Origin of the sequence: Bacillus sp. SJZ110 (assembly GCF_006715455.1) — a bacterium.
Lineage (GTDB): Bacteria > Bacillota > Bacilli > Bacillales > Bacillaceae > Bacillus > Bacillus subtilis.
Genome location: NZ_VFNF01000004.1, coordinates 286249 through 342146, shown reverse-complemented (window position 1 = coordinate 342146; position 55898 = coordinate 286249). Strand labels below are relative to the sequence as shown.

Here is a 55898-nt window from a genome sequence, read left to right as displayed (position 1 = left end):
TGAAGTTAATACTGCCCGTTCGATATGCGGCGCAAGCCGGGCGCATAGCGCCAAGCTGTCATGATTAAACGTGGATAGGATGACTCTGTCCTCTACATTGAATCGCTTCACTGCCTCCAGCACTTTTTCTTCCATTCCCTCATAGCGGATCACGCTGTTTTTTAATTCAATGTTGATGAGAAAATCCTTTTTTACCGCCCACGAGAGCACATCTTCTAGCAGCGGCACTTTTATATCGCTGTACGCTTGATCGTGACCAGCGGCCGCATTCGCAGTCTTTACCTCATCATAGGCTGTATCCTTCACGAATCCTTTAAGTGATGTCGTGCGATTAAGTCTTTCATCATGAATCACAACAATGCGTCCTTCTTTCGTCAGCTGTACATCAAGCTCTATCCCATCCGCTCCGGCTTCAATTCCTTTTTCAAATGCAAGCATTGTATTTTCGGGAAATTGACCTGATGCCCCCCGGTGGGCAAAAATCTTTGTCATCGTTTCACCTCAAACCCTAAAGTTTTCTCCATTATACTTATTTTGTCGGCTCCACTCTAGGATTAAGGCTGTATCAATCTACTGATCATAATAAGAATCAATGCCGTTGACAATCGCATCTGCGGCCTTTTGCTGGTATTCTTCACTTCCCAGCTTGTCCGCATCAGAACTGTTAGTGATAAACCCAAGCTCCGCCAACACACTTGGCATTTGTGAATATGTAATGACGTAAAAGTCTGATTCTTTCACGCCCCTGTCTCTCGTTTGTAAGGATGAAACGAGCTGTGACTGAATATCGGATGCCAGACGCCGGCTGTTCTCCCCTTCATAATCAGACTGAAAATACGTTTCTGTTCCTGAAGCTGAAGCAACCCCTGAATTCACATGAATGCTGACAAAAAGGTCAGCCTGATTGGCACTTGCCTTAGCCACTCTTTCCTCCAAGGTCAGAAAATGATCGTCAGACCGGGATGCAACAGGATTGGCTCCCTCCTCTTTTAGTTTGTCTGTCACATGCTCTGAGACAGCCAAATTAATATCCTTTTCAAAGAGCCCGTTTCCGACCGCTCCACTGTCTTCACCGCCGTGTCCGGCATCAATATACACTGTTTTCCCTTCTATCGGCTCTGCTGCCTGTGCACAAGGCGCGAGCGTCAAAGCCAATCCGCACAGCGCCAAGCTCCTCCATAACATTCTCAACTTACTCCCTCCGGTCACGAGTTCTTTCGCAGCTGAATATCTTCCAGCTGTAAAGTTCCATTATCCTTCTTTGTATATTTCACCAGGACATGTGTCTGATCTGGCAGTGATTCACATTCATCACGTTTATCCTTCGGAACTTGTATCATGGTTTCTTCTCCATTAAGAGAAACCGCAATCGTATGAGGATCAGCCGAGCCAATGTATTTTCCCTCTTCGGTAAACCTTGGCACTGAGTCATCCGCACTTGCAACACTGCACCCCGAAAGAAAGAGCGCAGTAAACAGCAAAAGAACCGTTTGTTTCACATGACCACCTCTTCCTGATGTTTGGCTTTTATCTTTGACCAGAATGGCGAATTTGTAAAGACAACGCGAATGCAGGCGAGCAAGTTCCATGATTTTCAAAAGGGCTATACGACCCGATCATTTCCTGTTGTTAGAAAGATAACGAGCAGATTTGTCTATGAGGATGGCTCTAATTGAGGCGTCAATTAGAAAAAATTAGCGGAAAGAAGCAACTTTTTATTCATTTTAAAAAATTTGAGAATAGGGTGAGCAAATCGTTTGACGGGTGGGTCAGCCAAGCGTAACCTTTTAAAGGATATTTACTTTATTGAAAGAAGTTAAAGCCATGAAAAAATTCGTTCTGCTGCTGGCGGCAGCTGTCATCACATGCTCCATCGGCCACCAAATCAGCGGCGGCTACAAAGGCCCCGAAAAAGAGCGGCGAAAACATCACTCTGCACTCAAGATATTCAGTCGGTAAAGCAGATCAATTGCATTAATTTTTACATATAGGCTAGAATATGTGCGAATCCAAACGAAAGAAGATGATCAAATGAATCCTAAGTATAAGCCTCTGTTTGAACCATTTACGTTTAAAAGCGGCGTTACAATCGACAACCGGATCGCAGTAGCACCGATGACTCATTACGCTTCTAATGAAGACGGTACAATATCTGAAGCGGAGCTCGACTACATCATCCCCCGTTCAAAAGAGATGGGAATGGTGATTACAGCCTGCGCAAATGTTACACCGGACGGAAAAGCATTCCCCGGGCAGCCGGCCATCCATGACGATTCCAACATTCCAGGTTTAAAAAAGTTAGCACAAGCCATTCAGGCACAAGGCGCTAAAGCTGTTGTACAAATTCATCACGGCGGTATTGAGTGCCCGTCTGAGCTTGTTCCTCAACAAGATGTTGTGGGGCCAAGTGACGTGTTTGATAACGGCAAACAAATTGCTCGCGCATTAAAAGAAGAAGAAGTGGAAAACATTGTGAAGGCGTTTGGAGAAGCGACAAGACGTGCCATTGAAGCGGGCTTTGACGGTGTCGAAATTCACGGTGCAAACGGCTACTTAATTCAGCAGTTTTATTCTCCGAAAACCAACCAGCGCACGGATCGCTGGGGAGGAAGCGATGAAAAACGATTAGCCTTCCCGCTCGCTATTGTCGATGAAGTGAAAAAAGCCGCTTCAGAACATGCGAAGGGTGCGTTCTTAGTCGGATACCGCCTGTCTCCGGAAGAACCTGAGACACCGGGATTGACAATGACTGAAACTTATACGCTTGTTGATGCTTTAGGGGATAAAGAATTGGATTATCTTCATATCTCACTGATGGACGTGAACTCAAAAGCGCGCCGCGGTGCAGATCCGACTCGCACACGCATGGACTTATTGAATGAACGTGTCGGAAACAAAGTGCCGCTGATCGCCGTCGGTTCCATCCATTCCGCTGATGACGCGCTTGCCGTCATCGAAAACGGTATTCCGTTAGTCGCTATGGGACGCGAAATTCTAGTTGACCCTAACTGGACGGTAAAAGTAAAAGAAGGCCGTGAAAAGCAAATCGAAACAGTGATCAAAGGCACAGATAAAGAAAAATATCATTTGCCTGAACCGCTTTGGAAAGCAATTGTGAACACGCCAGGCTGGGTGCCTTATAAAGATTAATGTGCAAAAGACTGCCGAAACGATTCGGCAGTCTTTTTCCCTTTATATAAATAGTTTGTGTACACATCTAAACAGCAAAAGAAAGAGCTCCCCACCAACTTCGAAAAGAAAATCCAGGAAAAACCCCTCACGCTTTCTTGCTTTTTTCTTTTTCATTCGTACGTCTCCTTTTTACATGAATACGCCTTACTTACGATTTTGCAGGAGAAAGGTTTCATTTTATAACGGACACATTTAGGGTCGATCATGCTTCGTGATCCTATAAGATGTATGAATGGACCAAGAGTGCAGGTAATACCGCCATTTGCTTTCCTTACTTTTCAAACCTATCCTTTACTATATGCGGATACTTAATATTCTTCTCCCATACTACAAATGTCCCCAAAACAAAACGCCTCCTATTTATCAGCGCAAACTAATAAATAAAAGACGTTTGATTTAATGACCACTTAATAAGCTCATGTTTAAGAAGCCTTATGTTCTAATCTCAGCTTATCCGCAACCATTGCAATGAATTCCGAATTTGTCGGTTTAGCTTTTGTCATGCTGACAGTATAACCAAACAACGAGGAAATGGAATCAATGTTTCCTCTGCTCCATGCCACTTCAATTGCATGGCGGATCGCTCTTTCTACACGGCTTGCGGTTGTGTTAAATTTTTTGGCGATGTCCGGATAGAGGACTTTTGTAATGCTGCCGAGCAATTCGATGTCATTGTATACCATTGAGATTGCTTCGCGCAGATAGAGATAGCCTTTAATATGGGCTGGGACGCCGATTTCATGGATAATGCTTGTGATGCTCGCGTCGAGATTTTTCTTCTTTGGTTCAGGCTGGCTGCTGCGTATAATACTGCTTTGCGATGATGGCGCACGATGCGTCACACTGCTGGCATTTCCGCTGACCTGGCGGATATGGCCGACAAGGTTTTCCATATCAAACGGTTTGAGAATAAAGTAGGACGCGCCTAAATCGACGGCCTTTTTCGTGACATCTTCCTGTCCAAAGGCTGTCAGCATAATGACATTCGGCTGTTTTTTCAGATCTGATTCCCTCAGCCTCTCTAAAACCGCAAGTCCGTCTAAATGCGGCATAATAATATCTAATACGAGCACATCGGGATCTTTTTCTTTAAACAGCGACAGGCATTCCTGTCCGTTATAAGCAACGCCGATCACTTCCATGTCTTCCTGTCCTTCTATATATTCACTTAACAGGCTTACCAGCTCTCGATTATCATCAGCAACACAAACTTTAATTTTCTCCACGTTTCTTCCTCCCCAAATGTAGTTAACAGGATTCACCCTTGCTACATGTTTACATTCGACAAAACCGCTATATACCCTCTAAAAAAATCATAATCATCAATATTAGTGGCATATCTTTGTTATTCTATGTTTTTCTCTGTTTTTCGACTAAAAATGAAATTTGACAAACAAGGAAACGTGAATTTGTCGAAAAATCTTCTTTTGTATATTTTACCGTATGTATTCTGAGAAGTGAAGAGGGATCAAAATAAAAAAACTGCCGGAAACTCCGGCAGTCAGCTTGCTTTTTCTTTTCCATAAATATCGATTCCTGCTTCTGACAGCATCCATTCAATATGAACACCGTAACCGCTTGTCGGGTCATTTACAAATACATGGGTGACAGCACCGATCACTTTTCCATTTTGAATAATCGGGCTTCCGCTCATCCCCTGTACGATGCCTCCTGTTTCTTTCAACAGCCTTGGATCGGTAATTTTCAACACCATTCCTTTTGTCGCAGGGAATTTTTGCGGCGTTGTGCTGACGATTTCAATATCGAATTTTTCTACTTTGTCATCATCAATAACGGTTAAAATTTCAGCCGGCCCTTTTTTGACTTCGGTAGAAAACGCAACCGGCAATGCTTGATCTGATATGTTGTTTTGAATCGGCTGATGCAGTGTGCCGAAAATCCCAAACGGGCTGTTTCTGTTAATATCCCCGATCGTTTTGCGTTCTGAGGAAAATCGCGCCAGTTTTTCTCCCGGATTACCGCCTGTCCCTTTTTCAATTGATGTTACAGTGGATTTAACGATTTCTCCATTCTCCACTACAATTGGTTTCTTTGTGTCCATATCGGAAATCACGTGGCCAAGTGCTCCGTATTTTTTTGTTTTCGGTTCATAAAAGGTCATAGTGCCGATGCCGGCAGCAGAATCTCTGATATATAACCCGATTCTGTATTTGCCTTCTCCTTCATCCTTTTCTGGGATCAGCTTCGTTTTGATTTTCTGTTTATCACGTTTGATCAGTAAATCTAAAGATTCACCAGTTTTCCCAGCCTTTTGAATAAATGGGGCTACATCATTCATTTTTTCAATTTTCTGTCCATTCATCTCAATAATGATGTCGCCCGCTTCAATTCCGGCCGTTTCTCCCGGAGATTTTTTGCCTTCACTTGTATTGATTTGATGAAATCCGACGACAAGAACACCGACGGAATGAAGTTTTACACCGATTGATTGTCCGCCAGGTATAACTTTTAAATCAGGAAGAACGTGCACTTTTGTTTTTTTAATTGGAAATCCGGCAAGATCGTATACTAATTCTGACTTACCTGATTTTTTGCCCGTCACCTTGATTTCATGCGGATCTTTCTTTACTGTAAACGCTTCAGAGGATTCTGATGTCTGAGCGTTTACCGATAAACTCGTTTCAATCGCTTGTGTTTGGGTTTCAAATACTCTCATTTGCGTTGGAATCAGTAAATATTCTTTTAGCGGTTTGCATAAACCTACACTTAATAACGAAACAAGGAGAATTAAACCTACTGCTTTTCTGATGTTATCGGGCATTCACTACTTCACTCTCCTCGCTCCTATCCCACACCTTCTTTATGACTTGCTGCTACATCATTTAATTTTGCCTTCTGACGGCTTATTTATAACTGTCATATGAAGAAAAACATTGGATATACTGATGAACGAATGGATGCGCACGAAAAAAATAAGCTGCGCTTCTCGCGCAGCTTACCCAGTTGTTTTGACTTGATCCGCTTGTTTTAAAAGTTCTTTCGCATGGCGTTTCGTTAAGTCGGTTACTTCGACACCTGCAATCATGCGCCCGATTTCCGCTACCTTTTCCTGCTTAGAGAGCGGCTTGACACGTGTCGTCGTTCTGCCGTCTTTTAACTCCTTCGCAATATAAAGATGCGTATCGGCCATGGCAGCCACCTGAGGCAGGTGTGTAATGCACAGCACTTGTGAACCTATTGACACCTTATGGATCTTCTCAGCGATTGCCTGTGCGACCCTGCCGCTTACACCGGTATCAACCTCGTCAAAAATGATCGATGTCACATCCTGTTGTGAGGAGAAAATGCTTTTTATGGCAAGCATCACCCGTGACAGCTCTCCACCTGAAGCGACTTTCGAAAGGGATTTCAGCGGCTCGCCTGTATTGGTTGAAATTAAAAACTTCACCAGGTCAATCCCTTGTTCAGTCAGCTGAACGGGCTGGCCGTTTACAAGCGGCGCCTCTTCATTGCGTGACGCTGTTCTGACCTTAAATTCCGTATCGAAAGTTGATTTTTCCATGTACAGGCTTTTTAATTCCCGATGAATCTCATCAGCCAGCTTTTTCGCCCATGTTTTTCGGATTTGTGACACATTTGCCGCTTCCACTGCGACATCTTTGCCGACGGAGTCAAGCTCCTTTTTCAAGCTTTGAAGGTGGCTGTCCCTGTTTTCAATTTGGTCAATCTCTTCTTCAATTTTAGAAGCATATTCCAAAATGTCTTCAACAGTGGCACCGTATTTTCGTTTCAGCTGTTTGATTTCATTAAGTCGTGTCTCAATATAGTTCAGGCGTTCCGGATCAAATTCAAGCTCATCCAGCATATTTCTCATCTGAAATGTGGCATCCTCAAGCAAATAGTAGGAGTTCGAAACACTTTCAGACAGTTTTTTCAGCGGTTCGTTAATATCAGATATATCTTCAAGCTGCGCTGATGCCATTCCAACCCAGTCCAATCCGCCCTGCTCACTGCGAAGCGCGTTATATGCATTTTGCAGCGACTCATATATCTTCTCAAAGTTTGAAATTTGCTGGCGCTCTTCTTGGAGCTGTTCATCTTCGTTAAGCTCAAGCTTTGCCGATTCGATTTCTTCGAGCTGAAATTGAATAAGATCAAGACGATGGGCCATTTCCTGTTCGCTTTCAGAAAGCTGCTTAAGCTTTTTGAGCAGCTTCATATACCGCTGGTACCCTTCCTGATACGTTTTGAGCGCGCTTTCCACTTCGGCCCCGGCAAACTTGTCCAAAAGCTGGAGATGATTTTCGTCTTCCATTAACAGCTGGTTATCGTGCTGCCCGTGAATATCTAATAAAAGCCTGCCGATCTCTCTTAGCGAGGCAATCGTGACAAGCTTGCCATTGACACGGCAAACGCTTTTCCCGCTCGTGCTGATATCCCTTCTCATGACGATCATTTCGTCTGAAACGTCGATTCCCTGCTCAGCGCATACGCCTAAAACAGGATGGCCGCTCTCCAACAGAAACAGCCCTTCAAGTTCGGCTTTTGCTTCCCCATATCTAACAAATTCAGATGATCCGCGGCCTCCGACTAAAAGAGAAATGGCATCTATGATAATGGATTTGCCGGCTCCGGTTTCTCCTGTTAAAACCGTAAGCCCGCGTTCAAAAGAAACCGTCAGTTCCTCAATAATGGCAAAGTTTTTAATCGATAGTTCAGCTAACAAACAGCATTACACCTCTTATCTTTGTTAGATTCTGTTACAGCAGTTCAAGCAGTCTGTTTTTTACACCGTCTGTATCTTCAGGAGTCCGGCAAATAATTAAAATCGTGTCATCTCCGCAAATGGTTCCCATAATTTCATCCCAGTCCAAATTGTCCATCAGCGCCCCGATTGCCTGAGCATTGCCCGGCATCGTTTTCAGTACGATCATATGGCTTGCAGAGTCTATTTTCACAAATGCGTCCATCAAGGCCCGCTTTAGCTTAGACAGCGGATTGAAACGCTGGTCCGCCGGAAGACTGTATTTGTAAGAACCGTTATTTGTAGGCACTTTTACAAGGTGAAGTTCTTTAATATCCCGTGATACCGTGGCTTGCGTTACTTTGTATCCATCCTGCTTTAGCATGTCGACCAATTCATCCTGCGTTTCGATTTCATTGCTTGTAATGATCTCTCTGATTTTAATATGCCTCTGGCCTTTGTTCATGTAAGCACCTCTATTTCCAAGCTTATCTGTTCTTTTATGTTATATGATTCTCTGCACATTGTACATGAATGCAGAAAAAAGGAATAATAGCGCCCTATTATTCCGGTACATCTGCTTTTTTTTCTTTTAACGTCTTATGTGCTTCTTCTACAACGCGCATGATCTCTTCTTCCGGCAGCTCCTGACCTTCCTGTCCCTCTCCCGGCCAATGCAAATGAAGGAGAAACTCAATATTTCCGTCTCCTCCCGTGATTGGAGAAAATGACAAGCCTTTACAGATATAGCCTTCAGCGGCAGAAAAACTGATCATTCGCTTGAGCACATCAGCATGCACTTTAGGATCTCTGACAATCCCTTTTTTGCCGACGGATTCCCGTCCCGCTTCAAACTGAGGCTTAACTAGAGCCATGCAGTCGCTGCCCGGTACGAGTAAAGTCCTTAGGACAGGCAGGATGAGCCGCAGTGAAATAAAGGACACATCAATTGTGGCAAACTCCGGCATGCCCTTTGTAAAGTCTGCCGGTGTTGCATAACGAAAGTTCGTCCGTTCCATCACGACGACCCGTTCATCCTGTCTAAGCTTCCATGCAAGCTGATTATAGCCTACATCCACAGCGTATGACTGTTTAGCTCCATTTTGCAAAGCGCAGTCCGTAAAACCGCCGGTGGAGGAGCCAATATCAATCATAATTTTATCTTTGACAGAGACGGGAAATTCCTTCAACGCTTTTTCGAGCTTTAAGCCGCCCCTGCTCACATACCTCAGCGGGTTTCCTTTGACAGTTAACGGAAGGTCGCGGTCAATTTTTTCTCCAGGCTTGTCCAAGCGGTTTTCGTTTGAATAGACGATCCCCGCCATAATGGCTCTTTTGGCTTTTTCACGCGTTTCCGCCAGCCCTCTTTCCACTAATAATACATCTAATCGTTCTTTCTTTGACGTCATGATCCAATTCCTTTGTGTGTCTTTGGCGGCATCAGTAATCTAATACGATTTGCCACCTGCTGTTTTGTCAGTCCAATTTCCTCAAGAAGCGCTGTTACACTTCCGTGTTCAATAAACCGATCAGGTATACCCATTCTGTCGATCGGAGTATGATATTCACCTTGATCATGAGCGAATTCTAAAATCGAGCTTCCGAAACCGCCTTCTAAGACCGCTTCTTCAATTGTTAAAATTGGCAAGCCTTCTTTTAGGATACTCTTCATCATCTTTTCATCAATCGGCTTAATAAAACGCGCATTCACAACGCGCACGGAAAGGCCTTCTTTCTGCAGCTCTTCGGCTGCTTCAATCGCCATTTCGATTGTTGTGCCGAATGTTAAGATGACAGCATCGTTCCCCGGACGCAGCACCTCCCACGTACCGATCGGAATCGTTTTCAACTGTTCATCCATTTTTACGCCGAGTCCGTTTCCGCGCGGAAAACGCATCGCTATCGGGCCTTCGTCATAGCTAAGTGCTGTATGAACCATGTGCTGGCCTTCATTTTCGTCTTTCGGCATCATTAAGACCATGTTTGGAATGTGGCGCATAAACGCAATATCAAACACGCCTTGATGTGTCTCTCCATCAGCGCCAACGAGTCCTGCACGGTCAATTCCAATAAACACATTGGCGTTTTGGCGGCAGATGTCATGGACAACTTGGTCATATGCCCTTTGCAGGAAGGTTGAGTAAATCGCCAAAAACGGCTTCATACCCTGCATTGCCATAGCTGCCGCCATCGTTGCGGCATGCTGTTCTGCGATTCCTACGTCGAACATCCGGTCAGGGAATTCCTTTGCGAAACCTTCAAGCTTTGAACCGACAGGCATAGCCGGCGTAATGGCTACAATGCGTCCGTCCTCGCGCGCCATTCGCTGCACAGTTCCGCTGACAAGACCGCTCCACGAAGGAGCTGCGGCTTTCGGCTTTACAAAGTCACCGGTATTAATTTTATATGGTCCGGTACCATGCCATGTCCCAATCGTATCGGTCTCAGCCGGTTTGTACCCCTTCCCTTTTTTCGTGATGACATGCAGAAGAACAGGGCCTTTCGTTTTTTTGGCGTATTGAAGATTCTCAATCAGCTCATGATAAGAATGTCCGTCCACCGGGCCCAAATACGTAAAACCGAGCTCCTCGAAAAACATTCCGGAGACGAGCATGTATTTCAGGCTGTCTTTGACTCGTTCCGCCGTGGCGGCAAGCTTGCCCCCAACTGCCGGAATCTTTTTAAATAAGTATTCAAGCTCATCTTTAACCCACTGGTATTTCCCCGCAGTACGGAGCCGTCCGAGCATAGAGTGAATGGCACCGACATTCGGCGCAATACTCATTTCATTATCATTAAGGATGACAATCATGTCTTTTTTCTCGTCGCCGATGTGGTTAAGGGCTTCGAGCGCCATTCCGCCGGTCAGCGCGCCGTCACCAATGATCGGAATAATATATTCATCCGTTCCTTTAATATCACGGGCAGCTGCCATTCCCATCGCGCCTGACAGAGAAGTCGAGCTGTGCCCGGTTTCCCAAACATCGTGCTCGCTTTCACTCCGCTTTGGAAATCCGCAAAGCCCTTTGTACTGGCGAAGCGTCGCAAATTCTTTTCCGCGTCCTGTCAGCAGCTTATGGACATACGATTGATGGCCTACATCCCATAAAAATTTGTCTTTCGGGCTGTTAAATTCCTTATGCAGAGCAATAGTAAGCTCTACGACACCTAAGTTTGGGCCGATGTGGCCGCCAGAAGCGGATAAACTTGTAATTAAAAACTGACGGATTTCATCACTTAATTTCTCTAATTCATCAATGGACATGTTTTTTAAAAACGACGGGTCCTGTATTGATAAAAGATCCAAAGCGGATCAACTCACTTTCAGCATGAATTTCTGCAATGATACATGTCTTTTGCATGCCGAGCTGACAATAATCTCAGACATAAAAAAAGACAAACGCGCTTTTCCTTTTCATTTTTCATATAAACTGCTTACATTTTACCATATCTCGTGCAGCCGCTTCAAATTAGGATCGTTTTAGTGATCTCTTGCCGCAATTAAATCACAAAGCTCATATAAAAGGTCTTTTTGAAGAGAGAGTCCGCCGATCAATCGCTTCGCCTCTTTTATATGAACATCCAATTTATGTTTGGCCCCTTCCAATGAAAGAAGCGACGGGTATGTCGATTTGTCATTTGTGGTATCCGAGCCGACACGTTTGCCGATTTTCTCTTCACTGCCTTCTAAATCTAAAATATCGTCTCTGATTTGAAATCCGATTCCAATGTGGCTGCTGAAGGTACGCAGTGTTTCAATGTCTTCCTCAGGCGCATCAGCCAAAATAGCACCGGCGATTACACAAAAGCCAAGGAGCTTGGCAGTTTTCCGTTCATGAATGGATTCGAGCTCTTCAAGCGTGACTTGTCGGTTTTCCGCTTCCATATCAGCTACTTGCCCACCGACCATGCCTTCGGTGCCTGCCGCTGAAATCAGTTCATTCACAAGCCGCAGGCGCTTTTCTGCTGACACCTCGTCTGACACGTGGGAGGTAATCAGCTTAAAGCTTTCTGTGAGCAGCCCGTCACCCGCTAATACTGCCGTCGCTTCACCAAACACTTTATGGTTTGTCGGCTTCCCACGGCGCAAATCGTCATCATCCATGCATGGAAGATCATCATGAATTAACGAATACGTGTGAATCATTTCGACAGCACAGCCCACCGGAATGCCGTCTTTTTCGCTTTTTCCATATGCGTTTAAAACAGCCAGTACAATCAGAGGCCGCAACCGCTTTCCGCCGGCCTGTAGAGAATACAGCATAGACTTCTTTAATGAGTCCGGCATATCAAGCTTTTCTGTATAGACAGAAAGCTGATTTTCAATTGTTTTTTTCCGGTCCGCCAGAAAGCTCGTTAATTTATTTGTCACCTTCGTCTTCCTCCTGAACACTGAAAGGTGCCAGTTCGCCGTCTTCTTTTAAAATGAAGTCCATTTGCTTTTCGACTTTTTGCAGCTTTTCATGGCACATTTTTGACAGAGCCATGCCTTCTTGGAAATAGTTAATGGCTTGCTCTAGAGGCACATCTCCCTCTTCAAGCTTTGATACAATGCTCTCAAGCCCTTTCATCGCTTCTTCAAATGTCATGTTTTCATTTTTTTTCACGTCTGTCATTTTTCTTCCCCTCTCTTTTCTAATACTTCACAGGTCAGCACGCCATCCTTCAGCTTGACTTCAAGCCGGTCCTGCTCTTCTATTTGACTGACACTTTTAATGAGTTTATCTTCTTTATAAGCCAAGCTGTATCCTCTCTCCATCACTTGAAGAGGACTTAGTGCATTCAGCTTGCCAAGAACGGTTTGAAATTGGGAATGCAGCTGCTTCATTTGGATATTCATATTTTTTCTCAGCTGATTTGTTTGTTCCTGGTATCGTGTTCTTGCTTGTTTCAGCTGTTCATGAGGATGCAGTGCCTCTAATCTGTACGTTTCACGCTCCAGCTGTCTGCTTTTCCGATCTAAAAGAGCGGTCAGCTGTGCTTGAAACTGCTGGTACGCGAGGTCAAACTGCTGCTCTTTTTGCGCATACAAACGCTTTGGAAAACGAAAGGCATAGGACGATTGCAGCGTTTGTATCCGTTCTTTTTTCTGGCCGAGATGCTGCTGCATTGCTCTTGTCATTCTGACTTCCGCTGTTTTTGTCCGTTCGATTAAATCAGTGGTATGAGGCACAGCAATCTCAGCTGCTCCTGTCGGCGTCGCAGCTCTGATATCGGCGACAAAATCACTGATCGTAAAATCCGTCTCATGTCCGACTGCCGATATAATCGGAATATTGGAAGCAAAGATGGCGCGTGCTACAATTTCTTCATTGAATGCCCACAGTTCTTCTATCGAACCGCCGCCTCTCCCGACAATTAATACGTCGCAAATCTCTTTTTCATTTGCCTCTTCAATGCGCGTAACGATGGATCTGCTCGCATTTTCACCTTGTACGAGCGCTGGAAGAACAATGACTTTTACAAGGGGATATCTTCTTTTTAGAGTTGTAATAACGTCTCTGACAGCGGCACCCGTTGGAGATGTCACAACCCCGATTGTGGCTGGAAATGCGGGGATTTGTTTTTTGTAGCGGTCGTCAAATAAACCTTCTCCGGCAAGCTTCTTTTTTAATTCTTCGTACGCTAAATAAAGCGCTCCAACCCCGTCAGGCTGCATTTCTTTGGCATATAATTGATAGTTTCCGCTCGGTTCATATACGGAAATTCCGCCTCTTACCAGCACTTTCATTCCGTTTTCAGGTTTAAAAGGCAGACGCTCGCTTTGTCTCGCGAACATCACCGACTGCATTCTTGCGTTTTCGTCTTTTAAAGTGAAATAAATATGCCCTCGTGTGTGTATCTTTACATTCGACAATTCGCCTTTAATCCAAATATTTTCAAGGTGAGGATCTACATCGAATTTTCGTTTTATATACTTTGTCAGCGCTGAGACGGTCACATACGCTGCTTCACCCATGTCTAAAAACTCCTCTCCTAAGCATTCCTGCACCATAACTAAAGAAAACCCGCCCTGGCTTTAGGAGCCTGAAGAAGCGGGTATCGTGCTCATATTCAAGGCGGGCAAACATTTCGCCTGTGAATATCTCCAATTATCTATGATAACGTACGTTTCGCAGATTTAACAGTATTATGCGCAAGCATCGTGATGGTCATCGGACCTACTCCGCCCGGAACCGGCGTGATGAAGGACGCTTTTTCCTTTGCCCCTTCAAATTCAACGTCTCCGCAAAGCTTTCCGTTTTCCAGACGGTTAACGCCGACGTCAATGACAACAGCGCCCTCTTTGATCTGGTCTGCACTGATGAAGTTGGCTCTGCCGACTGCCACCACCAGGATGTCCGCTTTTTTCGTATGTTCAGTAATATTTTCTGTTCTTGAATGACAGTAAGTAACCGTCGCGTTTTCATTTAATAAAAGCTGGCCGACAGGTTTGCCGACAATGTTGCTTCGGCCGACTACAACAACCTCTTTACCGGAAAGGTCAATATTGGTTTTCTTCAAAAGCTCAACAATTCCATGAGGCGTGCAAGGAAGAAACGTATCTTCGCCAAGCAGCATTTTCCCTACGTTTAACGGATGAAAACCGTCTACATCTTTATCAGGGGAGATACGTTCGATCACCGCTTTTTCAGAAATATGGTCTGGGAGCGGAAGCTGAACGAGAATGCCATGAAACTCAGGGTCTTGGTTATATTGATCAATAATGGAAAGCAGTTCAGCTTCTGTGAGGCTGCTGTCAAATTGATCGAGCTTGAAATTCATTCCCATTGTTTCTGCCGCTTTTTTCTTTCCTCGCACGTAAGAGTGAGAAGCAGGATCATCTCCAATCAAAATAACCGCCAGTCCGGGAGTGACGCCTTGCTTTTTAAGCTCTTCTACCTCTTTTGCCAATTGTTCGCGTTTTTCTCTAGCCGTTTCTTTTCCGTCGATGATTGTTGCAGTCATTTTCTTTCCTCCTATGATTGTTCAATATCAGATTTAATGTTAGAAAGAACCCCGTTTACAAACTTTGTCGCTTTGTCATCACCAAACCGTTTTGCCAGCTCAATCGCTTCGTTCATGGAGACATTCACCGGAATGTCTTCGGCATATGCCATTTCATATGCTGCCAGGCGCAAAATCGCACGGTCAACATTGGCAATCCGATCGAGCTTCCAATTCACCAGATGCTTGGAGATCATTTCATCCAGCTGGTCTTGGTGTTCCAATACCCCGTGTACAAGCTGTTCAAAGAAAGGATCTGTTTTTTCTTCATCCAGTGCGTGTTCTATGGCTTCATTCACTGCAATATCGCTGACATCAATTTGAAATAGTGCCTGCAAAGCTTTTTCTCTTGCTGTTCTTCTTTTCATTTTCTTTCTCCTTTGATCCTCTTTATCCGCTTGTCGTTAAGCCACAAAGAGATCATAACATATTTTTTTCGTATCCGCATATTGAAATCAAGGTTTTTTACCCTATTACCGAATATTTTCACACACCTTAATATGATTATTCGGATTTCACGTTCATGAAGAAACTCGGCTATGTAAGCCGGCTTTCTTCATGCTTTGAAATAAAGGGTAACGTGTAAAAAAACCAAAGGGCCGCCCTCCCCTTGGTTTCGTGTTAAGCCATTTACATTTCTTCGTCGATTTGGACTTCTTGGGCTTTTGTGTCAAATTGAATGCCGACGATGTGAATATTGATCTCGTTAATCGAAAGAGACGTCATATTTAATAAGGTTTGACGAATGTTTTCCTGAACGGATGCTGCAACTTTCGGAATCGAAACGCCAAATGTAACGACACAGTATACATCGATCGTAATTCCGTCATCCGCCAGGTCGACTTTGACACCTTTGCCATGATTCACTTTGCCAAAGCGCTCGACGACGCCTGTCGCAAAGTTTCCGCGCATTTCGGCAACCCCATCAACTTCTGATGCTGCAATGCCGGCAATGACCTCAATGACCTCCGGTGCAATCTCAACCTTACCCAAATGCGTATCTTCGTGATCCATTTTAAGCAAGCTGTTGTCTTTCATTCAATTCACCTCCGTAAAAATTATGAGCCCATTACATCATATGTTTCTAAAAATTTCGTATTAAACTCTCCGCTCACAAATGTTTCGTGTTCAAGCAGTTTTAAATGGAAAGGGATTGTTGTCTCAATGCCTTCGATGACGAATTCGCTCAATGCGCGCTTCATGCGGGCAATCGCTTCATCCCTCGTTTTTCCGTATGTGATGACCTTTGCAATCATGCTGTCATAGTACGGTGGGATGGAATAGCCAGGGTACGCAGCTGAATCAACACGGACACCAAGACCGCCAGGAGGCAGGTACATTTTAATTTCACCAGGTGACGGCATGAAATTTTTACTTGGGTTTTCTGCGTTGATTCGGCATTCGATGGCCCAGCCTTCAAATTCAACATCTTCTTGCTTGAGGCTCAGTTCCATTCCTGATGCCACTTTGATTTGTTCCTTGATCAGGTCAGTTCCCGTCACCATTTCTGTGACTGGGTGCTCTACCTGAATTCTCGTGTTCATTTCCATGAAGTAATAGCGCTGTTCATTGTAGTCATAGATAAATTCAACTGTTCCAGCACCTGTATAGCCAACCGCTTTTGCAGCCTTTACCGCTGCATCTCCCATTTGCTCCCTGATTTCTGAATCAAGGGCAGGAGATGGTGATTCTTCCAAAAGCTTTTGCAGGCGTCTTTGGATCGAGCAGTCGCGTTCGCCCAAATGGATCGTATTTCCGTAGTTATCAGCAAGCACTTGGATCTCAACGTGGCGAAAATCTTCTATGTATTTTTCGATGTATACACCTGGATTTCCGAATGCAGTTGCCGCTTCCTGCTGTGTAATCTTAATGCCATTAATCAGTTCCTCTTCAGTGCGGGCAACCCTAATTCCTTTTCCGCCTCCGCCTGCGGTGGCTTTTATAATTACAGGATACCCAATTTCATTAGCAAGCGAAACCGCTTCTTCCACATTTTCTATAATTCCCTGTGAACCCGGTACGATTGGCACGCCGGCCTGTTTCATCGTTTCCCGCGCAACGTCTTTTGTTCCCATTTTTGAAATGGCGTCAGCGCTCGGGCCGACAAACGTGACATTCACTTCTTCACATAATTCAGCGAAATCAGCATTTTCAGCTAAAAATCCGTATCCCGGATGAATGGCGTCCGTGCCAGTCAGCTTTGCAACACTCACAATATTTGTAACGTTTAAATAGCTGTCTTTTGATGCTTTCGGTCCGATACAAAAAGCTTCATCGGCCATTTGAACATGAAGGGCATCTTTATCAGCTTCTGAATAAACAGCGACAGTCTCAATTCCGAGCTCTCTACAGGCTCTGATGATTCTGACAGCAATTTCTCCTCTGTTGGCGATCAATAGCTTTTTAATCATGTTCAGTCTCCTTACTCCGCTTTTACAAGAAATAGAGGTTGTCCGTATTCGACCAGCTGGCCGTTTTCTACTAATACTTCAACGATTTCGCCTTTCACTTCTGCTTCGATTTCGTTGAAAAGCTTCATTGCTTCTACAATGCAGACAACTGTGTTTTCATTTACTTTTGAACCGGCTGTTACATACGGGCCAGCTTCCGGTGATGAAGAAGCATAAAATGTTCCTACCATTGGTGAAGTGATTTTATGCAGATTCTCATCTTGCTTTGGTGCTTCTTGGGCAGGTGCCGCTGCTTGCTGCGCTTGCGGCTGAACTGCCTGCGGAGCCTGTGCTTGTACAGGTGCTGCCGGTGCCTGCTGCATGACTTGAACCGTGCCTGCTTCGTGTTTTTTCAGTTTTAAGGATACACCTTCATTTTCATATACGAATTCGTCAATTGTAGACTCGTCAATTGCTTTAATCAGCTCGTGGATTTCTTTGATATTTAACATTCAATCGCACTCCTATGTATGAAATTTCTTTTTTATAGGTTACTACTAAAAGTACATACTATGTTCATCTTACAGGAGCGGACTTTTGAATTCAACTCTAATATGACAGCAACGCAAAAAGCCCGCTTGTTTAGCGGGCTTCTTTTTCCTCTTTCTTACTTGGATGGTTCAAATGTGACAGCGACATCTTTCATTGTTTTGATTTCTTTTGCCACAAGGTCTATAATGGCTGTCGCCTTCGATTTGGAGTGTTTGTCTGATTTGACTGTAATATTGATTTTATCTCCTTCAGCATTAACAAGCGCATCCTCGTAACCTTGTGTTTTAATCAGCGTTTCAAGCTGTTTTTCTGTTCCTTCCACTTCACTGAGAGCCGTCATTTTATCGTATGCTTCGCTTTTCTCCTTGGCTGTTGCATCATCGCTTGACACAATGGCATTCAGCTCTTCTCTTTCTTTGCTTCTGGCATCTTCTAAATCAAGACGGTACGTTGTAAACAGATCATCATCGGCTGTTTCCGTAACAACAGTTCCTTTTTCACTGGCTTCAGCGGATGTTTCCTTGTCTGCTGATGAATCTTTCGTTCCCTTTGTTCCATCTTCTTTTCCTTTTTCAGTTTCTGTACCGCTTTTTTCCTTCGTGTCTTGCTTGGCAGGCGCTTTTTCAGTTGCGACCTCTCCGCTGTCAGACGCGCTTTTTTCACTTTGCATCTGCACGGCGTTTTTGCTTTCCGGCGACATGATATAGTAGACGCTTAACACCACGACAAGACTGAGCATTGTTAATAGCCAAACGGTTTGTTTTTTAAGCATTTATGAATCCTCCTTTATTTTTTTAGGGGCAACCGCAACCCGGTGGCTTGGAACATCCAGGACCCGTGTCACCGCTTCGATAATGGTTTGTTTTATTTGAACGTTGTCCACTCCTTGAGCAACAACGAGTACACCGCGTATATCAGGTTTTTTCGTTTGGACGACGACAGGTGTTTCTTTATCGCCGTTTTTGATCATGACGATTTCTTCCTCCGATGTTTGGTCTGTAACGCTTCTTGTTCCGCCTTCTTTGTCAGTTTCTTCGGTGGTTGTATTTTTGTTTGATTTGTTTTTTTCGTATACTTTCAGCGACGTTGCATCTACATTCACGACAACCGAGACATCGTCCACACCAATGATTGTTTCAAGGATTTCTTTCAGCTGATTTTCGTATTCTTTTTCATAGTCATCGATCGAGTCTTTAGGTTTATCAGATTTTGAGGCTTTAAACACTTCAGCTGTTTTCTCTTTGCTGTCTGCGGAATGTTGCGATGATACGGCCGTTATCGTTTTGGCGTTTTCTGTTTTCTCAGGTGAAGAAAACAGCTGGCTGACAAGCATAAAGGAAACTCCGAGAACAAAAACGAATAGAAAGTAATGATATTTGGTCAGCTTCGGCTTTTCGCCGTCCTTCGTTTGTCCCGGAAGAAACTGCTTTTTCAATACATTCCATAATCCGTTTTTATTCATTGCCGACACTCTCCCCGCCTTCCATATGAACCGTAATTTTCTCACTTCCGATTTCCCAAATGTCCGCGAGCTGCGTTTGTATCTGTTTGGCTTCTTTTTGTTCGGCTGCTTCTTTTGTTACGTATGCATGATCTGTATCAATGTGGACCGGCGCGACCGTTTGGACCGTTTTTTCAGAAGACGGGGCCATATACACGCTGATTGTTTTAATATCCTCTTCTGAATCTACCTTTTCTCCTGCCGTGAGTTTGATGCGGCCTACTTTATATTCATCATGACTGAATCTCTCCTCCGCTTTCTTTTTTAGTTGGACAGCCATTTCTTCTAGAATATATGCGCGCTGGGAAGCTTGTATTTCTATTTTTTTTGAATTGATTTGATTTTTTATGTCGGCAGACTCTGACTGCCCGTTTTTTGTGAGGTATTCAAAGATGACTTCGGGGTCTGTCTTGAAAAGTTTAAAAATCGGCGTAAGCATGACGACAATCAAGAGCAGGCTGACTACCATTTTTGCGTACTTTTGCATGCTGGAGCTCGGCAGCAGCATATCAATCACAATTGCAAATAGGATAAACAACACGATGGTGGTAAGCCATTCCGTTAAAAAACTCATTCGCCTGCCTCCTTCATTTCATCATCATCGTGAGGTTTCCGGCTGTGATTATGACAGTAAGGCTTAAAAAAAACATGAGAGACACAATGGCGAGAGCTGCAAAAATATAAATGACGCTTTTGCTGATGACGTCGAGGCAGGTGATGACGGGCCCGCCTCCTAGCGGCTGAAGAATCGCGGCTGCCAGCTTATAAATAAAAGCGAGGGAAAGCACTTTGATTGCCGGAAATGCCGCGATACAGATCAAAATAGCGACACCGAGAATCCCTACCGTATTTTTCAGCAGTAAAGAGGCGCTGATTACTGTATCTGTTGCGTCTGTAAACATTCGGCCAAGCACAGGAATAAAATTTCCGGTTATAAATTTAGCCGTCCTGAGCGTAATGCCGTCTGTCACTGCAGCTGAGGCTCCCTGAACAGAGATGACGCCGAGAAAGATGGTAAGAAAAACAGCCAGTGCTCCGATGGCGATATTTCTGAGCAGGTTGGCCAGCTGCGTTACTTTGTATTGTTCAGTCATCGTGCTGACAATGCTCAGAATCGCTGATAAAAAAATCAGCGGCATGACGATATTCTGAATCAAGAGACCGCTCGTGTTCATCAGGAAGAGGATAACAGGATGAAAGAAGGCAGCAGATACAGCTCCGCCTGAGGAAGCCAAAAGCGCCAAGAGGAGCGGAATGAGCGCCAGGATAAAGCTGGTCATCGTCTGAATCGCCTCAGTTGCATAGTTAATTGCCACATGAAAGCTATTAAGCGCAAGGATAATCAGCACCATGTACACAATTGAGTAAGCGACCTTACTGACGGTGCTTTGCTGAAAAGCATTTTGCAAAAGCTGCAGAATGACGCAAAAAATCGTGAGCAAAATCAATGTGCCCAGCAGCTTTCCGTTGGCAAGCACTTCATGAAACAAATAAGAAAAGAGAGCTTTCAGCCATTCTTGCGGTGAGAATGATTTATCGCCATTGATAAACTCCATTAAGCTGCCTTTTTGGCTTTCCGGCAGCAGTCCGCCGTATTCTGTCATAATGTCATTCCAAAATTCCCCGATCTTATCTGTTTCAAGCGAGGCTGCTGTCCTTTCCGCTAATTGCTCGGCTGTTTCAGCATGGTCTTCCGTTTGTTCTGCATTACCAGCTGCTTGTACAATTTCTGCACGGCCTGCTATGATCAGCACGGCCAAAAGCAAAACCCATTGAAAGCGCTTCAATCTACCACCTCCTTTCGGTTATGACATAGAAGGTATAAGTCCGAGAATCGTTTCGATAATGACGGTTAAAATAGGCACAGCCATTACGAGTATTAAAATTTTCCCCGCCAATTCTATTTTCGAGGCGATGGCTCCTTGACCGGCATCTTTTGTGAGCTGTGCCCCGAATTCAGCAATATAGGCGATTCCGATAATCTTTAAAATGGTTTCAACATAGACCATGTTGACATTTGCATTAATCGCAATTTTTTCTATCATTCGAATAATGTCGTAGATTTGGTCTACCAAATAAAGAAAAATGGCACATCCGGCAAAAACGACGATTAAAAACGCAAAAGTCGGCTTTTGTTCTTTTACAATTAAAGAAAGGAAGGTGGCGATCAGCCCTAAACCTACAATTTGAACAATGTCAATCTGCAAGCCCCCCTATCCTTGGAATAAAAACACAGCTTTTATCTTTTTAAATAGGTCATCTACAATCGTGGCGACCATAAATAAAATATAGATAAAACCTAACAGCGTCACCCACTGAGCATATTCTTTCTTGCCCATCTGATCCAATATCGTGTGTAAAAAAGCGACCACGATTCCCACTCCGGCGATTTGAAATATGACATTCACGTCTACTCCCATTTTATTTTTGCTCCCCTCACGTTTACATCAATAGAAGAATGAGTAACAAGCCCGCTAAAAAGCCCAAACTTTTTATCATCTTTTCATTTTTCGCTTGCGCCTGCTCAGCATCCGCTTCAGAGGCTTCCAAATGTGACAGCGCCAGCTTGATGTGCTTTTGCTGAGAGATTCGATCATGAATCCCGAGCGTCTCGCCAAACTGCTTCAGCACTTCGTATTCGCTTTTTTTCAAAGACAGGGTGTCCCATACCTTCTTTAAGCTTTGCTCCCACGCCGTTTTCGCGGAATCACTTCCCTTGTCCAGCTGATCACTGAATGCGGAAAAAAGAGCTGAAACAGGCTGTGCGAGCTGTTTGGCAATCTGCTGTGAAGCAGTATGAAGCGGTGTATGGCCGTACATGATTTCAGCCTCGAGGGATTGAAGCGCCGCACGCAGCTGGCGGATTTGCCGCGGCCGTTCTGTATAAATCTTCGCCATCTCAAAACCTGTCCATGTTGTCGCTACCACAATGAATACAGCGCCCAGCAGCTTCAGCATGTTTTCACGCCCGTCGTCCTAGACAGCACATTTCCGTCTTTGTCATAAATTTGGCTCACTGTGCCCGGCCCTTTTGCTCTTGATAATTCCAAATAGCGGTCAAAGGCTCTTTCTTCCCACAAACGCTTCAATGAAGGCCGCTTCATCAGGTCGGATATACTCCAGCCATGCGCCGATACGATTACTGAAACACCGGCATGCAACGCCTCCAGAAGTGCATCTGTATCTTCCATACGCCCGATTTCATCGACAATCATCACCTCAGGGCTCATGGATCGAATCATCATCATCAGCCCTTCAGCTTTTGGACAGGCGTCTAACACGTCAATTCTCTGACCAAATTGATGCTGCGGAATACCGCGAAGACATCCGGCAATTTCTGACCGTTCATCGACGATTCCTGTCTTTACGGGCAGCATGGGTTTTTTGCCGGTGCTTGAGAGCCTCGCAAGGTCCCGGAGAAGTGTTGTTTTGCCGGTTTGGGGCGGTCCGATAATCAGCGTATTCAGCCAGCTGCTTTGATATAAGTATGGAAGCAGCGGCTCCGCAATCCCCAGCTTTTGCCGGGCAATTCGTATATTAAAAGATGCGATGTCACGGAGGCCTTTCACACCTCCGTTTTCCGTAATCACTCTGCCCGCCAGTCCGACTCTGTGGCCGCCTCTGATCGTGACATACCCTTTCTTCAGCTCTTCTTCAAGTGTATACATACTATAGTTGCTGAGCCGGCTCAGGATCAGATGGGCATCCTCGGCCGTGCCCGCATAGGACAAATACACAGGTTGTCCTCTTCGAATCAATTCAACAGGGCGGTTGATCCGAATTCTGACTTCTTCGATTTCCAGCCATTGTTGTTCCGGTATTTCAGAAAGGGCGTTTTTCATGGATTCAGGGAGAACCTCAGCGATTTCATTCAACAGAGCCTCCTCCTTTCTACCGATTGGCTTCTTTAAAATGTATGATGTGAGGCAGACTTTATGACAAGCCTCTCTTTATTTATGAACACCCGCCAAAATCAAGACAACACCCGTAAAAATCAGAATCAGCTTTGCATACGAAAGCTGCCCGGCAATTTGGTAGATTCCGACAGTCATCGTAATGATAAAAATCAACGGACCGACAATAGCGAGAATGCTGTTAACCACAACCGCCTTCCGGACATCGTTGGTCACAAGCATGACAATTGCTGCCGTCAGCTCAATCATAGAGGATAAAACTCGTAATCCCGCCATTGTTAAAACAGTAGAATTGATATTTCCAAGTAAAAATTTCATAGCACTCTCCCAACCTCCCATTTTTTTATATGATATGCTCTAGCTTGCTGAAGTAGTCTTGTCATTTTCGTATAAAAGAAAGATTCTGTTTTTGGGCACAAAAAAAGCCTGCTCCCATTTGGGAACAGACTTCTTTTTTTCTTTCTATGCTCTTGAAACGTAAGAACCGTCTGATGTATTGACAACAAGTGTGTCGCCTTCATTCACAAAGAACGGCACGTTTACAACAAGCCCGGTTTCAGTTTTCGCAGGTTTTGTACCGCCTGACGCTGTATCACCTTTAATACCAGGTTCAGTTTCAACAACTTTCAGCTCAACTGTGTTTGGAAGTTCGATACCAAGTGTTTCATCCTGGTACATCATGATATGCACAGACATGTTTTCTAGCAGGTATTTTAATTCTTCTTCGATTTGAGTTGCGCTCAGTTCAAGCTGCTCATAAGAAGAAGTATCCATAAATACGTGCTGATCTCCGTTTGCATATAGATATTGCATTGTTTTGGTTTCGATTTGCGCTTTCGCTACTTTTTCACCAGCGCGGAATGTTTTTTCCTGAATCGCGCCAGTGCGAAGGTTGCGGAGTTTAGAGCGGACAAATGCCGCACCTTTTCCAGGTTTTACGTGCTGGAAGTCAACGACGCGCCAAATGCCGCCATCTACTTCAATTGTTAATCCTGTACGGAAATCGTTAACTGAAATCATGTTTAATGTCCTCCTATATTCCAATCACAAAATAATAAGTTCTTTTGGGGAATGGGTGATTGTCCGGTTGCCGTTTTCTGTAATCACGATGTCATCTTCAATGCGGACACCGCCTGTTTCTGGTATGTAAATGCCCGGCTCCACTGTGACCACCATACCCGGTTCAAGGATAGCTGAAGATCTGACGGATAATCCCGGCGATTCATGAACTTCCATGCCGAGCCCGTGCCCGGTTGAATGGCCGAAATAGTCACCGTAGCCTTTTGCAGCAATATGATCCCTTGTGAGGGCGTCAGCCTCTTTTCCTGTCATTCCCGGCTTAATATGTGCGACGCCAAGCGCCTGAGCATCAAATACAACCTGATAGATCTCCTTCAATTGATCACTGGGCTGACCTACAGCGACCGTCCGGGTAATATCAGAACAATATCCTTTATAATAAGCGCCAAAATCAAGCGTAACAAGGTCTCCGCTTTCAATCAGTTTGTCACTGGCCACACCGTGCGGAAGGCTCGAACGAAGGCCTGAGGCGACAATCATATCAAAAGAAGAGCTGTCTGCTCCCTGGCTTCTCATATAAAACTCCAGCTCATTGGCAACAGCGATTTCAGAAATGCCGGGTTTCATAAACGTCAAGATATGTCTGAAGGCATCATCTGCAATCTTCGCAGCTTCCTCTAATATCTTAATCTCTTCACTAGACTTAATCAAGCGCAACTTTTCCACGGATTCAGCCACAGGCACTAATTCGGCATCACTGATAACGGCGCTGTATGAAGCGTAAGTGCCATATGTCATGCTGTTCTGTTCAAAGCCGAGACGCTTGATGCCAAACGATTCAACAGTGTCGGCAGTGGTCTGAATCAAGCTGCCGCCATGTTCAATGATCTCAAAACCCTTTACCTGAACCTTCGCCTGCTCAGTATAACGAAAATCCGTAATAAACGCTGCTTTGTCACCCGATATAACAGCCAAACCCGCCGAACCTGTAAACCCTGTCATATAGCGTACATTCGTGCTGCTTGTAACCAGCATGCCGTCAATTCCCAGCTGTCCAAACAGGTTTCTTAATTTCTCTAGCTTCATCTTGATTCTCCCCCTTGCTGGCTTAATAAGTAGCGAACAGCAAGCTTGTAGCCTTCAGCTCCAAGACCGACAATCTGCCCTTTCGCAACAGGAGCGATAACCGACTGATGCCTGAATTCTTCCCTGGCGTATAAGTTTGATAAATGCACCTCTACCACAGGAAGACTGATGCTTGAAACAGCATCCCTGATCGCATAGCTATAATGACTCAGGGCGCCGGGGTTCAGAACAATCCCGCTGTATTGCTCCTCAGCCTCATGTATCGCATCTATCAAATCACCTTCGTGATTAGACTGGAAGAAAGTGAGCTGGATATGTAAGGCTTCAGCAAACTGAAAAAGATCTGTTTCAATATCGGTCAGTGTCTGGCCGCCGAATACTTCAGGCTCACGACTCCCAAGCCGGTTAACATTCGGTCCGTTCAAAATCAAAAAATGAGGCACATAATCTCTCCTTTTCGCGAGGGTTTCTCATGTAAAAAATGTTCACTTCTCGTGAACATTTTATCATACTGGAAAAGGATTATACACTATTCTCTATGCATTCCCAGCGCACGTGCAAGCTTTTCCGAATTCAGCTCATTGTATTCAAATGAAATGGAATACCCGACAAACAGCCCGTAAAGCAAATAAATGCAAATGGTCGTAATAATTGTATCTGATGTCAGTTCGGTCACCGTGCGCACATCTGGAAAAATCGGATTAAAAACAAAAAACACGAGCAGCCAAAGCACCAAGCCGTATAAAATACCCGGCCACATTGTTTTTAAACGTTTCAATAGAAGAAAATAAAGAAACGCTGCGCCAATTGAAATTACTCCAATCAAAATGATGCTGATTACCGTTCCCAGCCCATGTTTTTTCCACTCTCCAAGCACAAACGGCTGCAATATCATATTCGGGCTGATTTCGGAAAAATGAAACAAATATGCGATATAAGCAACGAAACTCCAAAGTACGCCTCCGCAAAAACCTGTTGCCGCCACCCTGCCGGCCATTGAAACAGGCGGCTTTTGCTTCTCATTCAATTCTTCATTTTGTTCTGTATCTTTTTCGCTTGTCATCATGGCACCTCCAGTTAAAGTGTGCCCAAAAAATGAAATGTCAATAAAAAAGCTCACACTTTTTGACAGCTGCGAGTAAAATTTGAAAATAACGGGTATAATGCATGTAGAAAAAGCAAGGCTATGGCAATTTTTTCAGCCTGTCAATCTAGAGGTTTAGCGCTGTTTCCTGTACAATAGAGTGAAAGGAAATGGTTAGCAATCCTAAAGAAATAGGCAGGTTGATAATATGTCAAAACATAAAGTTCCGCCCGCTTACGGCGGGCAGGCTGTTGTGGAAGGCGTTATGTTTGGCGGAAAGCATCATTACGTTACAGCCATCAGAAGAACGGATGGAAGCATTGACTTTTTTAAGCTTCCACGCAAACACAACCCGAAACTGAACATCGTGAAAAAGATACCGTTTTTACGGGGGATCGCGGCCATTATCGAAGCGAGTGCAAACGGCACAAAGCATTTGAATTTTTCAAGCGAACGTTACGGGCTCGATCCATCTGAAGACGAGACACTTGAGCAGGAAGAAAAAAAATCCTCCGGGCTGTCTATGTATCTCAGCCTCGCAGTTATAGGCGTCCTATCATTTTTGTTCAGTAAATTCGTATTTACATTGGTTCCAGTTTTCTTAGCGGAACTGACAAGGCCGATTTTTTCCTCGGACACGGCGCAAATCGCGGTTGAAAGCCTGTTTAAGTTGATTTTGCTGCTCGGTTACATCTATTTTTTGTCCATGACACCGCTTATTAAAAGAGTGTTTCAATATCATGGAGCCGAACATAAAGTCATAAACTGTTATGAACAGAATTTGCCAATTACTGTGGAGAATGTCCAAAACCAATCTCGGCTTCATTACCGCTGCGGATCAAGCTTTATTTTATTTACGATTATTGTCGGCATGTTTGTTTATTTACTCGTTCCGACAGATCCGCTTTGGCTGCGTGTTATAGATCGTGTCGCACTGATACCGGTCGTGCTTGGTCTATCCTTTGAAGTTCTGCAGCTGACAAACAAAGTGCGTGACATTCCCGGTCTGAAATTACTTGGGTACCCGGGACTTTGGCTTCAGCTGTTAACCACAAAGGAACCTAAGGATGACCAGGTTGAAGTTGCCATCGAAAGCTTTAACGAACTTCTCAGACTCGAAGCATTGTCTGAGCAAAATCAGAAGCCTTCTCACAACGTCATCTAAAATCCGTTGCCCTGCTATTACTTTCGGAGGTGGACAGTTATGAATCATCGTGTACAACCTATTATTGCTGTATTAATTGCGCTGGGAGCGTTCGGTTTCCTCTATGTGCTGGTAACCAATCCCGGAGAAATGGCAAAAATGGCGGTAACCGTCATCGTGGCAGGTATCATTATTTATTTTATTGTGAAATATGTAATGAATCGAAATGCGGGCAGCGAAGGAGCAGCCTTCAAAAAAGCGGCGAAACAATCGCGGCGCCGGATGAAAGAACAAAAAGCAAAACACCGCGCCGGACATAAGGGACGTGTCAGCCACCTGCGAAGCGTTCCGAGCGCCAGCAAGCCTAAACCGATGATTCTCAAGAAAAAAAGCCAGACTCAGCTGACTGTTATAGAAGGGAAAAAAAATAAAAAGAAAAACAGAGCGCTTTTTTAATAGGTCCACTGCTTTAAAAACAGCTCTGTCCGTCTTTTACCTAGCTCAATCAGGGCTAGTTTTTTTTGTTGTGTTAAATGAAAATCAGTGGCCATTACGTCATCGACAGGGAGAAAAATGATATTTTGTTCATAGCGTGACGCAATGTGCCTTGCGTCATGAGCATCCTTCATCGTTTCAAACAGGGCGCCGAACAGTTCAAAAGCGTTGCGGATATTTTTTTTCGGACGCTCTCTTTCACGCGGCGCAAGTGTGACACCGATCACAGGGCGCTTTCTTTCCTTTGAAAACAGCCAGATTGGAAAATTGCTTAACACGCCTCCGTCGACAACCGTGGCGGTGCCTGTGTCCGTTTTTAATTTTATCGGTTCAAAGAAATACGGGATGCTGCAGCTCATTCTGACCGCTCTGGCAACCGGGAACATATCAGGATTTAACCCGTAACGGGCCAAATCGTCCGGCAAAACAATCATGGTGCCGTTTGTCAAATCAGAAGCAATAAGGCGCAGAGACCCTTTCTGCAAATCGCCGAAAACCCTTATGCCTTTCGCTCTTAACAGATCAGCAATCCATTTTTCTATCGTATCGCCTTTGTATAAGCCAAGACGCCAGTAGATGGACACCCACTGGAGCATCTTTAAGGGGAGAAATGAGTACCTCTGGTCCAGCAATTTCTCTCCGTCCACTTCTTCAATTAAAGCGTGGATTTCCTTACTGGTGTAACCTGACGCAATGAAAGCGGCAATAATGGCGCCGGCGCTTGTACCCGCAACTCTTTTAAAGCGGAAGCCTTTTTCCTCAAGCACTTCATAAGCGCCTGCGAGCGCAATGCCTTTTACTCCTCCGCCGGAAAAAACACCGTCAATATACATCTCATTCCCTCCCCCTCCATCCGATCGTTTATTACCATTTTAAGAAAACACGCGAAGAAATAGACCAACGAATGACGGGTGGCGTCAGCGTATCAAAAAAGACGGCCTCCTTCGAGACCGCCTTTTTACTGATTATGATGTTCTGTTTTCTTTTGGATTGATTTCAGATCTTTTTTACGGGCATCATCTTCTTCAAAATATTGAACAAGATCCCCGATGCGATCAATACTGTTCCAGCTTAAATGATGTTCGATTCCTTCGACATCGTTATATATTTTCTCTTCATCAACACCAATGATTCTTAAAAACTGCTCAAGCAATTCATGTCTGTATACCAGCCGTTTGCCTATTTTTTTCCCTTTAGACGTTAACACGAGACCGCGATATTTTTCATAAATTAAATATTCGTCTTTATCTAGTTTTTGAACCATTTTTGTTACAGAGGAGGGATGGACTGCCAATGCTTCCGCGATATCGGAAACTCGTGCATATCCTTTTTCTTCAATCAGCATATAAATCTGTTCAATATAATCTTCCATACTTGGTGTTGTCATCGAAACCCTCCCAAAAAGCACCTTAACTTTATAAACCATTACAAGTTTACACTAATGAACTTGAAAAAACAAGGATGCTCCGCGGGTCAAAAGCCCTGTTTACCGCTTATAATTCCATTCATCTGAAGCGTACTTTGTTTCAGCCAAGTGATGAACAAAACCAAGCTCTTCCTGAGAAAGTTCATATGGCTCCAAATGAATGTTAAGACCTGTTTCAAATCCTTCTTTAAAGGCTTTACGAGCCTCATCCATCGTCACCCGCTTTTCAGTGAGTTCATTAATGGCAACCGCTTTGTTTTTGAAATTGCGCTGCATCCGCTCTCTTACTCTTTCACTTGGATATAAGAACAGATCGAACAGCTTGTCCTCATCTAAATCAAGAAGAATGGAGCCATGCTGAAGAATCACGCCTTTTTGTCTCGTTTGCGCGCTTCCCGCCACCTTGCGCCCCTCAACCACTAGCTCATACCACGAAGGCGCGTCAAAACAAACAGATGACCGCGGATTTTTTAAGCTTTCTTTTTCTTTTTCAGTTCTCGGGATGGCAAAGTAAGCGTCCAGACCGAGATTTCTAAAGCCTTGAAGTATGCCTTCTGAAATAACCCGGTAAGCCTCAGTAACAGTCGCCGGCATCTCGGGGTGCTCTTCCGAAACAATTACGCTGTATGTCAGTTCCTGATCGTGAAGCACACCTCTCCCGCCGGTCGGGCGTCTGACGAATCCGAGATTATATTTATGTACTGCTTCAAAATTGATTTCCTTTTTAATATTTTGAAAATACCCTACAGAAAGTGTCGCCGGATTCCAGCCGTAAAAACGGATAACCGGGGGGATTTTCTTTTCGCTGTGCCAATATAAAAGCGCTTCATCAAGCGCCATATTGAATGCAGGACTTGCATTGCCTGAGTCTATAAACCGCCAAGTTTCTTTTTGCATTTTAAGACCTTCCTTACCGTTTTAATAGAATCAGTTTATCAAACTGTCGGGAAAATGAAAAATATTTTAGTTCCATTATAGATGACAATCACGCTGTGCTTTACTATAATAGTATTTGTCGAAAACGGCTCTATGACCTTGTTTTATGAAGCAGGGTTTTGATTTTATATGCTAAAGGAGTAGAATCACATTGTCTAATATGATCGTTTTGATTATTTTTGCTGCGTTTATCATCTATATGATTGCTTCCTATGTCTATCAGCAGCGAATTATGAAAACACTTACCGAAGAAGAATTCCGCGCGGGTTACCGCAAAGCGCAGCTTATTGATGTTCGTGAGCCAAATGAGTTTGAGGGCGGACATATTTTAGGCGCCCGCAACATCCCGCTTTCCCAGCTGAAACAGAGAAAAAATGAGATCCGTACGGACAAGCCTGTTTACCTGTACTGCCAAAACAGTGTCCGCAGCGGACGCGCGGCACAAACCCTGCGCAAAAACGGCTGCACTGAGATTTACAACCTAAAAGGCGGCTTTAAAAAATGGGGCGGAAAGATTAAAGCGAAGAAATAAAGCAAACAGCTGTCTGGTAGACAGCTGTTTTTATTTATCTTTCTACCGCCTCGTATCTGAGCACCGGGTGTCTCGCCGCTTTTGTTTCATCCATTCTTTTTACAATCGTTGTATGCGGGGCCTCCTGAACAAGCTCCGGATTCTCCTCCGCTTCTTTTGCGATTTGAATCATAGCATCAATAAACGCGTCCAGTGTTTCCTTTGATTCGGTCTCCGTCGGCTCGATCATGATGCATTCTTCAACATTAAGCGGGAAATAAATCGTCGGCGGATGATAGCCGAAATCAAGGAGCCGTTTTGCAATATCAAGCGTACGCACTCCCAGCTTTTTCTGCCGCTTCCCTGATAATACAAATTCATGCTTGCAATGGCGGTCAAACGGAAGATCGTAATAAGGCGCGAGCTTTCTCATCATATAATTGGCGTTTAACACTGCGTTCTCAGTAACAGCCTTTAATCCGTCAGGCCCCATGGAGCGAATATACGTATACGCTCTCACATTAATGCCAAAGTTGCCGTAATACGGCTTCACACGGCCGATCGCATGAGGGCGGTCATAATCAAACGTAAAGCGCCCTTCTTTTTTAACTAAAACTGGCTTTGGCAAATAAGGAATCAGATCTTTTTTTACGCCGACAGGGCCTGAGCCGGGGCCTCCACCGCCATGAGGGCCTGTGAATGTTTTATGCAGGTTGAGGTGCACCACGTCAAATCCCATATCACCAGGTCTCGCTTTACTTAAAACGGCATTTAAATTAGCGCCGTCATAATACAGTTTCCCCCCCGCTTGGTGTACAATTTCCGCCATCTCTGTAATCTGCTCCTCAAACAAGCCGAGCGTGTTCGGATTCGTCAGCATGAGAGCTGCAGTTTCTTCATTCACTGCTCTTTTTAAATCCTCTAAATCAACAAGCCCATTTTCATTCGATTTCACCGTAACAGTTTCAAAGCCTGCTACTGTCGCTGATGCAGGATTCGTCCCGTGCGCGGAATCAGGGACAATGACCTTCGTCCGCTTGAAATCCCCGCGAGCTTCATGATAGGCACGGATCATCATCAGCCCCGTCCATTCGCCGTGCGCTCCGGCAGCAGGCTGAAGCGTAACCTCATCCATTCCCGTTATTTCTTCAAGGTGCTTGCTTAAATCATATAAAAGCTCTAATGCGCCTTGCACCGTGTCTTCATCCTGAAGAGGATGAATCGCAGCAAAACCAGGAATACGTGCGATTTTTTCATTGATTTTCGGATTATATTTCATCGTGCAAGAACCGAGAGGATAAAAACCGGAATCCACCCCGTGATTGCGTTTGGACAGCGCTGTATAATGGCGCATGATGTCCAGCTCTGAAACCTCCGGCAGCGCTGCGTCTTCGTCACGAATATAGGTGTCTGACAAGAGGTCCCCCAATTCGATTTCCGGTACATCGAGCTCCGGCAGACTATAGCCGATTCGGCCTTCTCTTGAAAGTTCAAAAATAAGTGCCTGGTCCTGATTACTCATGGCGATCCCCCAATTCCTGAATGAGTGCGTCAATTTCTTCTTTTGTTCTCAGCTCCGTTACAGCAATCAGCATATGGCAGTCCAGCTCCGGATACGTCAACCCAAGATCATATCCGCCAATCATGCCTTTTGCCAGCAAACGCTTGTTCACAGCTCTCACCGGCTCATCCAGTTTGATGACAAATTCATTAAATATCGGCCCGTCAAACATAACAGTAAGACCTGCTTTTTTTGCTTCTTGCTTTGCATAGTTGGCTTTTAAGAGATTTTGGCGGGCTATATCTTTTACGCCGTTTTTTCCGAGAGCAGTCATGGCCACTGATGCTGCCAGCGCATTTAAAGCTTGGTTCGAGCATATATTTGATGTTGCTTTATCTCGGCGGATATGCTGCTCCCTGGCTTGCAGGGTAAGCACAAAGCCTCTTTTTCCGTTTTCGTCTTCCGTTTGTCCGACGAGACGGCCCGGCACCTTTCTCATTAATTTTTTAGTAACGGCAAAAAAGCCGCAATGCGGGCCGCCGTATGCTGAAGGAATGCCGAAAGGCTGCGCATCACCGACGACGATATCAGACTGAAACTTACCCGGCGGAGTGAGAAGACCTAGCGCAAGCGGGTTAGCTGAAACAATAAACATGGATTTCCCTTGGTGAGCGATAGGCTCAATATCCTTTAACGGCTCGATCCGGCCGAAAAAATTCGGGTACTGAACGATCACTGCGGCTGTGTTCTCGCAAACGGTTTGGCGCAATGCATCAAGATCCGTAACGCCATCCGCAGCGGGTACTTCAACAACATCAATATACTGACCTTTTGCGTACGTTTTCAGCACTTCTCGCGATTCAGGATGCACGGTTTTTGACACAACGATTTTTTTCTTTTTCGTGTGGCCTGAAGCAAGCATTGCTGCTTCCGCCAAGGCTGTTCCGCCGTCATACATCGAGGAGTTGGCGATATCCATGCCTGTCAGTTCACAGATCATCGTTTGGAATTCAAAAATAGCCTGGAGCTCTCCTTGTGAAATCTCTGGCTGATAAGGCGTATATGCGGTATAAAACTCAGAGCGCGAAATGACATGATCCACAATGACAGGCTGATAGTGGTCATATACACCCGCTCCTAAGAAAGAAGCGTATTGTACGGTATCACGATTTTTAGAGGCCAGCTTTGTCAGTTCTCTTGTTAATTCTGTTTCTGATTTCGCTTTTTTGATTTGATACTCTTTTTTATATTTGACGTTTTCCGGTATATCAGCAAATAAATCATCGATGCTGCTTACGCCGATAGTAGCAAGCATCTCCTGTTTATCCTTTTCTGTTGCGGGCAAATAACGGTGCTTCATGTGTTGTCTCCTCTCTCCAAGAAAAAATATTAGCGTTTATAAAATGGTGTTTTGACAACCTTTGCTTTCACTAATTTTTTGCGAATCTCTACATCTACAACAGTCCCGATCTCACTTGTTTCCGAATCAATTAAGGCAAGGCCGACGTTTTTCCCTAATGTCGGTGACTGCGTGCCGGTTGTCACCTTTCCGACAGACTTGCCATTTTGGAAAACCTCATATCCGTGCCGCGGTATCCCTTTTTCAATCATTTCGAGACCGACAAGTTTGCGCTTCGCTCCGTTTTCTTTTTGTTCACTCAATACTGACTTACCGAAAAAGTCAGACTCTTTTTTGTGCTTTACAGCAAAGCCTATACCAGCTTCAATCGGTGTAATATCCCGGGTCAGCTCCTGACCGTAGAGCGGGAGCTTCGCTTCAAACCGGAGTGTATCACGTGCACCGAGACCGCATGGAATCAATCCGTATGCATCCCCTGCATCGATGATTTTTTTCCAAATATGCATAGCATCATCACTGCGGCAGTAAATTTCATACCCGTCTTCTCCCGTATAGCCAGTGCGTGAAATAAGTGCTTTGCGGCCGCTGATATCGGCTTCATCAATAAACGCAAACGGCTTTAATGCAGACACATCTGCATCTGTCAGATTTTTTACGACCGCTTCTGCTTTCGGTCCCTGTACAGCCAAGAGCGCGATTTGATCTGACTGATTGTCAATCTGCACATCACCTGCTGCATGTTCTTTCATCCAAGCCAAGTCTTTATCTATATTAGAAGCATTAATGACAAGCAGATAGCGGTTCTCTCCTTTTTGATAGATAAGCAAATCATCGACGGTTCCGCCATCCGGGTAACACATCGCTGTATATTGAGCACGGCCTGGCGTTAACGCGGAAACATCATTTGTCATCAATCTTTGCAAAAAAGACAGACTGTCGTTCCCTGACACTTCGACTTCTCCCATATGAGATACATCAAACAAACCGGCTGCAGTTCGGACAGCCTCGTGTTCTTTTTTTATAGAAGAAAATTGAACAGGAAGCTCCCAACCTCCGAAATCAATCGTTTTTCCTCCATATTCCTTATACAGGTCAAATAACGGCGTTCTTTTCAGCATCTAATTCCTCCCCTTTATCAACGGCGCAGCTAAAAAACATACAAAAAAGGACAGAGAAACACCTCATGTAAAATGAAGGTTCTCTGTCCTGGCACCTGAAAGTTTACTTTGCATACGCAAAGACGTCCCCTTTGGTGGTTTGCGCATCCGCACAAACACTCTCCAGAGTTGCGTCGAGCAAGAGTTCTTTTGCCTGAGAGATTCACTCCGCAGTTTGCTCCTTCGGCGCCTGTATCCCGAGGTTTTCGGTCAGGTCTCTCCCCTTGCTGTCATTCGCTCATATTTTCATGCTGTTATGGACATACTATAGCAATATCTTACATCAAATACATACTCATATCCTACCATCATCACTATATGCTGGGCAACAGCAATTTGGGCAGATTTTTCTAATATTATTCATCTTAAGAATCGAAGAATAAGAAAGGCGGTTTCAAAGCAATGAATACAGAAATGATCTACGATGCAAAATGGCCTGAAGAATTTGCTGAAAGACTGAAAAACGATGGCCCTTGGGCAAACTGGGAACTGTACAAGCTCTCTGCAGAAATCCAGAAAACATTAGCAATTCCAGAGTTTGAAGGTTTACGGGCTCCTTTATATCTGCCTTCCTTTACGCCGCTCCCCCACCAGCTTGAGGTGGCGCAAAAAGTGGTTGAAAAAATGAACGGGAAAGCGATTTTAGCAGATGAGGTTGGTCTCGGGAAAACGGTTGAAGCTGGACTGATTCTAAAAGAATATATGATTCGCGGGTTAGCAAAAAAAATTTTGATCCTTGTGCCCGCTTCCCTTGTGTCACAATGGGTCAAAGAGCTTCAGGAAAAATTTTCGATTCCGGCTGTTGAACAAAAGAAAAGCTATGTGTGGGAGCAATGCGATATTGTCGTCTCATCAATAGACACCGCGAAGCGCTCGCCCCATCGCGAAATCGTTCTGTCAATCCCATATGATCTTGTCATTATTGATGAGGCACACAAACTGAAAAATAGCAAAACGAAGAACTATGAATTTGTCCGGAATCTCGTAAAAAAATATTGCCTGCTTCTTACCGCGACGCCAATCCAGAACCGTATCGAAGAGATTTTCAATTTGGTGTCCTTATTAAAACCCGGCCATTTAGGCAGTCAGAATCACTTTCAGGAGGAGTTCGCCAAGAAGAAATCCAGTTTAGAAGCGCATGAACATTTAAAAGATCTTGTGAATAAAGTCATGATCCGTAACAGGCGGCATGATACCGGGCTGAATTGGAAACAGCGCCATGTTGAAACAGTGCCGATTGAATTTTCTCCATCAGAGCAGGCGCTTTATGATGAAATTTCTCGTTTGAAGGAAAGTATCAATAAACCAGCCAGCATGTTCTCGATTATGACCTTGCAAAGAGAATGCTGTTCGAGCAGAGAAGCGGTGTATATGACGCTGAAAAAGATGCTTGATCAAAAAGAGAAACAAGCACCTGCCATTGATGAGGATACGATTTCAGTTTTAATAGATCGAATTAATCAAGTGACACAAAACTCTAAAGCGCTTCAAGTTGTTGATTTGATCAAAAAGATCGACGATAAGGTCATCATTTTTACAGAATACCGTGCAACTCAGATTTATCTGCAGTGGTTTCTTCAGCAAAACGGCATCAGTTCTGTGCCGTTTAGAGGCGGATTTAAACGTGGGAAAAAAGACTGGATGAAGGATCTTTTCCGCGGAAAAATCCAAGTCCTTATTGCAACTGAAGCAGGCGGTGAGGGAATTAACCTGCAATTTTGCAATCACATGATCAACTATGACCTGCCATGGAATCCGATGCGACTTGAGCAAAGAATCGGAAGAATTCACAGACTCGGGCAGGAGCGTGACGTGCACATTTATAACATGGCAACAAAACATACGGTGGAAGAGCATATTCTAAAGCTTTTATATGAAAAAATTCATTTGTTTGAAAAAGTGGTCGGCGAACTTGATGATATTTTAACGAAAATTCAAGTGAACAATTTTGAAGAGCACCTTCATGACATTTTGTATCACTCAGCAACAGAAGAAGAAATGAAAATAAAAATGGATAACTTAACCTCATTTTTGTCTTATAAAAAACAGCAGCCTGCTGAAAAAAGAGGATCTTAGCCTGTAAGGAGGTTTTACTAGTGAGACAGCAAGAGGTTCACGATTTTCTGCTGCGTTTTTTTCAAGCAAACAGCTGCCAAATCGTCGATCAAGGCTTAGGCTATATGACAGTGCAGCTTACAGTTGAAATGGACAAACAAATCATGAACCGCCCTTTCTACTGGCATTGGCGCGAGAAGACAGGCGGTGATCCGAATCCAATGAAAATCACTTTTATTACAGATAAAGAAAATGCGCCAAAAGACCTAGATGGTGAATTTATATATTTTGGGGCCCCGCGTCTTTTTCAAATATTTAAAGCTGTTAAACAAAATGGGAGATTTACCAGAATGTATGAGAAAATTGAATCAGCCGGAGCCAAAGTCCCACTTCAGCCTTGGCTTGGTATAAATGTCACGATTTCATACCAGTCCGACATGAAAAAGGATAAGTTATTATCACTAGGTCTTCACCTAGTCTCTGGAACGATAATTGAAGATTTTCAAAGCAAGCTGACTCAGCTTTCACTGACATCACAAATATGTGACTATTGCTTCACCATTTCACCTATGATCAAACCAGAAAGCGGACTTAAGCGTATGGAAAACTATATTTCCAAATCCGCTATGCAGGAGCCGTCCGACTGGGCGGAACAGGCGGTTAATAGGTGGAGAAATGACATGATATTGCTTGATAAGTTTTACGAGCATATAGAAGAAAAACCAGAAGAATACCATCTAGAAAAACAGGCGCTGAAAACCTTGTATCAACCAAAGATATCAGTTGAAATTGAAAATGGCGGATTATTTTATCTGCAAAATAATATTTCAAGCTAACTTTTATTCATTCGACATCGTTCTCGTTTTTTTTGAAAAAATGCGATTATAATAAAGGTATATTGGAAAAAAATTCTGGCATTTTTAAAGGGGAAATGACTTCCAGAGACTAATGAAGCATACAATGAGTCATGGCCGGACTGGCTGAAATACATAAACAAGTATTTTAGGAGGAGAAACTGCATGAAAAATGCAAAACAAGAGCACTTTGAATTGGATCAAGAATGGGTTGAATTGATGATGGAAGCCAAAGAGGCAAATATCAGCCCGGAAGAAATACGAAAATATTTACTTTTAAACAAAAAGTCTGCTCATCCTGGTCCGGCAGCCAGAAGTCATACCGTAAATCCTTTCTGAATGTGCTATAATATCACAAGGAAGGTGATGACATTGATTGGCCAGCGTATTAAACAATACCGTAAAGAAAAAGGCTACTCACTATCAGAACTAGCTGAAAAAGCTGGGGTAGCGAAGTCTTATTTAAGCTCAATAGAACGAAATCTACAAACGAACCCCTCCATTCAATTTCTCGAAAAAGTCTCCGCTGTTCTGGACGTCTCGGTTCATACTTTGCTCGATGAGAAACATGAAACCGAATACGATGGTCAATTAGATAGTGAATGGGAGAAATTGGTTCGCGATGCAATGACATCCGGGGTATCGAAAAAACAATTTCGTGAATTTTTAGATTATCAAAAATGGAGAAAATCCCAAAAAGAGGAGTAGTGCCTGAGCAGAGGCACTAACTCCTCTTTTGTCAATAAACATCGAGACGGCCCAGTGATAATTTACTGGGCCGTCTCTTTTTTTGCTGTTATTAATTTTTATCCTCGCTATGCGCTTTTTCATTTTCTTTCACGTAACCATCTTTATCAGTATGGTCCTTTTTGATTGTCAAGCCGTTCCACTGTGTAGCTTCGAATGAGAATTGAAGCTTAATGGAGTTGCCTTGATATTTATTTTGAACCATAAGCCCGTTTTCATCTTTTGTTTTATCATCCTTGAATTGGATTTCCATTTGAACCTGATCGAAGTCAGTTGGTGTTTTTGGAACACCATCATATTCAGGAGCGGTTTTACCATCAATTGTTGCTACATTGACTTTACCGCTTGCATTTAAGAATTTAGGGTCAATTTGTTTTTTGATTTTTTCAGCAGCCGCTGCATCATTTTTAGCAGACATCAAATACAAGTCTTTAAGGTTCGCATCATCTAAAATAATGTTTTTCGGGTAGCCATTGCCGCCCTCTTTTCCAACTGTCAACAATGTCACTTCAAACTGGCTGAGGAAATCTTCTGGAGATGTATTGCTGCCGCCATTTGCTTTAAAATCTCCATAATTAAGCGCCATTAAAACTTCTTTGATCGCAAGTGATCCGTTATTTTCAAATTGGAAATCCTTTGTCAACTTATCTCCCGGCTTTAGATTTGATAAGTTCACACTCGCTGAATTTTCTTTAGCAGATAAATCAAGCGTACCTGATGCAAAAGTAGCATCCTTTGATTTAATGTCGTTAAATGCTGCCCATGTTCCTCCTCCAACTAAAGCTAATCCTAGTGCTGCAGAAGCAACTCCTAAACTCAATTTCTTTTTCATACCCATGGTTAAAACTCCCCTTTTATTGAATGTTTTATATCGAAACCTGTTGCCAGGTTTACAACTGAAGTTAAGTGGACATGGTGCTGTCCTTTGTATCTGTTTCCAAGGCTTTTGTCTTTCTTTCAATTTCTCTAATGGCGCTGCTGATCGTCACAAAAGCGTACACTAACAGCATCACGCCGGGAACAATCAATAATACAGCCGTTCCAATTGGCTGGCTGGCAAAATGAAGCATATAGCCGGCATATGGAAGCTGAAAACCTGTGTATTGCGCGCGAACATTTTCGTCCGATACAGGCGCTGAATCAGCTGCTGCATTATTATCACCTTTTGTTTTAAATAACAAATGGTCTCCTTGCTTTGTTATGTCAACAATTCTGTGGGTGACCGCCGTATTTGCATCCTGCATAAATGTAATAACGTCACCTTTTTGGAGCTCTTTCACATCAGTGATTTCTTTGACCAATATTAAGGAACCTGTATTGAACTCCGGCTCCATCGAACCTGACAGAACTGATTTCAATGTATACCCAAACACAGCCGGCTCTCCCCCGGATGAACGTGTTGAAATCACGACAAGTGTCAGCACAATAATAAGAGTAAAGATGATCACGTATAAAATATTACTGATCAGCTTCATTGCTTTTTTCATCCTCTTCCCCGCTTTCCTTCTGGTCTGATTGAGTTTCATTTTCTTTGGTTACAGCTTCTTGAGATGTTTCTTCTTTCATTGTTTTTTCCTGTATATCCTTTTGTGTTGTTTCATTCTCCTTTTTGACGTCCGACTTTGTTTCTTTTTTAGGGACTGTCGGTTTTTCATCGCATTTTGCAAGCGTCATAGGCTCCGACCACTCAAATGTACTGCCGTTTGCCGGGTAGCCTGCCGGTTTATATACTTTAAATGCATAAATGCCGGGTTTCATTTTTTTCTTCGTCTCAATTTTATAAAGTGAATCGCTGATTTGATTGGAGACAAATCCTTTTTCGATCACGTTCCCATCCTTTAACGGTTTTCGGGCATTTTCAAGCTTATGAAGCTCCCACTTCCACTTTGATTTCTTAAGTTTCTCACCTGTATTTTCGAGCTCAGCAAATAAGGTGATAGGTGAGCATACAGTTCCTTTCGTATCCGTTTGATCTGATATGTGCAAATCACTTTGATCCCAGCGTTTATCATAATGGCAGTTTTTATCTGTATGCTGAAAGTCTTTACACGTTTGAAGTGAGACATCAAATGTTTCAATATCATGAAAAGCAGCGCTTGTATCATCGGAAAATTGTAAGCATATTGCGGCAGTCAGACTGAAAATGACTGAAAGCTGGAAGATTAGCAGAACTTTCAGTTTCGTCTTCGCCTTTTGCTGATTGTGAAACAATCGAAACATATCTTACCTCCTGTAAAACACTGTAACTTGATATGACAATCGTTCTTTTTAAAGAACTACACAAGTAGAGTATAATCAACGATTTATAGATTTAAAAACACCAAAATCACTCATTTTGTTCGTTTAAAAGAATGTTTTCATCATATTACAAAGTCTTGCTCAGTATTGCTCATCTTTTCAATTTTTTTGAAATTTTTGGGATTGTTATGTGAGAATTTAAATGCATATCCCGTTATTATTTGGTAATAATAAACAAGAAAGGGTGACAGCATGATGATCAAACAATGTATGATTTGTCTAACTCTTCTTGTCTTTGGCACCACAGCCGCTCACGCAGAAGAAACACCGCTTGTAACCGCCCGTCACATGTCCAAATGGGAAGAGATTGCTGTAAAAGAAGCAAAAAAAAGGTACCCGCTCGCACAGGTACTGTTCAAACAAAAAGTATGGGACCGTAAAAGAAAAGATGAAGCAGTGAAGCAATACCATTTAACTCTGAGGGAAGGATCAAAAGAATTCGGCGTTTTTGTGACGATTTCATTTGATCCTTATAGCCAAAAGGTCAATAAAATCGCCATATTAGAAGAATATCAATAAGGTCCTCCATTTTTTGAAGGACCTTATTCGTTTATTTGCGGTTATTTTTTCCGTTTCAGCCAAAGCCGGAAGCCATAGGGTAAAATACCGAACCACTGCTGAGAAGCAGGCGTTTTTGTTTCTTTCCGCACCTCTTTTCGTTCTTTTCGCTCATCTCTCGGTGTATCTATATATTTGACAAATTGCTGCGTCATATATTTAACATAATCATTCGTTTTCACGTGATCACCTCATCATTCAATTATTATGAAGTGTTGTCTCACATGACTTTTTTTATACCCTTTACACTGTTTTATTCTGTCCATCTCAGCAGTTTTTTCTGTTTTTGATCAAACACGATCTGTGCAGTTCTTTCTGTTCCCGACTCCGTTGACACTCTTAAGTTGATTTCTTTTTGCTCTTTTATCGATGTATCATGAATGTAATAAGAAACCCGTCCATATGGAAATTGCTGCGTACCCTCCTGGCCTTTCCGTTTCTCTAGAACGTGCCGAATCGAAAGAAGCGTACCATTTTGAAGCAAATTCTCTCCTATGTATAACTCTTTTGTTTCCTTTTCAAACATGCAGCGTGAAATATATTGAGCAGCAGCAAAGTTCACGATTAACAGCACAAGCGCTGACACAAAAAGAACAGCTGGATAAATAAACCCTCTTGTACGATACATTCACCCCCCTCCTAAATATGAATAGACTGGAAAAGCAGTTTGATACACTTTTTGGTCCTCACTCTCAATTTTCAGCAAAACAACACCATTTTCAATATCAGCTTTCATGGCAGTAATATGATCTAAAATCGGAACATGCCCTTTGCCATCCACTCTTTTTCTTATCATTGAATGATAAATGTCAAAACGGATGTCTTGTCCGGAAAGATTGGTGCAGATTAACACGCTCCCATGCTCGGCTGTCTTAACTGCCTGTGACTCCTTGCATTCATTCATCATCTGTTCTATCGAAATCATCCATTCTTGCTGTGTGAAACCGTCATGTTCCTGCTGTCGAGACAAAAACAGATGGAAAATCGCAGCTAACGATCCTGATATGAGCAAAAAGACTGAGAGCGAAAATAATACGTTAAGAAGCGTGTAGCCTTTCTGTCTGCAAAATGCTGAGGCAAAATGATTTTTCTTTATAAGCTGCGGTTTTGATACATACGTTTTGATATTCGCCCTCCTCCTCCCACTTCATTGCATAGATATGATTGTTCTTTGTAATCGTTTTTGACGCGGCTCCTTCACCAGTCATGACATATTTGCTAATGCTCTCATTCATCATCTGATAGCCAATTTCTCGTGATTCCGCCATTTTTTCATCAGACATCAGCTTGTCCCACAAGGGGACGACTGTCAGCAGCACAAACAGCCACAGGCTTAGCGCAGACATTGTTTCTATTGTAGAAAAACCTTTATTTTCTCTCCACATTGACTCTCCCGCTCCCTAGATAAACTGTTATGTCATAAGCGTCATGGCCTATTACTCGTATTTTTCCGCCTGCATTCGGGTGCCCTTTCTCATTAAATTCCAAACGGTCTTTTAATGTCAGCAGTTCTATAGAAAGTCCCCTTGCATACGGACGTTCAATGACCGTATCACCAATGACTAATTGATATTCTTTTTTATGAAAGAAAATTTTTGTTCTTTGTTGACGGGAAATAGCAGTCTGCTGTGTGAGCATAATATCATTTTTCAGCTGCCTTGCTGCCTGTCGGACAGCTATATTGTCATAAGCAGGAGGAAGTGTGGTGAAGACGGCAATCAGTAGGATAGAGGCAAGGCTTAACACAAGCAAACTTTCTAAAAGGGTAAACCCCTCCTCCTCGTTTAATTTAATGTTCAACCTTAACTTCTCCGCCGGTGATGATAATGCGCTTACCATTTGGACAGACAGCATCCTTTTTCACATAGCCCTCTGACTGTAAATCGGCAAGGCTCGGAGTTTGTCCTTCATGATCAAGCTCAAATGCAGTCATTTGTGCCTTAACCATGTTTTGTAAGCCTTCACAGCCCTTTTTTTGAATGGTTTGATTATGCTTCGTGACGTTCGGTATCGTAATTAAAAGCAAAATCGAAATAATAAAGAGCACGATTAACATTTCAACAAGTGTAAATCCTTTCTCATTCATCAGCCTCTTCCTTTCACATTTGATTCATCATCTGATACATAGGCACAAGCATAGATAAATACACAAGTAAGATCATCGCTGCAACAAATCCATAAATCATTGGCTGAAGGATGCCTGTCCATTTTTGCGCTTTGTGTTCCAGCCGCTGCAATATGAATTGGCTGTATATGAAAAGCTCCCGATCCAATCGGCCGCTCAGCTGGCCGTGAAATATGACTTTTGAAAAATCAGCTTCATAAAAAGGGCTTCCACAAATAGCGTCTTTAATTGACTCACCGGCTTTTAGCCGTTCAATCAATTGTTCAGCCTCGCAGCGGTAGAAAGGGAGAAACGTTTGATGTTTAAATGCATTAAGGCTGTCATAAATTGAGAGGCCTGATTTTAAAAGACTGCTTAGCTGCAAAGAAAAAAAGTAGCTGTTAAACAGCTTGACAAGCTTTCCAACCAAAGGAATCCTGACACAAATCAGCATTTGCCGGGCAGGTGATTTTTTCTTAAACACAAGCCAATAATAAATCCCGATACCTGCTGTAAAAAGAGCCAGCAAAATGATCACAAGATCAATATGCTGGAAAAAAGCAAAAAGCATATCGGTTGAACGTGAGGTTTCCATATTCATCGATTGATAGATACCGGAAAACTGAGGAATGATGATGGACTGTAACATATAAAACATGACAGCGACCGTAAAGATGAGGAAAATCGGATAGCGCAGCACTCTTTTCAGCTGGTCTGCCTGTGCAATTTTTCGTTCCAGCAGCTCTCCGCTCTGGATCATGGAAGCAGGCAGTTCACCATGTGTTTCAGCAAAATAACAAATACCTACGGCTTCCTTATGAAATGACAAACTCTTTAGTACTTGATAAAACGGAGCCCCTTCCCTCAAACAAGTGACCGTATCAGTCAAGTCAGCCGCCTGCCTCTTATTCATCTGAAGTTCCATCAGGCGTAATCCATCCAGAAGCGTATATCCCCCCGCAGTCATTTCACCGAGCCGCTTTAATAACCTGGCTTGATCCTTTAATGACCAGACTTTTCTAATCTTTTTCATGATAAACCCACCGGTCATAGTTGTTTGTCGTTAAATAGCCGAGCGCAATTCCTTTTCTGATAATTTGACGAAGCGTTTGATATTGGTAATTTGCATGATTTCCTTTTGCCTCCTGGATACATTGCTGAAGATTTTTCCCGTATAGAAGCTCATAAACGCTAGCTCTCCTGGTATTTCGTGACTGTCGGCAATACACTGATGAACATCCGTTTTCACAAAACGGGCAAGCCAAATCAACCAAGCGCTGAGCCGCTATTGCAATGACAGTCTGTTCGATTTCATTCATATTGATACCGAATTCAAGCAGTCTGTAAATGGCGCCCTTTGCGTCTCTCGTATGAAGGCTCGTTAGTACCAGATGTCCCGTCATCGCTGCCCGCACCGCAATTTCAGCTGTTTCCGCGTCTCTGATCTCACCTAAAATAATCATATCGGGATCATGGCGCAAAATTGCTTTCAGACCTGCAGAATAAGTTACACCGGCTTTTTCATTCACCTGAACCTGAAGAACATCTTCGTCCCTTGTTTCAACAGGGTCCTCTAATGTGACAATATTTCGATTAAAGTGTTTTTTTGCATATTGAACGAGAGAGTATAATGTGGTAGTCTTCCCTGAACCAGTCGGCCCGGTAAAAATGAGCATGCCATGGGAATGTTTTAGAAACGAGAGTAATGTGGCTCCTGTCTTCGGAAATAGCGACAATTTATCAATCGAAGGGATATTGTATTGGGGCATCACTCTGATCACGAGGCTTTCTTCATTAATTGTGGGCAGCGTTGACATTCTTAAATGAACATTTCCCTCTTTCAGCTTTAACGTAAGCGAACCGTTTTGCGGCTTTCGCCTTTCACCTATATCCATTGCTGAAAGAAATTTAAAATGTGAAATCAGTCTTACGCACTCTTCTTTTTTCATGTCCCTTTTTTTCAGCAAGGCATGATCGACCCGAAAATGAATGATAGCGTCCCGCTCCCTCGGCACGATGTGAATATCAGAAGCCTTTGTTAGATATGCCTCTTCAATCAAGTTTTTGCTTACATTTTCTATTGAATCCAATTTGATTCCCTCTCCTTTCAATGCGTATTGTAGAAAAAGAAGGAGCGGTAATCAAACAGGGAAAACGTGATTTTGTGAGATGTTATATGCTGAAAAACCAATTCTTTCTGGCAAGAAAAAAACTTTCAACTGAATGTGCCCCTTTCATTATAATTTTCCCAATAATAAAAAAGCAGACATGGTCACCATGCCTGCTTGATTCCATTTTCATTATGCTGTTTTCGCTTTTTGACCAGTATCTTTCTCAACGGAAAAGTCGCCTAATGCAACAATACCGGTCATTTGGTCATTTTCAAGAATCGATAAACTGCGGATTTGATGCTCTGTCATAAGCGCCTTGACATCGTATCCGGTCACCCTGATATGTCTGGTGAAAAAGCGGGGCACGCTGCACAAAATATGAAACATCCTATAGAGTCCGCCTTTTTCGAGGTTTCTTTTTCTTCTTCCGCTCCTGCAGCATATCTCCCGTCCAGCCTTTTTTCCTCAAATAGAGATAGATCAGAACTGTAGATGTGACAATCAATAAGAGAGAAAAGAGATATCCGTATTTCCAATTCAGTTCCGGCATCACTGAAAAGTTCATCCCCCATAAGGCCCCCAGAGCTGTAATCGGCGTAAAAAGCGTCGTGAAAATGGTCAGCGCTTTTACAATTTCATTCCCCCTATGTGAGGTAATGACTTCCTCTGAATGCAGCAGATTGTTAAGCTCCCCTTCAAATTCGCTGATGTATGTAAATCCCCTGTCAATCTTCAGTTGTGTCCGCTGATAATCCTTTTTCCCTTCATTTTGAGGTAAAAAGGTTTCTTTCAACGCCATTTCAATTTTTTTAGCGCTTAATATCAAATTTTTCCAAATCATCAGTTCATGGCGCAGGAGATGGACGCGGTTTAAAATGCTTTTGCTATTGTCATCTTTAATTTGCCATCTGAGCTTTCTCAGCTTTACTTCAAATTCATCAACACCGATTAAATACGCATTCATTAGTTCGCCGAGAAGAATTAAAAACCCCTCTATCGCATTGTCCGCTCTTTCCATTTGCCGAACAACTTCTTTTCCTTTAATCTCTCTCAAAATTGAAAAGTCAAAGTTGATTGTAAAAAAATATTGTCTGGTGATATAAAAGTGAAAAACAGTATGGTCTTTTTCTTCACCAAGCCCCTGATCATAAACAATCGACCCAAATACCGCTTCATTTTCCGTTTCAGTTGTATCTACTCGCAAAAAATTAACGTGATGGTTATTTTCAAACCACTTTTCACACTGAGGCCAGTGAGAAAAATGGATTAGATCCCTTGCCTTACTTCTTTCTTGAGGCCCCATTTGGTACCAAAACCAATCCTTTCCCGTATGTGCCTTCATGTCAAGCTCCTCCAAACTTTTGTTCTTTATTCTTTAATTGCCCAATAACCGCGTCACTAAACCAGTCTGCCGCTTCAACACATGTTTTATGAGCATTTTCAGGTGGTATGGAATGTAGAAAGACATCGGAAAAGGGAGGTGCATGCCTTCCTTGGAGAAGGCAGTTGTTTTGGAATTTGTCAATTTACTAGCAGTCGCTATTCTTATTTTGTTAACAGGATTTTTTGTTGCCGTAGAATTTTCAATCGTAAAAGTGCGGCGGTCCAAAATTGATCAGCTTGTCGCAAAAGGAAAGAAAGGTGCTAAAGCGGCAAAGCATGTCATCACTCACCTTGATGAATATTTATCAGCCTGTCAGCTGGGCATCACAGTCGCAGCCTTAGGACTGGGATGGCTTGGGGAACCGACTGTGCAAACTCTGCTTCGACCGCTTTTTCATAAAGCAGGCTTAAATGAATCGCTTACCCACCTGCTGTCACTCGTCATCGCATTTTTAGCGGTTACGTATTTAAATGTCGTTATCGGGGAGCTGGCGCCAAAGAGTTTCGCCATTCAAAAAGCAGAAAGCATTACCTTGTTGTTCGCTAAACCGCTTATTTGGTTTTATAAGATCATGTTTCCATTCATTTGGCTGTTGAACCACTCTGCCCGATTGATTACAGGAGTGTTTGGGCTGAAGCCGGCATCAGAGCACGAGCTGGCATATACAGAGGAAGAACTTCGGGTCCTATTGGCTGAAAGCTATAAAAGCGGCGAGATCAGAAAAAGTGAATTAAAGTACATGAATAATATCTTTACCTTTGATAAACGAATGGCAAAGGAAATTATGGTGCCGCGAAATGAAATGGTCAGTTTGTCACTAGATGAAGACTCCATTTCAAATCTTCAGGAAACAGTCAAGCAAACAAAATATACACGGTACCCAGTTGTAAGAGAGGATAAAGATAACGTTATTGGCGTGATTAATATGAAAGAAGTGCTGTTTTCCATGCTGACGAAAGATTTTTCAATCAAGAAGCATCAAATTGAACCTTTCGTACAGCCCGTTATCCATGTCATTGAGACGATTCCTATTTATAAACTACTGCTGAAAATGCAAAAGGAACGCACTCATATGGCGATCCTCATAGATGAATATGGCGGGACGTCCGGTTTGGTCACTGTCGAGGATATTATCGAGGAAATTGTAGGAGAAATCCGTGATGAATTTGATGCGGATGAAGTGCCTCATATCCGCGAACTTGGAAAGGATCATTACTTGTTAAATGCAAAATTATTAATCAGCGATGTTAACAGCCTGCTTGGAACCGATTTATCAGAGGCTGAAGTAGACACCTTGGGCGGCTGGTTTTTGACACAAAACATAGACGCTGAGCCTGAAAGTGCCATAGAATATGATGGCTACTCTTTTAAGGTAAAAGACATCAACAGCCATCACATTTTATTTATAGAAGTTAAAAAAGCTGAATAGCCCGTGAAAGGCTGTTCAGCTGCTATCTTTCAAGATAAACATGGCAAAGGCATCAACACTCTTTTATTTTAAACCCTTTATTGGCCAGGGCTTTAGCAAGACTTTGCTCGGTTTTCACATTCGAAAAATCCAGACCCAGCTTCACGACAGTTTGGGCAATTTCCGGCCTGATTCCTGAAATAATCGTCTCAATGCCGAGCAATTTGGTGCTGTCAATCACTTTAAAAATTTGATAGGCTACCATGGTATCAACGATAGGAACGCCCGAAATATCTAAAAATAAATACGAGAGCTTTAACGCTGAGCACTGCTCCAGCACAGACTCCAAAATCGTCCTCGCTCTGTGCGTATCAATTTCACCGACAAGCGGAAGAATCCCAATTCCATCAGTAATCGGCATAATCGGCGCACTCAATTCATTAATCATTTCTTTTTGCGCGTTTAATTGTATCATGGTCACCTGGTGATATTCTTCCGTAAATACTTCGATGATCTCATCAATGTTTTGATTCAAGATCCGGCTCCACTCATAATATTCCTGAATGCTGATGTCTTGAGAAGAAGCTTCGCTGAATTTCTGAATCCATTCAAACATGATGTGCCTGAAGGTGTTAAACTGGCCGACACTTTGTGTAACCGTCACTTCATGAACGGCACGGTCTCTGGCGCATTGAAGAGACCACCGGTTGAGCTCATCCTCTACGTCTTCTTTTCTAAGGGATTTTGCTACGATGGTCACCAATAATTCATGCTGGTCTTTTAACTTTTGTTCTAGTTTTTGCTGATCTTTCGCTGAATACAGCCAGCTGCCTTTTGACGTACAAACTTCCAGCCATTGTTGCGTGATATCTTCTTTGTGCTCTGTTAAGTGCTGATCAAGAGCTATCATCTTAATGAGCTCCCTCCTGTTTTTGAAAAATGTACGCTATATATGTATAACGCGTCTGCCTTTACACATACTATGTTTAGATTCAATGGGCTATAGCCAAGCGGTAAGGCAATGGACTTTGACTCCGTGATCGTTGGTTCGAATCCAGCTAGCCCAGTTTCTGAACAGGTGAAAAACCGAAGATAAGCTGATTCGAATAAATCAGCGGATCTTCGGTTTTTCATCATGCAGATTGATGAACCGTTTTCTTCTTCGATAACTTCAACAGTTCTCCCGGGTTATAACCAATCACCAGCTTTTTGTTGTCTACTAGAATCGGGCGTCGCAAAAGCTTCGGCTTCTCGATTAAAAGTTCCAGCACCTCATTTACCGTCATTTCTTCAATGTTTAAATTTAAATTTTTGAAAGTCTGGCTTCTTGTCGCCAAAATTTCATCAATTCCTTCTGTCGTTAACGATAAAATGTACTTTAATTCTTCTCTTGTCGGGGTTTCTCTGAATAAATGCCGTTCGTTAAATTCAATTTGATGTGCTTTAAGCCAATGTTTTGTTTTTCGGCATGACGTGCAGCTTGGATATGAGTAAAAAGTTAATTGTTGTTCCATTCGTTTTTTCCTCCTCAGTTAACCATCTCTTTGTAGAATAACTACCCGGATCATTTTTCATTTAAACCATTTACAGAACTTTTTTCGGATTATTTTTTAAAAAACATTCATACAATAGAAAACACAATCAAAGGGACAAATTCCATTTGTATATTAATAATGAAAATGTTTACATTTCTAGGTGTGATCTATTATAATAACAGTCAGAGGGACTCTCGGGAGGGGATAAAAATGAATCGCATGTTCCGGGTGTTAGGATTTTGGACGGGAATTTTTGCAGTCATGTTTTATTTAGGTGATATGAAAGATGCTTCCCTTTTATTTTTTGGACAGACGATCTTATTTGTGTTTCTATCGTATTTGAACTTAACCGAACGCATGTATATTTATATTTTTGGCGCTTATTTAACAATTTTCTTCGCCGGCTTTACATATTACTCAATTTTTATTATGGTGCCCGGCGGCGGAGGCCATTAAATGCAAAAAGAGACAAACCTTATCGGTTTGTCTCTTTTTTTACAATGAAAACCCATTTAAAAACGGATTTTGATCCTGCTCAGTCAGTACGTCTGTTTCAGGTCCATGGCCGCTTAACACCAGCGTGTGTTCCGGAAGCGTAAGCAGTTTTTCATGAATGGACGTCAGCAGCGTCTCTTGATCGCCGCCTATTAAATCCGTACGTCCTATACCGCCTTGGAACAAGACATCTCCGGAGATAACCAAGTCTGCATCTTTCACGTAGTAAGACACACTGCCTGGTGAATGTCCCGGCGTAAATAATGTTTCCAAATGAAACGGCCCGATATTCAACTCACCGTCGCCTTCAATTAGATGATCTGCAGGCTTAGCTGTGACTTCTATCCCTCGCAGCATGCCGGAGCCGTTTAAAGAAGCATCCGTAAGCCAATTTTTTTCATTTTGATGCAGGTAAACAGGGATATCCCATTTTTCTCTCACTTCATCAAGCGCCCCAATATGGTCAAAATGGGCATGTGTAAGCAAAATGGCTAAAGGCGTCAGCCCTTTTTCTTTTATGTATTGATTGATTTTATGTCCCTCGCCGCCCGGATCAAAAATCAGGCATTGATCATCACTGATGAGAAAATATGCGTTCGCTTGAATCGGCCCTACTGGCATTCGTCTCCATTTCACTATTATCACCTCTTTCTTTTTTATGCTCTTATTATGAGGGTTTTTTAAAAAAGATTCAAACAATCGCAATGAAAACGCTATCGACAAACCTATAAAAAACAGGTAGAATAAAACTGGAAAGAATTGCAGGTTTTTCAATGTAAAGGGGGCTGTGTTATGTTACTTGTCGTGATTTTCGGCCTTGTCGCTCTTTTCGCTTTATGGGGAGTCTTGCGTTCTGTTAGAAATAAAAATATACTCGGGTTTTTATTAGCCGGTGCCACCTTATTTGTCTTTGGATGGTTTACCGTGATGACCGTAATAAACAGCGGGTATCCAACCGCACATTAAAACCTGTATCCGATCGGATACAGGTTTATTTTTATGGCTGTAAATGTTTATTGACACTTTCTATTTTGCTCTCAAGCGTCGTTTTTTTGTCACGCCTGTCATCGATACGGATATTCGTTGCCACTCTGTGCAATCCTTTTTGAAATGGCGCTTCGTGAATTGCCTGAATGACTGCAAAAAGGTCACTGAGTTCTCCCTCGATCAGCGTATTCATCGGTGTCAGCTGATATTTGATTTTCCCTCCTGCTTGATATCCTTCTAATATCTTTTGCACATCGGCTACGTAAGCACTGACACTGGGTGTTTCCGTACCGATTGGGATAATGGTTACATCTGCGATAGCCATCGTTATTCCATCTCCTTTTGATCAATGATGAGTTGCTTCGTTTCATGTGATTTCAATAAAATAATTTGCTCAAAATGAAAGCCGTATAACGCATATTTCCCGTTCGGAGATATTTGAATCGGCTCCATTTCCCGCAGAGACACAAGATCTTTTGTCTCTCCCGATGCTACATTGATTGCTGCGAGCTTATATGCATCGCCGCTTTGCTTGAATGTATAAAACAGGCCTCCTGCTTCATCATAGTCATACTCCATTGGAGCCAAATTTGTATATTTCGCTTGGAGCGGCCATTTCGCTGTAACAGGTGATGTTGATTGCGGCGTTTTAAACTGATACGTCCCTTTTCCTCCGGAAGCTGATTTGACAGTAAAACTCATTTGATGGAAAGAATCGAAGAATAGAACGTCATCCTCAAGCTTCTGTTCCGTCTTAGAAGCTGTATCGAACGTATATAAAGGCCCTGTTTTATCGTCTCTTCCCTCTTTTACATAATCAAATGTATTTTTGGATGTCCAATGAATGAACGGAACCTGTACTGGGCTTAAGAAAGATTCGTCTTTTTTAGCATTCACCTGATATGTATGGAAATCCCAGTTTTCATTGAATTCCGTCACCATCATTTGATAAGGATCATACTGATTCCAAGCAGCCTCAAGCTCATACGTTTCGTAATCTTTTTCGTAAAGCGTCTCTCCTTCTGCATTAAGCAAAACCACTGCCGTCTTTTGGCTATGTGTGATTTGCAGCAGAATCATCTGCTCCCTCGCATTGATTTGAACATCAACGATTTGACCATCCGTTTGATAGAGCTTTTTCGCTTTGCCTGTAAAGATGCGGTACGCAAAAAGCTCTGTTTTCGTCGGATTAGACGCAGTATATAATATTGTGCTGTTATTCAGCCAGCCTTCCGCCCCATCCGCTTTTTCCGCGGAAAGCGGTATGATGTCTTTTTTCTCATCTTTTGCCGCCGATGCCTGTTTTTGCTGCTGATGAGATGGTTCGCATGCCGATAAACTAAACAGCAATACCGCCAGCAGAATAAAACAAACTGATCTCATCAGCATTCCCCTCCGATCATCTTTATTCTCTCATATTTGCTTCAGCAGAAAAAAGAAAAAGTTTCAGTTACTCATGAAAAAATAACGCCCTCCACAAGATGCCGTTTGTGGCGTTATATATGTGTGAAAACTGCTGAAACGGCAAAGGATTTTGGCCTTTTCCAAGTTCCACCGTATACCCTTCCTTAAAATAATGGTGAATAAACCAATCACGAAATCCAGCATAGCTGTCTATATCCCTTACTCCCTTATAAATGTTCCCGCTTAACTCCTCAAAATCCTTTATGACGGCAGCAGATTCCTCAGGCTCAAGGCCTTTATAGCCCCAATAAATTTCTTCTCCTTGAGTATGAAGAGCCAGCAGTCTGTCAGGCGGATTCTCCGTGATCAGCCGGTACATCGCAATAGATTCCGGCTCCGTAAGCGGAGAGATTCCCGGAAAATCGCGGTAGCTGGGTGCTGTCGGTTTTCGGTATTTTTCAATTTCCCATAATGATGGAAATTGTTTATTTAAATCAACTCCGTTTATATTCGCCTTCCATTCATTAAAATTCGGACGATGTTCATTTAGCCTTTCGAGCTCATCTCTTCTGGCTCCCATGACTTCTGATCCGTTTAAAACAAGATCAACGCCATCCGGATTGACAAGAGGAACGAGGGATAAGGATGTGCTGTTAAACAGCTTCATGGGAGAAAAGCCAAAGAAAGGCGAATTGCAGCATAATGACATACAGTATTCCTTCAACCATTTTAGCAGGACAGACGTTGTAATCCACTCATTCGCATGAAATGACGCGTTCATATGGACCTTTTTTACGGCATGCTCCCCACCAGCCTTCAGCTCCCAGATAGGCCTGCCGAGTACAGAACGGCCAATTTCCCGGCATGAGACAAACGGAAAAACATCAATAATCTTCTTTATTTCCTTTTCAACAGCTGAATCATCATAGATTTTCTCTTGCTCAATCCAGCTATCAGAAAGTTTCAGCTGCCGAGGCTGTAAAAAGCGCTTTATGTCCTGAATGGTTTGAACTTCTTTGCCGCTATGCTCCTCTATCACATGACCAGGGCAATACAATTGATGTTTTTGCGCGGAGCGATTTGCACTTTTAAGCAATTCCTCGTCTATCTTCAGTTCTTTCGCCACTCTGGCCAAATTGTTCTTGATCTCAGGTTTCACCGTAATAAACGCCATCATCATCCCCCTTTTATGTTACTATATGACAGCGTATTTAAAAAAAGAAAGCCTCCCGCTCACTTTGATGCGGGAGACATTGTGATTACGATGCCTGATCAAGCATTTGTTTTTCTTTCCGTTTTGACGAATTGTCCAGCCTTTTCTGATCATAAAATCGCAACAAATCCCCATAAATGATTTCATCAGAAAGTGATAGCTCCTGTTTTGCTTTATCAGCAAATGCTTCACATTGTTTTGTCTCTTCTAACGGTTTTCCCGTCTCTTTGTCATAACACGCACCGTCTGTATAAACAACCTGATCTGTGATAAAGCTCCCGTCCCGGAGCACCGTAAAGTCCAGTTTTTCGTCTGAAAGCAGATCGTTGCCGAATTGAATTTGATCTTTCGTATCAATCCCTAAAAGATTCATTAGCGTCGGCCTGATATCAATCTGCCCGCCTACTGTTTCAATGGTTTGCGGCTTTTTATCAGTAATACCCGGAATATGAATGACCAGCGGCACTTTTTGGAGCTGTACCTCTTCAAATGGGGTTATTTCTTTTCCTAAAAACTGCCCCATCGCTTCATTATGGTTTTCTGATATACCATAATGGTCACCATATAATACAATAACAGAGTTGTCGTATAATCCGTCTTCCTTCAGCTTTTCGATAAACCGTTTTAGCGCCTCATCCTGATAACGCACTGTCGGAAAATATTTATTTAGCGTCTGGCTGCTTGAATCATATTCATCAATCAATTGATCCTCTTCATCAAGATCAAACGGGAAGTGGTTCGTCAGTGTAATCAGCCTCGAGTAAAACGGCTGAGGCAGATTTTTCATCAGCTCTGAAGACTGCTCAAAAAATTCTTTATCCTTCAGTCCCCAGCCGACTGAATTTTCGTCAGTTACATCATACGAGTTAATATCAAAAAACGAATCATATCCAAATGAGTCGTACATTAAATCACGATTCCAAAAGCTCTTATTATTAGCGTGGAGCACCGCTGAATAGTATCCGCTGTTTTTCAAAATTTCAGGAGCGGCCATATATTGATTGCCCGCATTCGTAAAAAACACGGCACCTCGTCCAAGCGGATACAGTGAATTGTCCACGATAAATTCAGAATCCGAGGTTTTCCCCTGGCCTGTTTGGTGGTAAACATTATTAAAGTTGTAGCTCTGTTTTATAAAGTCATTCAGAAAAGGCGTGATTTCTTCTCCATTCAATTTTTCATTAATCACGAAGCTTTGCGTCGACTCTAAGGATACGAGAATGACGTTCCTTCCTTTTGCAGCGCCGAATAAGCGTTTGTTGGCATCCTTCGCATTAGCGGTTACATAGTTTTCAATCTCCGTCAGGCTGTTGCTGTCTGCCAACGCTCTCTGTGCGGATTGCTTTGACTGAAGAACGCCATCGTAAATATGAAAATTAAACAGGCTAATGTTTTTAACAAGCATTTCTCTGTCAAATGAGCGTGTCAATAGCTGAGGTCTTTCCGCCTCAGACAAGCCCAGGTTGAAGAAATAAACAGAAGCAACGAACAAAAAATAAGCCGCCCGTTCATTTTTCGTTGAGGGAATGTCCGATTGAAAAGCTTTTTGCCGGATGTGAAGCCATATTAAAACCACAATATCTACAGCTAATAGGAGGTCTGTCGGCTCAAGAAGTGTTCCGATGCTGCTTCCGAGATCACCCATATTGCTCGTTTGAAAAAGAACAGGGATTGTTAAGAAATCATTGTAAAAACGGTAAAAAACCATATTTGCCAGCAATACAAACGTGACAAGACAGCTCATCGCGATAATATAGCGATTTCTGTTTTTGCCTTTTAAAAAC

The 55898-nt window shown here is 43.1% G+C and carries 69 protein-coding genes, 1 tRNA gene and 1 riboswitch (2 of these 71 only partly in view); of the genes, 14 read left to right on the top strand and 56 right to left on the bottom strand.

Translation table 11 applies throughout. The annotated features are described in order from the left end of the window. From FB592_RS14310 to FB592_RS14300, 3 genes are all read right to left on the bottom strand, one after another. A protein-coding gene (locus FB592_RS14310) for a glycerophosphodiester phosphodiesterase (RefSeq protein ID WP_041850009.1) crosses the window boundary here: on the bottom strand, positions 1–492 show its 5' portion. Its footprint begins 240 nt before the window's first position; 492 of the gene's 732 nt are visible here — the first part of the coding sequence; the start codon lies at positions 490–492; its stop codon lies beyond the left edge, outside the window. Between the two features lie 78 nt (positions 493–570). Next, positions 571–1191: an N-acetylmuramoyl-L-alanine amidase family protein gene (locus FB592_RS14305; RefSeq protein ID WP_010886565.1), complete on the bottom strand. Its 621-nt coding sequence runs from the start codon at positions 1189–1191 to the stop codon at positions 571–573. A 14-nt stretch (positions 1192–1205) separates the two neighbouring features. Then, complete coding sequence (locus tag FB592_RS14300; protein WP_003230284.1) at positions 1206–1499, bottom strand: lipoprotein; 294 nt, start codon at positions 1497–1499, stop codon at positions 1206–1208. A 307-nt stretch (positions 1500–1806) separates the two neighbouring features. Here FB592_RS14300 and FB592_RS14295 point away from each other — a divergent pair, with 307 nt between their 5' ends. Both FB592_RS14295 and FB592_RS14290 read left to right on the top strand, forming a co-directional pair. Continuing rightward, complete coding sequence (locus tag FB592_RS14295; protein ID WP_014480226.1) at positions 1807–1959, top strand: hypothetical protein; 153 nt, start codon at positions 1807–1809, stop codon at positions 1957–1959. A gap of 72 nt (positions 1960–2031) precedes the next feature. Continuing rightward, positions 2032–3150 carry an NADH-dependent flavin oxidoreductase gene (locus tag FB592_RS14290; protein WP_032726120.1) on the top strand — a complete coding sequence of 373 codons (1119 nt, stop codon included), beginning with the start codon at positions 2032–2034 and terminating at the stop codon, positions 3148–3150. A 464-nt stretch (positions 3151–3614) separates the two neighbouring features. Here FB592_RS14290 and spo0A read toward each other — a convergent pair whose 3' ends face one another. The 27 genes from spo0A to FB592_RS14155 form a co-directional block, all read right to left on the bottom strand. Further along, entirely contained in the window at positions 3615–4418 is an 804-nt protein-coding gene (gene spo0A / locus FB592_RS14285) for a sporulation transcription factor Spo0A (RefSeq protein WP_003226427.1), read from the bottom strand. 275 nt (positions 4419–4693) lie between these two features. Continuing rightward, positions 4694–5974 (bottom strand): SpoIVB peptidase, encoded by a 1281-nt coding sequence (gene spoIVB / locus FB592_RS14280; RefSeq protein ID WP_103803304.1) that lies wholly within the window; start codon positions 5972–5974, stop codon positions 4694–4696. A 174-nt stretch (positions 5975–6148) separates the two neighbouring features. Next, positions 6149–7879, bottom strand: a complete 1731-nt coding sequence (gene recN / locus FB592_RS14275) for a DNA repair protein RecN (RefSeq protein WP_038829742.1) — start codon at positions 7877–7879, stop codon at positions 6149–6151. A gap of 34 nt (positions 7880–7913) precedes the next feature. After that, positions 7914–8363, bottom strand: coding sequence for an arginine repressor ArgR (gene argR, locus FB592_RS14270; protein ID WP_014114358.1), 450 nt, complete (start codon positions 8361–8363; stop codon positions 7914–7916). A 97-nt stretch (positions 8364–8460) separates the two neighbouring features. Then, positions 8461–9306: a TlyA family RNA methyltransferase gene (locus FB592_RS14265; RefSeq protein ID WP_003230264.1), complete on the bottom strand. Its 846-nt coding sequence runs from the start codon at positions 9304–9306 to the stop codon at positions 8461–8463. After that, the gene (gene dxs, locus FB592_RS14260; protein ID WP_015384069.1) at positions 9303–11204 is read right to left on the bottom strand and encodes a 1-deoxy-D-xylulose-5-phosphate synthase; all 1902 of its coding nucleotides are present in this window, start codon (positions 11202–11204) and stop codon (positions 9303–9305) included. The genes FB592_RS14265 and dxs overlap by 4 nt, the downstream gene beginning before the upstream one ends. A 174-nt stretch (positions 11205–11378) precedes the next feature. Next, a complete protein-coding gene (locus FB592_RS14255; RefSeq protein WP_003230262.1) occupies positions 11379–12269 on the bottom strand; it encodes a polyprenyl synthetase family protein in 891 nt (296 codons plus the stop codon). Continuing rightward, positions 12259–12513, bottom strand: a complete 255-nt coding sequence (locus FB592_RS14250; protein ID WP_003226409.1) for an exodeoxyribonuclease VII small subunit — start codon at positions 12511–12513, stop codon at positions 12259–12261. The genes FB592_RS14255 and FB592_RS14250 overlap by 11 nt, the downstream gene beginning before the upstream one ends. Continuing rightward, entirely contained in the window at positions 12510–13856 is a 1347-nt protein-coding gene (gene xseA, locus FB592_RS14245; protein WP_015251733.1) for an exodeoxyribonuclease VII large subunit, read from the bottom strand. Before xseA ends, FB592_RS14250 begins: the two co-directional genes overlap by 4 nt. A gap of 137 nt (positions 13857–13993) precedes the next feature. Continuing rightward, positions 13994–14845 (bottom strand): bifunctional methylenetetrahydrofolate dehydrogenase/methenyltetrahydrofolate cyclohydrolase FolD, encoded by an 852-nt coding sequence (folD, locus tag FB592_RS14240; protein WP_003230259.1) that lies wholly within the window; start codon positions 14843–14845, stop codon positions 13994–13996. 11 nt (positions 14846–14856) lie between these two features. Next, entirely contained in the window at positions 14857–15252 is a 396-nt protein-coding gene (gene nusB, locus FB592_RS14235; RefSeq protein WP_003230256.1) for a transcription antitermination factor NusB, read from the bottom strand. Between the two features lie 262 nt (positions 15253–15514). Beyond that, entirely contained in the window at positions 15515–15922 is a 408-nt protein-coding gene (gene yqhY, locus FB592_RS14230; RefSeq protein WP_003230254.1) for a fatty acid biosynthesis protein YqhY, read from the bottom strand. 20 nt (positions 15923–15942) lie between these two features. Beyond that, positions 15943–17295, bottom strand: a complete 1353-nt coding sequence (gene accC, locus FB592_RS14225) for an acetyl-CoA carboxylase biotin carboxylase subunit (protein WP_003230253.1) — start codon at positions 17293–17295, stop codon at positions 15943–15945. Positions 17296–17306: 11 nt separating this feature from the next. Then, positions 17307–17786 carry an acetyl-CoA carboxylase biotin carboxyl carrier protein gene (accB, locus tag FB592_RS14220; protein WP_003230252.1) on the bottom strand — a complete coding sequence of 160 codons (480 nt, stop codon included), beginning with the start codon at positions 17784–17786 and terminating at the stop codon, positions 17307–17309. Between the two features lie 155 nt (positions 17787–17941). Further along, on the bottom strand, positions 17942–18598 hold the full coding sequence (gene spoIIIAH / locus FB592_RS14215) for a stage III sporulation ratchet engulfment protein SpoIIIAH (protein ID WP_003230250.1): 657 nt from the start codon (positions 18596–18598) through the stop codon (positions 17942–17944). After that, positions 18599–19288, bottom strand: coding sequence for a stage III sporulation protein AG (gene spoIIIAG, locus FB592_RS14210; protein ID WP_014477307.1), 690 nt, complete (start codon positions 19286–19288; stop codon positions 18599–18601). Beyond that, positions 19281–19901 (bottom strand): stage III sporulation protein AF, encoded by a 621-nt coding sequence (gene spoIIIAF / locus FB592_RS14205; RefSeq protein WP_003230233.1) that lies wholly within the window; start codon positions 19899–19901, stop codon positions 19281–19283. Before spoIIIAF ends, spoIIIAG begins: the two co-directional genes overlap by 8 nt. 13 nt (positions 19902–19914) lie before the next feature. Next, positions 19915–21114 (bottom strand): stage III sporulation protein AE, encoded by a 1200-nt coding sequence (gene spoIIIAE / locus FB592_RS14200; RefSeq protein WP_003230230.1) that lies wholly within the window; start codon positions 21112–21114, stop codon positions 19915–19917. A gap of 18 nt (positions 21115–21132) precedes the next feature. Then, on the bottom strand, positions 21133–21534 hold the full coding sequence (gene spoIIIAD / locus FB592_RS14195) for a stage III sporulation protein AD (RefSeq protein WP_003230228.1): 402 nt from the start codon (positions 21532–21534) through the stop codon (positions 21133–21135). A 6-nt stretch (positions 21535–21540) separates the two neighbouring features. After that, the gene (gene spoIIIAC, locus FB592_RS14190; protein WP_003153142.1) at positions 21541–21747 is read right to left on the bottom strand and encodes a stage III sporulation protein AC; all 207 of its coding nucleotides are present in this window, start codon (positions 21745–21747) and stop codon (positions 21541–21543) included. Positions 21748–21769: 22 nt separating this feature from the next. Further along, positions 21770–22285 carry a stage III sporulation protein SpoIIIAB gene (gene spoIIIAB / locus FB592_RS14185; RefSeq protein ID WP_014480238.1) on the bottom strand — a complete coding sequence of 172 codons (516 nt, stop codon included), beginning with the start codon at positions 22283–22285 and terminating at the stop codon, positions 21770–21772. Next, a complete protein-coding gene (spoIIIAA, locus tag FB592_RS14180; protein ID WP_015714242.1) occupies positions 22279–23202 on the bottom strand; it encodes a stage III sporulation protein AA in 924 nt (307 codons plus the stop codon). The genes spoIIIAB and spoIIIAA overlap by 7 nt, the downstream gene beginning before the upstream one ends. A 75-nt stretch (positions 23203–23277) precedes the next feature. Further along, the gene (locus FB592_RS14175) at positions 23278–23559 is read right to left on the bottom strand and encodes a YqhV family protein (RefSeq protein ID WP_004398639.1); all 282 of its coding nucleotides are present in this window, start codon (positions 23557–23559) and stop codon (positions 23278–23280) included. Positions 23560–23703: 144 nt separating this feature from the next. Beyond that, positions 23704–24261 carry an elongation factor P gene (gene efp, locus FB592_RS14170; RefSeq protein WP_003226377.1) on the bottom strand — a complete coding sequence of 186 codons (558 nt, stop codon included), beginning with the start codon at positions 24259–24261 and terminating at the stop codon, positions 23704–23706. 24 nt (positions 24262–24285) lie between these two features. Further along, the gene (papA, locus tag FB592_RS14165; RefSeq protein ID WP_014480240.1) at positions 24286–25347 is read right to left on the bottom strand and encodes an aminopeptidase PapA; all 1062 of its coding nucleotides are present in this window, start codon (positions 25345–25347) and stop codon (positions 24286–24288) included. Continuing rightward, positions 25344–25790: a type II 3-dehydroquinate dehydratase gene (gene aroQ / locus FB592_RS14160; RefSeq protein ID WP_120028359.1), complete on the bottom strand. Its 447-nt coding sequence runs from the start codon at positions 25788–25790 to the stop codon at positions 25344–25346. Before aroQ ends, papA begins: the two co-directional genes overlap by 4 nt. Before the next feature lie 86 nt (positions 25791–25876). Continuing rightward, positions 25877–26413, bottom strand: a complete 537-nt coding sequence (locus FB592_RS14155) for a YqhR family membrane protein (protein WP_003230222.1) — start codon at positions 26411–26413, stop codon at positions 25877–25879. A gap of 226 nt (positions 26414–26639) precedes the next feature. On the opposite strand from FB592_RS14155, the gene FB592_RS14150 reads away from it, so the two are divergent. Together FB592_RS14150 and FB592_RS14145 are read left to right on the top strand one after the other, a co-directional pair. Next, complete coding sequence (locus FB592_RS14150) at positions 26640–27596, top strand: DUF1385 domain-containing protein (RefSeq protein WP_032726146.1); 957 nt, start codon at positions 26640–26642, stop codon at positions 27594–27596. 39 nt (positions 27597–27635) lie between these two features. Next, positions 27636–28031 carry an SA1362 family protein gene (locus FB592_RS14145; RefSeq protein WP_003226367.1) on the top strand — a complete coding sequence of 132 codons (396 nt, stop codon included), beginning with the start codon at positions 27636–27638 and terminating at the stop codon, positions 28029–28031. Here FB592_RS14145 and FB592_RS14140 read toward each other — a convergent pair. From FB592_RS14140 to lipM, 3 genes are all read right to left on the bottom strand, one after another. Next, positions 28028–28903 (bottom strand): patatin-like phospholipase family protein, encoded by an 876-nt coding sequence (locus FB592_RS14140; protein WP_003230220.1) that lies wholly within the window; start codon positions 28901–28903, stop codon positions 28028–28030. The genes FB592_RS14145 and FB592_RS14140 overlap by 4 nt on opposite strands. A gap of 125 nt (positions 28904–29028) precedes the next feature. After that, positions 29029–29457 carry a transcriptional regulator MntR gene (mntR, locus tag FB592_RS14135; protein WP_003236923.1) on the bottom strand — a complete coding sequence of 143 codons (429 nt, stop codon included), beginning with the start codon at positions 29455–29457 and terminating at the stop codon, positions 29029–29031. Positions 29458–29556: 99 nt separating this feature from the next. Continuing rightward, on the bottom strand, positions 29557–30393 hold the full coding sequence (gene lipM / locus FB592_RS14130; protein ID WP_014480244.1) for an octanoyltransferase LipM: 837 nt from the start codon (positions 30391–30393) through the stop codon (positions 29557–29559). 190 nt (positions 30394–30583) lie between these two features. Between lipM and FB592_RS14125 the strand changes: the two genes are divergently transcribed. Then, complete coding sequence (locus tag FB592_RS14125; protein WP_004398485.1) at positions 30584–30964, top strand: rhodanese-like domain-containing protein; 381 nt, start codon at positions 30584–30586, stop codon at positions 30962–30964. 34 nt (positions 30965–30998) lie between these two features. Here FB592_RS14125 and gcvPB read toward each other — a convergent pair whose 3' ends face one another. Genes gcvPB through gcvT form a run of 3 tightly spaced genes read right to left on the bottom strand, consistent with a single transcriptional unit; the run spans position 30999 to position 34922 of the window. After that, positions 30999–32465, bottom strand: a complete 1467-nt coding sequence (gene gcvPB, locus FB592_RS14120; protein WP_014480245.1) for an aminomethyl-transferring glycine dehydrogenase subunit GcvPB — start codon at positions 32463–32465, stop codon at positions 30999–31001. After that, a complete protein-coding gene (gene gcvPA, locus FB592_RS14115; RefSeq protein WP_070547526.1) occupies positions 32458–33804 on the bottom strand; it encodes an aminomethyl-transferring glycine dehydrogenase subunit GcvPA in 1347 nt (448 codons plus the stop codon). Before gcvPA ends, gcvPB begins: the two co-directional genes overlap by 8 nt. A gap of 29 nt (positions 33805–33833) precedes the next feature. Then, the gene (gene gcvT, locus FB592_RS14110; protein ID WP_038829737.1) at positions 33834–34922 is read right to left on the bottom strand and encodes a glycine cleavage system aminomethyltransferase GcvT; all 1089 of its coding nucleotides are present in this window, start codon (positions 34920–34922) and stop codon (positions 33834–33836) included. A 171-nt stretch (positions 34923–35093) separates the two neighbouring features. Then, positions 35094–35195: riboswitch (glycine riboswitch) on the bottom strand. Positions 35196–35363: 168 nt separating this feature from the next. Between gcvT and FB592_RS14105 the strand changes: the two genes are divergently transcribed. The 4 genes from FB592_RS14105 to sinR all read left to right on the top strand — a co-directional run bounded on the left by FB592_RS14105 (position 35364) and on the right by sinR (position 38578). Beyond that, positions 35364–37037, top strand: a complete 1674-nt coding sequence (locus tag FB592_RS14105; RefSeq protein WP_141949686.1) for a DEAD/DEAH box helicase — start codon at positions 35364–35366, stop codon at positions 37035–37037. Between the two features lie 20 nt (positions 37038–37057). After that, complete coding sequence (locus FB592_RS14100; RefSeq protein ID WP_032726154.1) at positions 37058–37852, top strand: YqhG family protein; 795 nt, start codon at positions 37058–37060, stop codon at positions 37850–37852. A gap of 183 nt (positions 37853–38035) precedes the next feature. Next, positions 38036–38209, top strand: a complete 174-nt coding sequence (sinI, locus tag FB592_RS14090; RefSeq protein WP_014477323.1) for an anti-repressor SinI — start codon at positions 38036–38038, stop codon at positions 38207–38209. Between the two features lie 33 nt (positions 38210–38242). Continuing rightward, entirely contained in the window at positions 38243–38578 is a 336-nt protein-coding gene (gene sinR, locus FB592_RS14085) for a transcriptional regulator SinR (RefSeq protein WP_003226345.1), read from the top strand. A 91-nt stretch (positions 38579–38669) separates the two neighbouring features. On the opposite strand, the gene tasA is transcribed toward sinR, so the two are convergent. The 3 genes from tasA to tapA form a co-directional block, all read right to left on the bottom strand. Next, positions 38670–39455: a biofilm matrix protein TasA gene (tasA, locus tag FB592_RS14080; RefSeq protein WP_014477324.1), complete on the bottom strand. Its 786-nt coding sequence runs from the start codon at positions 39453–39455 to the stop codon at positions 38670–38672. A 64-nt stretch (positions 39456–39519) separates the two neighbouring features. Beyond that, entirely contained in the window at positions 39520–40092 is a 573-nt protein-coding gene (gene sipW / locus FB592_RS14075; protein ID WP_003246088.1) for a signal peptidase I SipW, read from the bottom strand. Continuing rightward, a complete protein-coding gene (gene tapA, locus FB592_RS14070; protein ID WP_032726156.1) occupies positions 40076–40837 on the bottom strand; it encodes an amyloid fiber anchoring/assembly protein TapA in 762 nt (253 codons plus the stop codon). Before tapA ends, sipW begins: the two co-directional genes overlap by 17 nt. A gap of 270 nt (positions 40838–41107) precedes the next feature. Here tapA and FB592_RS14065 point away from each other — a divergent pair, with 270 nt between their 5' ends. Beyond that, positions 41108–41434, top strand: a complete 327-nt coding sequence (locus FB592_RS14065) for a YqzG/YhdC family protein (RefSeq protein WP_038829733.1) — start codon at positions 41108–41110, stop codon at positions 41432–41434. Between the two features lie 41 nt (positions 41435–41475). Here the strand turns inward: FB592_RS14065 and FB592_RS14060 are convergent, their stop codons facing one another. The 10 genes from FB592_RS14060 to corA all read right to left on the bottom strand — a co-directional run bounded on the left by FB592_RS14060 (position 41476) and on the right by corA (position 47030). Continuing rightward, positions 41476–41655, bottom strand: a complete 180-nt coding sequence (locus FB592_RS14060) for a YqzE family protein (protein ID WP_014480252.1) — start codon at positions 41653–41655, stop codon at positions 41476–41478. 71 nt (positions 41656–41726) lie between these two features. Beyond that, the gene (gene comGG / locus FB592_RS14055) at positions 41727–42101 is read right to left on the bottom strand and encodes a competence type IV pilus minor pilin ComGG (RefSeq protein WP_032726157.1); all 375 of its coding nucleotides are present in this window, start codon (positions 42099–42101) and stop codon (positions 41727–41729) included. Beyond that, entirely contained in the window at positions 42102–42485 is a 384-nt protein-coding gene (comGF, locus tag FB592_RS14050) for a competence type IV pilus minor pilin ComGF (RefSeq protein ID WP_032726158.1), read from the bottom strand. A 25-nt stretch (positions 42486–42510) separates the two neighbouring features. Continuing rightward, the gene (comGE, locus tag FB592_RS14045; RefSeq protein WP_141949684.1) at positions 42511–42858 is read right to left on the bottom strand and encodes a ComG operon protein 5; all 348 of its coding nucleotides are present in this window, start codon (positions 42856–42858) and stop codon (positions 42511–42513) included. After that, positions 42842–43273, bottom strand: coding sequence for a competence type IV pilus minor pilin ComGD (gene comGD / locus FB592_RS14040; protein WP_141949681.1), 432 nt, complete (start codon positions 43271–43273; stop codon positions 42842–42844). The genes comGE and comGD overlap by 17 nt, the downstream gene beginning before the upstream one ends. After that, on the bottom strand, positions 43263–43559 hold the full coding sequence (comGC, locus tag FB592_RS14035; protein WP_003230162.1) for a comG operon protein ComGC: 297 nt from the start codon (positions 43557–43559) through the stop codon (positions 43263–43265). The genes comGD and comGC overlap by 11 nt, the downstream gene beginning before the upstream one ends. A 13-nt stretch (positions 43560–43572) precedes the next feature. Further along, positions 43573–44610 carry a comG operon protein ComGB gene (comGB, locus tag FB592_RS14030; RefSeq protein ID WP_141949679.1) on the bottom strand — a complete coding sequence of 346 codons (1038 nt, stop codon included), beginning with the start codon at positions 44608–44610 and terminating at the stop codon, positions 43573–43575. Next, on the bottom strand, positions 44597–45667 hold the full coding sequence (gene comGA / locus FB592_RS14025; RefSeq protein ID WP_070547533.1) for a competence protein ComGA: 1071 nt from the start codon (positions 45665–45667) through the stop codon (positions 44597–44599). The genes comGB and comGA overlap by 14 nt, the downstream gene beginning before the upstream one ends. 210 nt (positions 45668–45877) lie before the next feature. Beyond that, positions 45878–46075 carry a CBS domain-containing protein gene (locus tag FB592_RS14020; RefSeq protein WP_103803301.1) on the bottom strand — a complete coding sequence of 66 codons (198 nt, stop codon included), beginning with the start codon at positions 46073–46075 and terminating at the stop codon, positions 45878–45880. Position 46076: 1 nt separating this feature from the next. Next, positions 46077–47030: a magnesium transporter CorA gene (gene corA, locus FB592_RS14015; RefSeq protein ID WP_004399136.1), complete on the bottom strand. Its 954-nt coding sequence runs from the start codon at positions 47028–47030 to the stop codon at positions 46077–46079. 142 nt (positions 47031–47172) lie between these two features. On the opposite strand from corA, the gene FB592_RS14010 reads away from it, so the two are divergent. Further along, entirely contained in the window at positions 47173–48501 is a 1329-nt protein-coding gene (locus FB592_RS14010) for a hemolysin family protein (protein WP_021480026.1), read from the top strand. Between the two features lie 52 nt (positions 48502–48553). Here the strand turns inward: FB592_RS14010 and rsbRD are convergent, their stop codons facing one another. Further along, entirely contained in the window at positions 48554–49390 is an 837-nt protein-coding gene (gene rsbRD, locus FB592_RS14005) for an RsbT co-antagonist protein RsbRD (RefSeq protein WP_141949677.1), read from the bottom strand. An 86-nt stretch (positions 49391–49476) separates the two neighbouring features. Between rsbRD and FB592_RS14000 the strand changes: the two genes are divergently transcribed. Further along, positions 49477–49547 (top strand) — tRNA-Gln (locus FB592_RS14000). Positions 49548–49613: 66 nt separating this feature from the next. On the opposite strand, the gene mgsR is transcribed toward FB592_RS14000, so the two are convergent. Beyond that, complete coding sequence (gene mgsR / locus FB592_RS13995; protein ID WP_003230147.1) at positions 49614–49994, bottom strand: transcriptional regulator MgsR; 381 nt, start codon at positions 49992–49994, stop codon at positions 49614–49616. Positions 49995–50225: 231 nt separating this feature from the next. Here mgsR and FB592_RS13990 point away from each other — a divergent pair, with 231 nt between their 5' ends. Then, on the top strand, positions 50226–50471 hold the full coding sequence (locus FB592_RS13990; RefSeq protein ID WP_003226300.1) for a DUF2626 domain-containing protein: 246 nt from the start codon (positions 50226–50228) through the stop codon (positions 50469–50471). Positions 50472–50510: 39 nt separating this feature from the next. Here FB592_RS13990 and FB592_RS13985 read toward each other — a convergent pair whose 3' ends face one another. Next, complete coding sequence (locus FB592_RS13985; protein WP_014480263.1) at positions 50511–51146, bottom strand: MBL fold metallo-hydrolase; 636 nt, start codon at positions 51144–51146, stop codon at positions 50511–50513. Between the two features lie 156 nt (positions 51147–51302). On the opposite strand from FB592_RS13985, the gene FB592_RS13980 reads away from it, so the two are divergent. Continuing rightward, a complete protein-coding gene (locus FB592_RS13980; RefSeq protein ID WP_003230141.1) occupies positions 51303–51476 on the top strand; it encodes a DUF2759 domain-containing protein in 174 nt (57 codons plus the stop codon). Positions 51477–51507: 31 nt separating this feature from the next. On the opposite strand, the gene FB592_RS13975 is transcribed toward FB592_RS13980, so the two are convergent. The 4 genes from FB592_RS13975 to FB592_RS13960 form a co-directional block, all read right to left on the bottom strand. Continuing rightward, positions 51508–51822, bottom strand: a complete 315-nt coding sequence (locus FB592_RS13975) for an MTH1187 family thiamine-binding protein (protein WP_141949675.1) — start codon at positions 51820–51822, stop codon at positions 51508–51510. 2 nt (positions 51823–51824) lie between these two features. Then, positions 51825–52880 (bottom strand): YqgU-like beta propeller domain-containing protein, encoded by a 1056-nt coding sequence (locus FB592_RS13970; RefSeq protein WP_021480029.1) that lies wholly within the window; start codon positions 52878–52880, stop codon positions 51825–51827. A 67-nt stretch (positions 52881–52947) separates the two neighbouring features. Further along, positions 52948–54078 (bottom strand): M14 family metallopeptidase, encoded by a 1131-nt coding sequence (locus FB592_RS13965; protein ID WP_133953352.1) that lies wholly within the window; start codon positions 54076–54078, stop codon positions 52948–52950. An 82-nt stretch (positions 54079–54160) separates the two neighbouring features. Next, positions 54161–55898, bottom strand: the 3' portion of a protein-coding gene (locus tag FB592_RS13960; protein ID WP_049141213.1) for an LTA synthase family protein. The gene runs 179 nt beyond the window's last position; 1738 of the gene's 1917 nt are visible here — the last part of the coding sequence; the start codon falls outside the window, past its right edge — the gene reads right to left on this strand; the stop codon is at positions 54161–54163.

Excerpts from the sequence above, each read along its gene's own strand:
- FB592_RS14290 (WP_032726120.1), top strand. The coding sequence starts at position 2,032 with ATGAATCCTAAGTATAAGCCTCTGTTTGAACCATTTACGTTTAAAAGC.
- spoIVB (WP_103803304.1), bottom strand. The coding sequence starts at position 5,974 with ATGCCCGATAACATCAGAAAAGCAGTAGGTTTAATTCTCCTTGTTTCG.
- argR (WP_014114358.1), bottom strand. The coding sequence starts at position 8,363 with ATGAACAAAGGCCAGAGGCATATTAAAATCAGAGAGATCATTACAAGC.
- FB592_RS14265 (WP_003230264.1), bottom strand. The coding sequence starts at position 9,306 with ATGACGTCAAAGAAAGAACGATTAGATGTATTATTAGTGGAAAGAGGG.
- FB592_RS14250 (WP_003226409.1), bottom strand. The coding sequence starts at position 12,513 with ATGACAGACGTGAAAAAAAATGAAAACATGACATTTGAAGAAGCGATG.
- xseA (WP_015251733.1), bottom strand. The coding sequence starts at position 13,856 with ATGGGTGAAGCAGCGTATGTGACCGTCTCAGCGCTGACAAAGTATATA.
- folD (WP_003230259.1), bottom strand. The coding sequence starts at position 14,845 with ATGACTGCAACAATCATCGACGGAAAAGAAACGGCTAGAGAAAAACGC.
- nusB (WP_003230256.1), bottom strand. The coding sequence starts at position 15,252 with ATGAAAAGAAGAACAGCAAGAGAAAAAGCTTTGCAGGCACTATTTCAA.
- yqhY (WP_003230254.1), bottom strand. The coding sequence starts at position 15,922 with ATGAAAGACAACAGCTTGCTTAAAATGGATCACGAAGATACGCATTTG.
- accC (WP_003230253.1), bottom strand. The coding sequence starts at position 17,295 with ATGATTAAAAAGCTATTGATCGCCAACAGAGGAGAAATTGCTGTCAGA.
- accB (WP_003230252.1), bottom strand. The coding sequence starts at position 17,786 with ATGTTAAATATCAAAGAAATCCACGAGCTGATTAAAGCAATTGACGAG.
- spoIIIAH (WP_003230250.1), bottom strand. The coding sequence starts at position 18,598 with ATGCTTAAAAAACAAACCGTTTGGCTATTAACAATGCTCAGTCTTGTC.
- spoIIIAG (WP_014477307.1), bottom strand. The coding sequence starts at position 19,288 with ATGAATAAAAACGGATTATGGAATGTATTGAAAAAGCAGTTTCTTCCG.
- spoIIIAF (WP_003230233.1), bottom strand. The coding sequence starts at position 19,901 with ATGAGTTTTTTAACGGAATGGCTTACCACCATCGTGTTGTTTATCCTA.
- spoIIIAC (WP_003153142.1), bottom strand. The coding sequence starts at position 21,747 with ATGGGAGTAGACGTGAATGTCATATTTCAAATCGCCGGAGTGGGAATC.
- spoIIIAB (WP_014480238.1), bottom strand. The coding sequence starts at position 22,285 with ATGCTGAAGCTGCTGGGCGCTGTATTCATTGTGGTAGCGACAACATGG.
- FB592_RS14175 (WP_004398639.1), bottom strand. The coding sequence starts at position 23,559 with ATGAAATTTTTACTTGGAAATATCAATTCTACTGTTTTAACAATGGCG.
- efp (WP_003226377.1), bottom strand. The coding sequence starts at position 24,261 with ATGATTTCAGTTAACGATTTCCGTACAGGATTAACAATTGAAGTAGAT.
- papA (WP_014480240.1), bottom strand. The coding sequence starts at position 25,347 with ATGAAGCTAGAGAAATTAAGAAACCTGTTTGGACAGCTGGGAATTGAC.
- FB592_RS14155 (WP_003230222.1), bottom strand. The coding sequence starts at position 26,413 with ATGATGACAAGCGAAAAAGATACAGAACAAAATGAAGAATTGAATGAG.
- FB592_RS14150 (WP_032726146.1), top strand. The coding sequence starts at position 26,640 with ATGTCAAAACATAAAGTTCCGCCCGCTTACGGCGGGCAGGCTGTTGTG.
- FB592_RS14145 (WP_003226367.1), top strand. The coding sequence starts at position 27,636 with ATGAATCATCGTGTACAACCTATTATTGCTGTATTAATTGCGCTGGGA.
- FB592_RS14140 (WP_003230220.1), bottom strand. The coding sequence starts at position 28,903 with ATGTATATTGACGGTGTTTTTTCCGGCGGAGGAGTAAAAGGCATTGCG.
- mntR (WP_003236923.1), bottom strand. The coding sequence starts at position 29,457 with ATGACAACACCAAGTATGGAAGATTATATTGAACAGATTTATATGCTG.
- lipM (WP_014480244.1), bottom strand. The coding sequence starts at position 30,393 with ATGCAAAAAGAAACTTGGCGGTTTATAGACTCAGGCAATGCAAGTCCT.
- gcvPB (WP_014480245.1), bottom strand. The coding sequence starts at position 32,465 with ATGAGTAATCAGGACCAGGCACTTATTTTTGAACTTTCAAGAGAAGGC.
- gcvPA (WP_070547526.1), bottom strand. The coding sequence starts at position 33,804 with ATGAAGCACCGTTATTTGCCCGCAACAGAAAAGGATAAACAGGAGATG.
- gcvT (WP_038829737.1), bottom strand. The coding sequence starts at position 34,922 with ATGCTGAAAAGAACGCCGTTATTTGACCTGTATAAGGAATATGGAGGA.
- FB592_RS14105 (WP_141949686.1), top strand. The coding sequence starts at position 35,364 with ATGAATACAGAAATGATCTACGATGCAAAATGGCCTGAAGAATTTGCT.
- sinI (WP_014477323.1), top strand. The coding sequence starts at position 38,036 with ATGAAAAATGCAAAACAAGAGCACTTTGAATTGGATCAAGAATGGGTT.
- tasA (WP_014477324.1), bottom strand. The coding sequence starts at position 39,455 with ATGGGTATGAAAAAGAAATTGAGTTTAGGAGTTGCTTCTGCAGCACTA.
- sipW (WP_003246088.1), bottom strand. The coding sequence starts at position 40,092 with ATGAAGCTGATCAGTAATATTTTATACGTGATCATCTTTACTCTTATT.
- tapA (WP_032726156.1), bottom strand. The coding sequence starts at position 40,837 with ATGTTTCGATTGTTTCACAATCAGCAAAAGGCGAAGACGAAACTGAAA.
- FB592_RS14065 (WP_038829733.1), top strand. The coding sequence starts at position 41,108 with ATGATGATCAAACAATGTATGATTTGTCTAACTCTTCTTGTCTTTGGC.
- comGG (WP_032726157.1), bottom strand. The coding sequence starts at position 42,101 with ATGTATCGTACAAGAGGGTTTATTTATCCAGCTGTTCTTTTTGTGTCA.
- comGE (WP_141949684.1), bottom strand. The coding sequence starts at position 42,858 with ATGTGGAGAGAAAATAAAGGTTTTTCTACAATAGAAACAATGTCTGCG.
- comGC (WP_003230162.1), bottom strand. The coding sequence starts at position 43,559 with ATGAATGAGAAAGGATTTACACTTGTTGAAATGTTAATCGTGCTCTTT.
- comGB (WP_141949679.1), bottom strand. The coding sequence starts at position 44,610 with ATGAAAAAGATTAGAAAAGTCTGGTCATTAAAGGATCAAGCCAGGTTA.
- FB592_RS14020 (WP_103803301.1), bottom strand. The coding sequence starts at position 46,075 with ATGTTTCATATTTTGTGCAGCGTGCCCCGCTTTTTCACCAGACATATC.
- corA (WP_004399136.1), bottom strand. The coding sequence starts at position 47,030 with ATGAAGGCACATACGGGAAAGGATTGGTTTTGGTACCAAATGGGGCCT.
- FB592_RS14010 (WP_021480026.1), top strand. The coding sequence starts at position 47,173 with ATGCCTTCCTTGGAGAAGGCAGTTGTTTTGGAATTTGTCAATTTACTA.
- rsbRD (WP_141949677.1), bottom strand. The coding sequence starts at position 49,390 with ATGATAGCTCTTGATCAGCACTTAACAGAGCACAAAGAAGATATCACG.
- mgsR (WP_003230147.1), bottom strand. The coding sequence starts at position 49,994 with ATGGAACAACAATTAACTTTTTACTCATATCCAAGCTGCACGTCATGC.
- FB592_RS13990 (WP_003226300.1), top strand. The coding sequence starts at position 50,226 with ATGAATCGCATGTTCCGGGTGTTAGGATTTTGGACGGGAATTTTTGCA.
- FB592_RS13980 (WP_003230141.1), top strand. The coding sequence starts at position 51,303 with ATGTTACTTGTCGTGATTTTCGGCCTTGTCGCTCTTTTCGCTTTATGG.
- FB592_RS13975 (WP_141949675.1), bottom strand. The coding sequence starts at position 51,822 with ATGGCTATCGCAGATGTAACCATTATCCCAATCGGTACGGAAACACCC.
- FB592_RS13970 (WP_021480029.1), bottom strand. The coding sequence starts at position 52,880 with ATGAGATCAGTTTGTTTTATTCTGCTGGCGGTATTGCTGTTTAGTTTA.
- FB592_RS13965 (WP_133953352.1), bottom strand. The coding sequence starts at position 54,078 with ATGATGGCGTTTATTACGGTGAAACCTGAGATCAAGAACAATTTGGCC.